55 protein-coding genes and 2 pseudogenes (1 of these 57 cut by a window edge) are annotated in these 55375 nt (G+C 59.1%); 20 read left to right on the top strand and 37 right to left on the bottom strand.

Features of this window, described 5'->3' with window-relative positions; all coding sequences use genetic code 11:
* Positions 1-2048, bottom strand: the 5' portion of a protein-coding gene (locus TRM7557_RS09985) for a GumC family protein (RefSeq protein ID WP_058290080.1). 178 nt of this gene lie to the left of the window's left edge; 2048 of the gene's 2226 nt are visible here — the first part of the coding sequence; the start codon lies at positions 2046-2048; its stop codon lies off the left edge, out of view.
* 795 nt (positions 2049-2843) lie between these two features.
* Between TRM7557_RS09985 and TRM7557_RS09980 the strand changes: the two genes are divergently transcribed.
* Positions 2844-3530, top strand: a complete 687-nt coding sequence (locus tag TRM7557_RS09980) for a sugar transferase (RefSeq protein WP_235811454.1) — start codon at positions 2844-2846, stop codon at positions 3528-3530.
* Positions 3531-3942: 412 nt separating this feature from the next.
* Here the strand turns inward: TRM7557_RS09980 and TRM7557_RS09970 are convergent, their stop codons facing one another.
* The 5 genes from TRM7557_RS09970 to TRM7557_RS09950 all read right to left on the bottom strand — a co-directional run bounded on the left by TRM7557_RS09970 (position 3943) and on the right by TRM7557_RS09950 (position 8942).
* On the bottom strand, positions 3943-5493 hold the full coding sequence (locus tag TRM7557_RS09970) for a TRAP transporter large permease (RefSeq protein ID WP_207382652.1): 1551 nt from the start codon (positions 5491-5493) through the stop codon (positions 3943-3945).
* Entirely contained in the window at positions 5490-5987 is a 498-nt protein-coding gene (locus tag TRM7557_RS09965) for a TRAP transporter small permease subunit (protein WP_058290078.1), read from the bottom strand. Before TRM7557_RS09965 ends, TRM7557_RS09970 begins: the two co-directional genes overlap by 4 nt.
* A 56-nt stretch (positions 5988-6043) precedes the next feature.
* Complete coding sequence (locus tag TRM7557_RS09960; RefSeq protein WP_058290103.1) at positions 6044-7129, bottom strand: TRAP transporter substrate-binding protein; 1086 nt, start codon at positions 7127-7129, stop codon at positions 6044-6046.
* A 551-nt stretch (positions 7130-7680) separates the two neighbouring features.
* A complete protein-coding gene (locus TRM7557_RS09955; protein WP_058290077.1) occupies positions 7681-8595 on the bottom strand; it encodes a CopD family protein in 915 nt (304 codons plus the stop codon).
* A 2-nt stretch (positions 8596-8597) separates the two neighbouring features.
* Positions 8598-8942 carry a copper resistance CopC family protein gene (locus TRM7557_RS09950; RefSeq protein WP_058290076.1) on the bottom strand — a complete coding sequence of 115 codons (345 nt, stop codon included), beginning with the start codon at positions 8940-8942 and terminating at the stop codon, positions 8598-8600.
* Positions 8943-9270: 328 nt separating this feature from the next.
* Between TRM7557_RS09950 and TRM7557_RS09945 the strand changes: the two genes are divergently transcribed.
* Entirely contained in the window at positions 9271-10137 is an 867-nt protein-coding gene (locus TRM7557_RS09945; protein WP_058290075.1) for an NAD-dependent epimerase/dehydratase family protein, read from the top strand.
* Positions 10138-10164: 27 nt separating this feature from the next.
* Here TRM7557_RS09945 and TRM7557_RS19610 read toward each other — a convergent pair.
* Positions 10165-10326, bottom strand: a pseudogene (locus TRM7557_RS19610) (cupin domain-containing protein); the annotation flags it as partial.
* 66 nt (positions 10327-10392) lie between these two features.
* Here TRM7557_RS19610 and TRM7557_RS09940 point away from each other — a divergent pair.
* Positions 10393-10620 (top strand): annotated as a pseudogene (locus tag TRM7557_RS09940) (transposase); the annotation flags it as partial.
* 277 nt (positions 10621-10897) lie between these two features.
* Here the strand turns inward: TRM7557_RS09940 and TRM7557_RS09935 are convergent.
* From TRM7557_RS09935 to TRM7557_RS09910, 6 genes are all read right to left on the bottom strand, one after another.
* Positions 10898-12469, bottom strand: coding sequence for a GMC family oxidoreductase (locus TRM7557_RS09935; RefSeq protein ID WP_058290073.1), 1572 nt, complete (start codon positions 12467-12469; stop codon positions 10898-10900).
* Between the two features lie 12 nt (positions 12470-12481).
* Entirely contained in the window at positions 12482-13000 is a 519-nt protein-coding gene (locus TRM7557_RS09930; protein ID WP_058290072.1) for a twin-arginine translocation pathway signal, read from the bottom strand.
* Between the two features lie 17 nt (positions 13001-13017).
* Complete coding sequence (locus TRM7557_RS09925; RefSeq protein WP_058290071.1) at positions 13018-13413, bottom strand: VOC family protein; 396 nt, start codon at positions 13411-13413, stop codon at positions 13018-13020.
* A 139-nt stretch (positions 13414-13552) separates the two neighbouring features.
* Positions 13553-13846: a ribbon-helix-helix domain-containing protein gene (locus TRM7557_RS09920; protein ID WP_058290070.1), complete on the bottom strand. Its 294-nt coding sequence runs from the start codon at positions 13844-13846 to the stop codon at positions 13553-13555.
* A 367-nt stretch (positions 13847-14213) separates the two neighbouring features.
* Complete coding sequence (locus TRM7557_RS09915) at positions 14214-15638, bottom strand: nicotinate phosphoribosyltransferase (RefSeq protein ID WP_058290069.1); 1425 nt, start codon at positions 15636-15638, stop codon at positions 14214-14216.
* Between the two features lie 112 nt (positions 15639-15750).
* Positions 15751-16857, bottom strand: coding sequence for an NUDIX domain-containing protein (locus TRM7557_RS09910; RefSeq protein ID WP_058290068.1), 1107 nt, complete (start codon positions 16855-16857; stop codon positions 15751-15753).
* Positions 16858-17056: 199 nt separating this feature from the next.
* On the opposite strand from TRM7557_RS09910, the gene TRM7557_RS20035 reads away from it, so the two are divergent.
* On the top strand, positions 17057-17218 hold the full coding sequence (locus TRM7557_RS20035; RefSeq protein ID WP_058290067.1) for a hypothetical protein: 162 nt from the start codon (positions 17057-17059) through the stop codon (positions 17216-17218).
* Positions 17219-17271: 53 nt separating this feature from the next.
* On the opposite strand, the gene TRM7557_RS09900 is transcribed toward TRM7557_RS20035, so the two are convergent.
* The 8 genes from TRM7557_RS09900 to TRM7557_RS09865 form a co-directional block, all read right to left on the bottom strand.
* On the bottom strand, positions 17272-18084 hold the full coding sequence (locus TRM7557_RS09900; protein ID WP_058290066.1) for a Pnap_2097 family protein: 813 nt from the start codon (positions 18082-18084) through the stop codon (positions 17272-17274).
* Entirely contained in the window at positions 18081-19337 is a 1257-nt protein-coding gene (locus TRM7557_RS09895) for an MSMEG_0569 family flavin-dependent oxidoreductase (RefSeq protein ID WP_058290065.1), read from the bottom strand. Before TRM7557_RS09895 ends, TRM7557_RS09900 begins: the two co-directional genes overlap by 4 nt.
* 10 nt (positions 19338-19347) lie before the next feature.
* On the bottom strand, positions 19348-19626 hold the full coding sequence (locus TRM7557_RS09890; protein ID WP_058290064.1) for an MSMEG_0570 family nitrogen starvation response protein: 279 nt from the start codon (positions 19624-19626) through the stop codon (positions 19348-19350).
* Positions 19619-20605: a sll0787 family AIR synthase-like protein gene (locus TRM7557_RS09885; protein WP_058290063.1), complete on the bottom strand. Its 987-nt coding sequence runs from the start codon at positions 20603-20605 to the stop codon at positions 19619-19621. The genes TRM7557_RS09890 and TRM7557_RS09885 overlap by 8 nt, the downstream gene beginning before the upstream one ends.
* Positions 20602-21150, bottom strand: a complete 549-nt coding sequence (locus TRM7557_RS09880; RefSeq protein WP_058290062.1) for an MSMEG_0567/Sll0786 family nitrogen starvation N-acetyltransferase — start codon at positions 21148-21150, stop codon at positions 20602-20604. Before TRM7557_RS09880 ends, TRM7557_RS09885 begins: the two co-directional genes overlap by 4 nt.
* A complete protein-coding gene (locus TRM7557_RS09875) occupies positions 21147-22247 on the bottom strand; it encodes an MSMEG_0568 family radical SAM protein (protein ID WP_058290061.1) in 1101 nt (366 codons plus the stop codon). Before TRM7557_RS09875 ends, TRM7557_RS09880 begins: the two co-directional genes overlap by 4 nt.
* Positions 22240-23220, bottom strand: a complete 981-nt coding sequence (locus tag TRM7557_RS09870) for a Nit6803 family nitrilase (protein WP_058290060.1) — start codon at positions 23218-23220, stop codon at positions 22240-22242. The genes TRM7557_RS09875 and TRM7557_RS09870 overlap by 8 nt, the downstream gene beginning before the upstream one ends.
* A gap of 106 nt (positions 23221-23326) precedes the next feature.
* Entirely contained in the window at positions 23327-23809 is a 483-nt protein-coding gene (locus tag TRM7557_RS09865; protein ID WP_058290059.1) for an MSMEG_0572/Sll0783 family nitrogen starvation response protein, read from the bottom strand.
* 267 nt (positions 23810-24076) lie between these two features.
* On the opposite strand from TRM7557_RS09865, the gene TRM7557_RS09860 reads away from it, so the two are divergent.
* A complete protein-coding gene (locus tag TRM7557_RS09860) occupies positions 24077-25444 on the top strand; it encodes an aminotransferase-like domain-containing protein (RefSeq protein ID WP_058290058.1) in 1368 nt (455 codons plus the stop codon).
* Between the two features lie 59 nt (positions 25445-25503).
* Here TRM7557_RS09860 and TRM7557_RS09855 read toward each other — a convergent pair whose 3' ends face one another.
* The 3 genes from TRM7557_RS09855 to TRM7557_RS09845 all read right to left on the bottom strand — a co-directional run bounded on the left by TRM7557_RS09855 (position 25504) and on the right by TRM7557_RS09845 (position 28569).
* Positions 25504-27018: a tripartite tricarboxylate transporter permease gene (locus TRM7557_RS09855; RefSeq protein ID WP_058290057.1), complete on the bottom strand. Its 1515-nt coding sequence runs from the start codon at positions 27016-27018 to the stop codon at positions 25504-25506.
* A gap of 12 nt (positions 27019-27030) precedes the next feature.
* The gene (locus tag TRM7557_RS09850; RefSeq protein ID WP_058290056.1) at positions 27031-27513 is read right to left on the bottom strand and encodes a tripartite tricarboxylate transporter TctB family protein; all 483 of its coding nucleotides are present in this window, start codon (positions 27511-27513) and stop codon (positions 27031-27033) included.
* Positions 27514-27588: 75 nt separating this feature from the next.
* Positions 27589-28569 carry a Bug family tripartite tricarboxylate transporter substrate binding protein gene (locus TRM7557_RS09845; protein WP_058290055.1) on the bottom strand — a complete coding sequence of 327 codons (981 nt, stop codon included), beginning with the start codon at positions 28567-28569 and terminating at the stop codon, positions 27589-27591.
* A 119-nt stretch (positions 28570-28688) separates the two neighbouring features.
* Between TRM7557_RS09845 and TRM7557_RS09840 the strand changes: the two genes are divergently transcribed.
* The 3 genes from TRM7557_RS09840 to TRM7557_RS09830 are packed head-to-tail and all read left to right on the top strand — an operon-like array spanning position 28689 to position 31704.
* On the top strand, positions 28689-29354 hold the full coding sequence (locus TRM7557_RS09840; RefSeq protein ID WP_058290054.1) for a response regulator transcription factor: 666 nt from the start codon (positions 28689-28691) through the stop codon (positions 29352-29354).
* An 8-nt stretch (positions 29355-29362) separates the two neighbouring features.
* Positions 29363-30727 (top strand): sensor histidine kinase, encoded by a 1365-nt coding sequence (locus TRM7557_RS09835; RefSeq protein ID WP_328586546.1) that lies wholly within the window; start codon positions 29363-29365, stop codon positions 30725-30727.
* Entirely contained in the window at positions 30697-31704 is a 1008-nt protein-coding gene (locus TRM7557_RS09830; protein ID WP_058290052.1) for an ABC transporter substrate-binding protein, read from the top strand. The genes TRM7557_RS09835 and TRM7557_RS09830 overlap by 31 nt, the downstream gene beginning before the upstream one ends.
* Before the next feature lie 7 nt (positions 31705-31711).
* Here the strand turns inward: TRM7557_RS09830 and TRM7557_RS09825 are convergent, their stop codons facing one another.
* From TRM7557_RS09825 to TRM7557_RS09815, 3 genes are read right to left on the bottom strand one after another with little or no spacing between them, the layout of a single operon-like run.
* Positions 31712-32701, bottom strand: coding sequence for a glutathione S-transferase family protein (locus TRM7557_RS09825; RefSeq protein ID WP_058290051.1), 990 nt, complete (start codon positions 32699-32701; stop codon positions 31712-31714).
* A gap of 4 nt (positions 32702-32705) precedes the next feature.
* Positions 32706-33509 carry a VOC family protein gene (locus TRM7557_RS09820; protein WP_058290050.1) on the bottom strand — a complete coding sequence of 268 codons (804 nt, stop codon included), beginning with the start codon at positions 33507-33509 and terminating at the stop codon, positions 32706-32708.
* A 60-nt stretch (positions 33510-33569) separates the two neighbouring features.
* Entirely contained in the window at positions 33570-33998 is a 429-nt protein-coding gene (locus tag TRM7557_RS09815) for a DoxX family protein (protein WP_058290049.1), read from the bottom strand.
* A gap of 142 nt (positions 33999-34140) precedes the next feature.
* Between TRM7557_RS09815 and TRM7557_RS09810 the strand changes: the two genes are divergently transcribed.
* The gene (locus TRM7557_RS09810) at positions 34141-35055 is read left to right on the top strand and encodes a LysR family transcriptional regulator (protein WP_058290048.1); all 915 of its coding nucleotides are present in this window, start codon (positions 34141-34143) and stop codon (positions 35053-35055) included.
* Here TRM7557_RS09810 and TRM7557_RS09805 read toward each other — a convergent pair.
* Both TRM7557_RS09805 and TRM7557_RS09800 read right to left on the bottom strand, forming a co-directional pair.
* Complete coding sequence (locus tag TRM7557_RS09805; protein ID WP_058290047.1) at positions 35052-35348, bottom strand: AzlD family protein; 297 nt, start codon at positions 35346-35348, stop codon at positions 35052-35054. The two genes, TRM7557_RS09810 and TRM7557_RS09805, sit on opposite strands and share 4 nt — an antisense overlap.
* The gene (locus TRM7557_RS09800) at positions 35338-36036 is read right to left on the bottom strand and encodes an AzlC family ABC transporter permease (RefSeq protein ID WP_074942155.1); all 699 of its coding nucleotides are present in this window, start codon (positions 36034-36036) and stop codon (positions 35338-35340) included. Before TRM7557_RS09800 ends, TRM7557_RS09805 begins: the two co-directional genes overlap by 11 nt.
* An 80-nt stretch (positions 36037-36116) precedes the next feature.
* Here TRM7557_RS09800 and TRM7557_RS09795 point away from each other — a divergent pair, with 80 nt between their 5' ends.
* The gene (locus TRM7557_RS09795) at positions 36117-36674 is read left to right on the top strand and encodes a helix-turn-helix domain-containing protein (protein WP_058290046.1); all 558 of its coding nucleotides are present in this window, start codon (positions 36117-36119) and stop codon (positions 36672-36674) included.
* 10 nt (positions 36675-36684) lie between these two features.
* On the opposite strand, the gene TRM7557_RS09790 is transcribed toward TRM7557_RS09795, so the two are convergent.
* From TRM7557_RS09790 to hutI, 5 genes are all read right to left on the bottom strand, one after another.
* Entirely contained in the window at positions 36685-38046 is a 1362-nt protein-coding gene (locus TRM7557_RS09790) for a formimidoylglutamate deiminase (protein WP_058290045.1), read from the bottom strand.
* A 99-nt stretch (positions 38047-38145) separates the two neighbouring features.
* A complete protein-coding gene (gene hutU, locus TRM7557_RS09785) occupies positions 38146-39816 on the bottom strand; it encodes a urocanate hydratase (RefSeq protein WP_058290044.1) in 1671 nt (556 codons plus the stop codon).
* 15 nt (positions 39817-39831) lie between these two features.
* Complete coding sequence (gene hutG, locus TRM7557_RS09780) at positions 39832-40629, bottom strand: N-formylglutamate deformylase (RefSeq protein ID WP_058290043.1); 798 nt, start codon at positions 40627-40629, stop codon at positions 39832-39834.
* Positions 40629-42164 (bottom strand): histidine ammonia-lyase, encoded by a 1536-nt coding sequence (gene hutH, locus TRM7557_RS09775; RefSeq protein ID WP_058290042.1) that lies wholly within the window; start codon positions 42162-42164, stop codon positions 40629-40631. Before hutH ends, hutG begins: the two co-directional genes overlap by 1 nt.
* Complete coding sequence (gene hutI / locus TRM7557_RS09770; RefSeq protein WP_058290041.1) at positions 42161-43369, bottom strand: imidazolonepropionase; 1209 nt, start codon at positions 43367-43369, stop codon at positions 42161-42163. The genes hutH and hutI overlap by 4 nt, the downstream gene beginning before the upstream one ends.
* A gap of 177 nt (positions 43370-43546) precedes the next feature.
* On the opposite strand from hutI, the gene TRM7557_RS09765 reads away from it, so the two are divergent.
* The 5 genes from TRM7557_RS09765 to TRM7557_RS09745 all read left to right on the top strand — a co-directional run bounded on the left by TRM7557_RS09765 (position 43547) and on the right by TRM7557_RS09745 (position 47085).
* The gene (locus TRM7557_RS09765) at positions 43547-44293 is read left to right on the top strand and encodes a UTRA domain-containing protein (RefSeq protein ID WP_328586545.1); all 747 of its coding nucleotides are present in this window, start codon (positions 43547-43549) and stop codon (positions 44291-44293) included.
* Positions 44294-44505: 212 nt separating this feature from the next.
* A complete protein-coding gene (locus TRM7557_RS09760; RefSeq protein ID WP_058290039.1) occupies positions 44506-45234 on the top strand; it encodes an energy-coupling factor ABC transporter ATP-binding protein in 729 nt (242 codons plus the stop codon).
* Positions 45209-45823, top strand: a complete 615-nt coding sequence (locus TRM7557_RS09755; protein WP_058290038.1) for an energy-coupling factor transporter transmembrane component T family protein — start codon at positions 45209-45211, stop codon at positions 45821-45823. Before TRM7557_RS09760 ends, TRM7557_RS09755 begins: the two co-directional genes overlap by 26 nt.
* Positions 45824-45825: 2 nt before the next feature.
* Entirely contained in the window at positions 45826-46383 is a 558-nt protein-coding gene (locus TRM7557_RS09750) for a biotin transporter BioY (protein WP_058290037.1), read from the top strand.
* 123 nt (positions 46384-46506) lie between these two features.
* Positions 46507-47085: an MOSC domain-containing protein gene (locus TRM7557_RS09745; protein ID WP_058290036.1), complete on the top strand. Its 579-nt coding sequence runs from the start codon at positions 46507-46509 to the stop codon at positions 47083-47085.
* Between the two features lie 4 nt (positions 47086-47089).
* On the opposite strand, the gene TRM7557_RS09740 is transcribed toward TRM7557_RS09745, so the two are convergent.
* The 3 genes from TRM7557_RS09740 to TRM7557_RS09730 all read right to left on the bottom strand — a co-directional run bounded on the left by TRM7557_RS09740 (position 47090) and on the right by TRM7557_RS09730 (position 50304).
* Positions 47090-48199, bottom strand: a complete 1110-nt coding sequence (locus tag TRM7557_RS09740; RefSeq protein WP_058290035.1) for a thiolase family protein — start codon at positions 48197-48199, stop codon at positions 47090-47092.
* Positions 48196-49359: an AMP-binding protein gene (locus TRM7557_RS09735; protein WP_058290034.1), complete on the bottom strand. Its 1164-nt coding sequence runs from the start codon at positions 49357-49359 to the stop codon at positions 48196-48198. The genes TRM7557_RS09740 and TRM7557_RS09735 overlap by 4 nt, the downstream gene beginning before the upstream one ends.
* Positions 49360-49446: 87 nt before the next feature.
* Positions 49447-50304, bottom strand: coding sequence for a MurR/RpiR family transcriptional regulator (locus tag TRM7557_RS09730; protein WP_058290033.1), 858 nt, complete (start codon positions 50302-50304; stop codon positions 49447-49449).
* A gap of 181 nt (positions 50305-50485) precedes the next feature.
* Here TRM7557_RS09730 and TRM7557_RS09725 point away from each other — a divergent pair, with 181 nt between their 5' ends.
* The 5 genes from TRM7557_RS09725 to TRM7557_RS09705 all read left to right on the top strand — a co-directional run.
* A complete protein-coding gene (locus tag TRM7557_RS09725; protein WP_235811451.1) occupies positions 50486-51208 on the top strand; it encodes an N-formylglutamate amidohydrolase in 723 nt (240 codons plus the stop codon).
* Positions 51205-51780, top strand: coding sequence for a TRAP transporter small permease subunit (locus TRM7557_RS09720; protein WP_058290031.1), 576 nt, complete (start codon positions 51205-51207; stop codon positions 51778-51780). Before TRM7557_RS09725 ends, TRM7557_RS09720 begins: the two co-directional genes overlap by 4 nt.
* The gene (locus TRM7557_RS09715) at positions 51777-53096 is read left to right on the top strand and encodes a TRAP transporter large permease (protein ID WP_058290030.1); all 1320 of its coding nucleotides are present in this window, start codon (positions 51777-51779) and stop codon (positions 53094-53096) included. Before TRM7557_RS09720 ends, TRM7557_RS09715 begins: the two co-directional genes overlap by 4 nt.
* 58 nt (positions 53097-53154) lie before the next feature.
* Complete coding sequence (locus tag TRM7557_RS09710) at positions 53155-54189, top strand: TRAP transporter substrate-binding protein (RefSeq protein WP_058290029.1); 1035 nt, start codon at positions 53155-53157, stop codon at positions 54187-54189.
* Between the two features lie 106 nt (positions 54190-54295).
* On the top strand, positions 54296-55375 hold a 1080-nt coding region (locus TRM7557_RS09705; RefSeq protein WP_058290028.1), incomplete at its 3' end, for a glutamine synthetase family protein.

The raw sequence follows: 55375 nt of genomic DNA, 5'->3' as shown, positions 1-55375 counted from the left end.
TCCTTGGCAATGGCGAGCCCGTCCGACAGAACCAAAAGCGGTGGCGCGTCGACAACGATGACGTCGAAATTCTTTGATAGCTCTGTGAGAAGGGCGCGGATTTCATCGCGGCTGGGCGGTGGCACCATATTGCCAGCGCCATTGCGATTGCCAATCACCCAGAAGTCGCCTTGCTGGGACGGGTAGGTGCAGGCGCTCGGGTCACCGCCTTTTTCCAGCCAGCTGGACAGATCCGGGCCCGTCCCCTGTGTCAGCGCGGGCATGGCCTCTGCGCAACGTGTGTCCAGATCAACAAGGACCGTGCGCTTGTCGAAGCTTGCATAGGTATAAGCCATTGCCATGGCTGTTGTGGTCTTGCCTTCGTCTGGAAGGGACGACATCACCACCATGGTGAGGGTGTCACCTGATTTGTTTTTTTGACCCAGGATCGCAGAAATTTGGCGCACCCGTTCCGCCAAAGGTGAAAAGCGGTCCATGTTCATTTTTGCGATCACAGCAAAGGGCTTCTTCATGCGGACATGAGGGATGCTGCCCAAAACAGGAAGTGCGAAGTGGTTTTCCAATTCATTGGCCTGAGTGAACCCTGCGCTGACAAATTCACGCAGAACAATGAAAATCAGGGTCGCAGACAACCCGAGCGCGGCCCCAAAGGCGGCCATCAGTTTCACTTTTGGCGACGATGGCACCAGTGAGATTTCTGCAGGATCAATCACCTTTGCCTCGGCGCGTTCAAACGTCACCTGAGCGCGGGCTTCTCCCAATCGGGCAAGAAGGTTTTCATAGCTGATCCGTGCCGCATCCGCTTTGCGTTCAAGCTGTCGAAAGCTGATATCGGTCAATTCCAGCTGCTCGAGCTTGTGATCCATAGCTGCGATTTCAACTTCGAGGTCTTTTTCGCGCAAATGCAGCACTTCAACTTCGCTCTGTAGTCCCGCTGAGTAGGACAAAACCGCATCGTCGATATTTGCGCGCAGGCGGGCCATCTCGACAGCCAGATTTCTGCGGTCCGGGTGGTCGGCGCTCAGGCTGGAGGACAGGCGCACATCTTCGCGCAAAAGCGCCTCCAACTCATTGTGCAATTGCTGCAGCAACGACGACCCCTGCTGCTGGGCGATAACCATGATTTCGTTTTCGTCTGCGAGGCTTGCAACGGTCTGCAACCAGGCCCGCTTGGTCACCTGATCCGCCCGGGTCTCGGCAATCTGGACTTTCATTTCATCAAGCTGTTGGCGCAGGACGTCCTTGGAATTCCAAGAGTCCGCAACTCGAAAATCGCGCACCGCCTCCTCTGCCCGTTCCAGTTCGCGTCCGCTTGCATCCACTTGAACCTGCAACCATCCGGTGACTTCTTCCATCGTTTTGCGGCGATTTTCGACCTGTTCCTGGATGTAGACGGCTGCAAGCGCATTTGCGAAGGTCGCTGACAGTTCGGGGTCTGCCGTCTCTTGGCGGAGGTTGATCGCATAGGATTCTCCGATGCGATGCACCGAGAGCCCCTTTCGAAGAACCCCTAGGATCCGTTTCTTCCTGCCATCCAAATCCGCGCTTTCGTCCCTTGGTTCAGCGATCGGTTCCGGTCCTGCGGTTGCGGCGGAGCCAAATAGTTGGGACAAGGCGCTGCTTGCGATGGATTGCAGTCGGTCCACAAGCCCAGGGGGTTGCAGGGCCGGGTCTATGGCATAATAGCGGCGCGCCAATTCCGGGTCGCCAAGCACCAGTTCCAAAGCCCGCATTTGCAAGCTTTGCCCTCTGAGGACAGCAACCTCACTGTCGACGATTGGACTGGTAAGCTTGAGGTGCTGAACCACTTGGGTTTGGTTTCCCAACGCGCGCTGTTCGCGCGGGTCCAGCATAAGCGTTGCGCTGGATTCGTATTGAGGTTCCTGAAGCGAAGCGATCCCTGCAAATGCGCCCGCAGCCGCTATGGCCACGAAAATCAGCAGCCAAATCCGTCGTCTGAGCCCACGCAGAACACGGTGAATATCGATATAGTCCACCGAGTCGCGCGCGCCGGAAGAGGAGGGCGCGTAGCCGGTTGTGGACCCCAACTGTTTGGACGTTAAATTATTCAAAACTAGGTCCTCCAAACGGGGGTGCCACTTAAAAGTGTTACAATTCAATACGTCCTATGAGGGTATTGAAGGGCGCGTCTAAAATTCACTCTTTGAAACTACTGCCATTTGACGATTCATTTCCATCGAAATCTCACTTTCGTTCGCAGGTGTGATCACTTTCTGTGCATCTTTGGCAGGGGCGACTTGGTCTGATGTGATCCCATAGGTTGGTGCCCGGCGTGATGGCGGCACATCTAGACGCAATCTTGGGTTTAGTTTTCGGATCTCGGGTCGGTATTGGTATTTTGCGACGGTTGGGGTGTTTTTGCGCCGACTTGGGTTAGATGTGAAACGTTAATAGTTTTGTGATGGCTACTGTTAAAGGACGCACGCTTAATGTTTCACCACAGGAATGTAGGCGCTTTATTTGTCTTGGGTACGCCGTGTGGGTGTAATTATGTCTTATAGTTCAGGATCTTGTTGTGTGTTTGTGTGTGTTTTCGCAGCGCGAGTGCGGCTTGGGAAGGTCCAAAAGCCGGTTTAAATTATCGTAAATTTGCCAAAATAAATTTTCATCTCATGGGAATCATCCTATTAATGATTTCACAGATATTGCTCAAACTTTAATCGTTGAATGTCGCGAAGTGCAACTAGAGGTGTGTGCAGGTAAAGATTGAATGTTGTTTGTAGCCAGTCTGTTGGGCCTCAATTGTGCCTAATCTCGGGTTAACTTCAGTCTTATTGCGGTACTTTTGCGATGCGTCGTGCGTGATAAAAGGTGAATTCATTATGGGATTTGACACTAATGTGAAAGCCGTCAATAGCGGCGCGTGTACCGACGAGCATGGGTTTGCCATGCCGGTTGGTGGGGTTCTAAAACGTGTGTTCGACATTGCGTTTTCCAGCTTTGCGTTGATTTCACTTTCTCCCCTTATGATTGTTATATGTTTTCTCTTGAAAATTGTGGGGCGTGGCCCGGTTTTCTTTGTGCATCAGCGAATTGGCCATGGAGAGAAACCATTTGGATGCATCAAGTTCAGAACCATGGTTGTGGATGCGGACAAGCGGCTTCAAGACCTGATCGCAAATGATCCGGAGGCCCGAGCAGAGTTCCTCAGAGATCGCAAATTGCGGAATGATCCGCGCATTGTCCCCGTGATCGGCACATTTTTGCGTTCAACAAGCCTCGATGAGTTGCCACAGTTCTTTAATGTGTTGCTCGGAGACATGAGTGTGGTCGGGCCACGTCCCGTGACGCGGGACGAATTCGAGGATTACGGCAGCGTTAAGCCGCGCTACGCGTCGGTCCGCCCTGGGATTACGGGTTTGTGGCAAGTGTCAGGTCGAAACAACATGAGCTTTGACGAGCGGGTGTCGATTGATCGTACTTACATCGACACATGGTCTTTTCCTCAAGATCTGAAAATCATCTTGAAGACGCTGAAAGTGGTCACCAAGCGAGAGGGCGCCTACTAAGGGCCAAATCGCGAAAGACTTTTTCGGTTTGTGTGTTCACCCGTTGGCTTGCCCTCATCGCTGTTGAGCGCGAGGGCGAGGTGGTAAATGGCCAGACCTGCTACAATCAGGAGCGGCGTTGCCAAAACCGCGACCAGCATCCACCAAGACAGTTCACCTGCTGCCAAATAGGTTGCCAGCGCAGCGAAGGCTGAAAGGGTTGGCAAGAGAGTTGGCAGATTGGGCATGTAAGGTCGCTATACTGATAAATTCCCTAATTATTTACACATATATCACGAGTCTTTCCAGATCGTTAATTTTTGCAGCGGCTTGTGCTGGTCTTGCCATTGGGGTGAACGCTTTTGCGATGGTCTGCGTGTCGTTGATTGTCCGGGCGTGGCGCAGGGCGCATGCCAAGGGCCGCGCGCTGGCTTTAGAACATTGCGGCTGGCAGCCATGTTGCCAAGGCGGGCCAGAACCATACCGCCAAGACGCCGATCGCCTGAAGGCCGATAAAGGGGGTCACGCCGCGATAGATGTGGCCGGTGGTGACCTCGGCCGGGGCTGCGCCGCGCAAGTAGAACAGCGAAAAGCCAAAGGGCGGGGTCAGAAAGGAGGTTTGCAGGTTGATCGCCAACAGGATGCCCAGCCAGATCGGGTCATGCCCCAGGAGGATCAGTGTTGGCGCGACCAGCGGCAGAACGATCACCGAAATCTCTACGAAATCGAGGAAGAAGCCCAACACAAAGACGATGAGCATGGTCACCAGCAGGGCGCCCGTGGCCCCGCCGGGCAGGTTCTCGAGCCAATGGGCGACGCGCTCCTCTCCGCCGAGGCCGATAAAGACCAGACTGAACATGCCTGCGGCCAGGATTGTTGCAAAGATCATGGCGGTCATGGTCAGCGTGGAGGTGGCGGCGTCGTGCAGGACCTTATGCGACAGCGCGCTGCGCAGCGCGGCGAGGATGCCGACCAGCCCCACAAGCGCCAGGCCGATGTAAACCGCACCCAGGATTTGAGCGCCAGCAGACAGGTCGTCACGCTGGAGACGCACGGGCGCGACCCCAGCCGCAACGGCCAGCACCAGCAAGGCAATGGCGGCCGCGCAGATCATGCCGGTATAGCGGCCGAGTTTGACACCGGTCATCAAAAGCGCCCCAATGGCGCCGACCGAGGCCGCCTCTGTCGGGGTGGCAAGACCGCCGAGGATGGAGCCAAGCACCGCAAAGATCAGCAAAACTGGCGGCGCGATGGCGCTGAGCACTTCTGTGAGTGAGGGCCTGCCGTCGCGTTGGTCTGCGGGGGGCATGTCCTGCGGACGCAGGACGCCGCGGGCCAGCACATAGGTCAGGTAAAGCGACACCAGAACCAAGCCGGGGATCAGCGCGGCGGCAAAGAACTGCCCGACCGAGAGCGCCTCGACGGAGAATTTGCCCTGTTCATATTGCGCCTGCTGGTAGGCGTTGGACATGACGTCGGCCAGGATAATCAGCAATGTGGACGGGGGGATGATCTGGCCCAGCGTGCCAGCGGTGCAGACAATCCCGGACGCAACTTTGGGATCATATCCGGCCCGCAGCATAGTTGGCAGGGCAATCATGCCCATTGCCACAACGGTTGCACCGACAATACCGGTGGAAGCCGCCAGCAAGGTGCCCACCAGGATCACAGCAATCCCAAGCCCGCCGCGCAACTGGCCGAAGGCCCGCGCCATGGTCACCAGCAGCTCTTCTGCGATACGGCTTTTCTCCAGCAGGGCCCCCATAAGGACAAAAAGCGGAATGGCGATCAGCACCTGGTTCGAGATCAGGCCAAACACCCGTTGGCCAAAGGCCCCAAGCAGCGAAATATCCATCGCGCCCATGGCCCAGCCGAAATAGGCAAACAGCACGGCGACGCCGGCGATGCTGAACGCCACGGGAAAGCCAGACAGGACCGCGGCAATCAGCGCGGCGAACATCAGCACATCCAGGTATTCGATCATGCCTCATCCTTGTGGGTGAAAAGCCGCAGCAGGCTCGCAAAAGACTGGAGCAGCAGGAGACTGCAAAATGCTGGGATAAGAGATTTCAGCAGGAAAACCGCTTCTATTCCGCCAACCGACATGGGACCTTCGAGGATCTTCCAGGAATTGCGCACTGATGGCCAGGACCACCACAGCAGCGCAAGCATCGACGGGAAGAGCAGGAACAAATGCCCAAAGATGTCGATCCGCCGCCGTATCTCGGGTTGGACCTTGGCATAGAAAATGTCGACACGGACATGTTTGTCGATCAGCAGGGTGTAGCCCGCAGCCAGCATGAACAGCCCCGCATGCAGGTAAAGGACGCTTTCCTGCACCCAGATGGAATTCACTCCAAAGACATAGCGGCCGATCACAATTGCAAATTGCACAAGCACCATTGCCACGACAAACCACCGCAGCACGTTGGCAACGCCGCGGTTAATGGCGTCAACGAAGTTCAAAATGTGAGTCATTGCCCGTTCTCGGCCTCCTGTCAGGCGCGCGAAAAGATCCGCGCGCCCAGTGAGGTTCAGTAGCCCAGAACCTGAGCCCGCGCGTTCATCTGACCATTGTCCGCATAGGTCATATAGCCCCCCACGCTGTCACGATAGGCGACGAAGCTTTCGGTGATCTGTTTGACCAGAGCATCTTCGTCATTGCGGAGGTCCTCGATCACCTCGGCGGCGGCTGCACCCATTGCATCGATGACCTCTTGCGGGAACATTCTGACCTGAACGCCGTCTTCTGCCACCAGTTTCTTCAATGAGGCGGCGTGTTTGGTGGTGTATTCCGTCCAAACCGGGTTGTAGAGGCTCTCACACGCCAAAGCCACTGCCTGTTTCAGATCATCGGGCAGGGCGTTGAACACATTGGCGTTGACGCCGCATTCTTCGGCCGAAGACGGCTCTCCGACGCCGGGCCAGTAGTAGTTCTTGGCCACTTGCTGGAGGCCAAGCGCACTGTCGGTCCAGGGGCCGATGAATTCGCCCGCATCCAGCGCGCCGGTTTGCAGCGCTTGGAACATGGCCGGGCCGCTCATGGCCTCGACCGCCATGCCCAGTTTGGAGCACATCTCGGAAGCCAGACCTGCGGTGCGGAATTTCAGCCCCTTCAGATCCTCGACCGAGTTGATTTCACTGCGGAACCAGCCGCCCCACTGCGGGCCAGAGTTGCCGCACAGGAAGGGCTTGATGCCAAAACGTCCGTACATTTCATCATACAGCGCCTGCCCCCCGCCATGGTACATCCAGCCGATCTGTTCGGCGGCCCCAAGGCCAAAGGGTTGCGAGCCAAACAACAAGATGCCTTTCGATTTCGAGCCCCAATAGGCGGGCACCGCATGGTAAAGCTCTGCGGTGCCTTCGCTCACCGCGTCAAATACGCCGCGACCGGGCACCAGTTCACCCGCCGCATAGAGTTTCACCTCAATGCGCCCCCCAGAAAGGGCGGTGATCCGGTCGGCCAGCATCTGTGCGGCAACACCGGGCCCCGGAAGATTTTTGGGCCAGGCGGTCACCAGTTTCCATTGCTGCACGTCCTGTGCAATTGCGGGTGTCGCAAGAGGTGTCGCAGCAGCGCCCAACACCCCGGCCTTCATGAAGTTACGTCTATCCATGCAGTCTCTCCCTTGCTGGATGCGGATGAGGGCTTTGACCCACGGCCAGCCCATGCGTCTTGTGCGCATTTGGCGCGTGGCGATGCCCCCATCGTTTTCAACGCGCATCGGAGTATCTTTGGGCCGGATGAAGCGTTGAAACCGCTTCCTGTTGTATGGCCATGACAGCCCGCAGAAAGGCCGCCTGAGCCCCCGTCACAAGGGGCTGAAATGGCAGCATGTGTCCGAGCGGATTGTTCTGATCACCCCTTTACGACTGATATAATGCTATTTTGTGCATACATAATCTGTCAACGCGCAAGAGTGGCAAAATGCACCCGGTCAGCTGACGCTGCGGGGCACGGCGGTCTGAGGGTTTGCGTAAGCTTATGAAATAAAGAGCAAATGGTGGTTCTGGGAAAAAGATCACTGGCCAAAAGGCGGCGTGGCGATGCGTAGAGATTAAGCAGATCTTGGGGGATACGGTCTGGAGGGGCTGCAAATATCCGCTAAGGACACAGAGCCAGCGAGGCAACCGGGCCGTCGCTGCCGCCGCAAATGCGCGCGTGGCCTCACCCGGGCAAACTGAGAACACTGGTTAGCGTGGCTGTGATGGCCAGAACCAGCAGAACAACCGCTGTTTCGATCTCGATGGACCGCGCCAGATGACCTGCGGCGCCCGTATCGCCCCCGAGCATAGCCGGTACAAAGCGGAGTTTGTTGGCGGCGGCCAGCCCCAGCAGCACCGCGACGAGGGCGACCTTGATCAGCAGGACAGCGCCATAGGTGGTTTGGATCAAACCTGCGAGGCTGCCGATCAGCATCCATCCCATCACCAGCCCTGCCATAAGCAGAGCTGGTACAGCAATCACGGCAATCTGACCAAAACGGTGCCCAAGATGGGCAGCTTCACCAAGGTGTTCCGGTTTGCGGGACAGATAATGCAGTGGCGGCAGAACACCGATCCAGAGGGCAATGCCGATGAGATGCAGCCACAAGAGAATGGACGCGCCGACCTGATCAAGACCACGTATATGACCGATCTGCGTAAACGACCCCAAGACAAGCAGGGCACCGGCCAGAACGATCCCCTGTGCTATCCATTGGGCGATCCCCTGGGCGATCCATTGGGCGGTGCTTTGGCCTTTGCGGGGGATGCAGAGGCCGGCCACAATCAGAGCCGCCCCCCACAGCCGCAGCGCAAGGGCCTCTCCGACAGGTGTTTGCCACAACAGGGCCAGCATTTCAGGGTCTGTCATCCCATCTGCCCCACCGGTCAGCGCCGCCCCGCGCAGCGCAAAGCCCAAAACCGAGGCCAACAGCGTCAGCACGGCCAAACCAAGCGTTTGCTTTTGAATGCGTTTGGCCAGAGGCGCAGTTGCGGCGGCAAACACAATCCGGACGATCACAAGGCCCGCCGTCCCAAACGCCGCAACATAAAGAACGAATTTTGCCAGTATCGCCGCCAGCCCCCAGATGTCGGGCATGTTCACTTGACCGTAAAGACGAGGTCGCCTCGCATGGCATGACCGTCTTTGGCCAACCCGCGCCATTCAATGTGATAGGTCCCCGGACCCATGTTGTGCAGCGGCAGCGAAAAACTGCGGGCAAAGCTGTTTTGGCCACCAAGATCGAGCGGCACCGCCGCTGCATCTGCGTGGGTCATGTCGACCCGCGTCAGGCGAATTTCATTGGTAAACGTGAAGCTGACCTCAGCTGGGGCTTCGGCGATCACGGCTTTCTGTGCGGGCACCGAACTGTCGACACGGGCATGCGCGAAGACACCAGATGAGACACCCGAGACAAGCGTTGCACAGACGGCGAGAAAGGCAATTTTTTCAAGGTCATGATCCCCCGCATCTTCGGTTTAGGTGTTGGCTGGAGCGACTATAATCAATCGTATCGACCATGTCCCTGCGAATGCACCGTCAAACAGAGCGCCCCTGAGGGCCTGCAGGCGCGATACCCGACACAAGTGTCGCTGTGGCTGTGCGTGACGCGTCTGAGGTGTTTACATCAAAAGGCGACTGGATCGGCGCTTTCCTGCGGGTTGGCGATCTGGGTTCTGGCCCCTTTATCTTTATATTGGCGACAGGGTCGGCCATGCGGCCGTGCGTTTAGAGCGCCAAGTAAAAGGCCCGGAAGATGAGAGCTTTGATACCATGAAAATTGCAGTAACCGGTGGCAGCGGCGGGGGTGGGCATGCGGTCATTCTGGACCTCATTGCCAATAATTATGCGTGCGTCAATTTGGATATTCGGGCACCAAAAGAAACGCTCTGCCCGTTTGTTGAGGTTGACCTAACCGACTACAGGGCCGTTTTTAAGGCGCTCGAAGGGATTGATGCGGTTGTGCATTTTGGCGGCAACCCAAACCCGGACAATGATCACTTTGGGGCCGCGGACCGGTTTGAGAACAACACCCTTGCGCTGTTTAATGTGTTCAACGCGGCGCAGGCGCGCGGGATCAAGCGGGTGGTCTGGGCGTCGTCCGAGACGATCTTTGGCTTTCCTTTTGAAACGAGCGCACCACAGTCCATCCCCCTGACCGAGGCCAGCATCAAACAGCCTCAGAACGGCTATGCACTGTCCAAGGTGATCTCTGAGGATCTCGCTGAACAGATGGCCGCGCTGTATGGGATGACTATTGTTGGGCTGCGTTTGTCCAATGTGCTTTATGATGACGAGACGGCGGAGGCCAGCTTTCAGAAAATTCCGGGATATTGGGCGGATACAGGCAGCCGCCGGTTCAATCTGTGGAGCTATATCGACAGCCGAGACGCGGCGCGGGTGGTGCGTTTGTCGCTGGAGGCGGATCTGGATGGCGCCGAGGTGTTTACCGTTGCTGCGCCCGACACGCTGATGTCACAGCCAAGCCGGGAGCTTCTTGCGACGCATTTCCCGACCGCAGAGATCGCGCCGGAGTTTGGCGGCCATGACTCCCCTTTGAGCAGTGAAAAAGCCAAGCGGTTGCTTGGGTTTGAAGCAGAGCACACCTGGCAGCGCGTTTTGGGTGTGACGCGGGATTGACAGCAAATCCTGTCGCAGGGACGCCGTTCAGGAGTTTTGCGGGTAGCTGATGACGGAAAGGTAGCGGGCCGGGAGTTTGACCAGATCTTCCGGCCCATGCGGCGCGTCGGCATCAAAGAACAGCGTGTCGCCGGGTCGGAGCGCATAGATCTCCGCGCCATGGCGGTAATTGACCTCGCCTTCCAACATTGACCTGAGCCCCGTTTTCTCCTCCGATTTTGGGTAGAGTTCTTCCTAACGAAGGAGACGAACAGAATGAAGAGATCACGTTTTAACGATGAGCAGATCATTGCGATCCTGAAGCAGCAGGAGAGCGGCGTGGCGACAGCAGATGTGTGCCGTGAGCATGGGATCAGCTCGGCGACATTCTACAAGTGGAAAGCGAAGTATGGTGGCCTCGCAGTGTCGGATGCCCGAAAGCTCAAGACGCTTGAGGACGAGAATGCGAAGCTGAAGAAGTTATTGGCGGAGCAAATGCTGGAATGAGCCATTGTGCGCCATTGGTTCGAGAACAATGATGAATGCGATGTTGAAGGATGTCGCCTCGCGAAAGTGGTGACGCCCGGCGCGAAGCGGGATGCTGTGGCGCACTTGCTGCCCCGAGAGGTAAGGGAGCAATGAGTAGGGATGACCTATGTAGTGGATCTGAAATCAATTTTTGACCCGAAGCCCTTCTTTCAGGGGTAGGTCGGCTTCGATTTGAGCCGTACGGCGTTGGTAGGAGATGTCCTGCGCCCGAAAACAGGCGCAGGAGGGTGGTTCAGAGATTGCCTGCGGCCATTTCGCCTGCGATGTGGTCGGCTTGGCGAATGGCCAGCGCGACAATGGTCAGAGTGGGGTTCTCTGCCGCACCGGTGGTGAACTGCGACCCATCCGAGATGAACAGGTTCGCAATGTCATGGGTCTGACCCCATTTGTTCACAACACCATCTTCGGGGTTTTCTGACATCCGGTTGGTGCCAAGGTTGTGGGTCGACGGATATGGCGGCGTTGGGAAGGTGCGCGTCGCCCCCACCGCGTCATAGATCGCCTGCCCCTGCGCATAAGCATGGTTGCGCATGGCAATGTCATTGGGATGATCATCAAAATGCACATTGGGCACCGGCAGGCCCCATTGGTCCTGAACATCCGTGTTGAGCGTGACACGGTTGGTTGCCTGCGGCATGTCTTCGCCCACCAGCCACATGCCGGCCATGTTCTCATATTGATCCAGCGCTGAGGTGAATTCGCGCCCCCAAGCGCCCGGATCCAGGAAGGCCGCCATGAAGGGCAGGCCAAGCGCCAGCGTCTCCATCTCGTAACCCCCGACGAAACCGCGCGACGGGTCGTGGCGGGATTCATCGGTGATAATTCCGGCCATCGTTGTGCCGCGCCAGAACTTCACCGGCTGGTCGAACACCGCATAGACCGATCCGGTCATGTGCCGCATGTAGTGACGTCCGACGTGATCGGCAGAGTTGGCAAGCCCATTCGGGAACATTGAGGACGCCGAGTTCAGCAGCAGACGCGGGCTTTCAAAGGAATTCCCCGCCAGACAGACCAGACGCGCTTTCTGCATCTGCAAATTGCCGTCCGCGTCAAAATATTCGACGCCCGTGACCTTGCCAGCATCATTGTGCAGGATCCGCGCCACATGGGCCTGCGGGCGCACCTCGAGATTGCCGGTTGCTTCGCCTTCGGGGATCTCGTGATAGCCCGCAGACCATTTCGCGCCCCATTTGCAGCCTTGGAAACAGAACCCCGTCTGCTGACAGGTGATCCGGTCGGAGCCCTCGTCCGAGGCGATCGCCATCCGGCCGGTGTGAACGTCGCTGTACCCCATCGCCTTCGCACCGGCTTCAAAGACGGAATAGTTGTTGTTGCCCGGCAGGCCTGGACGGCCATTGGTGCGGGTGACTTGCAGTTTGTCTTCGGCCTTTGCGTACCACGGTGCCATCTCAGCTGCGTCAATCGGCCAGTCCAGAAGGGTGGCGCCTTCCACCGCGCCATAGGTGCTGAGCGCCTTCCACTCATGGTCCTGAAAGCGCAGGGATGCGCCGGCCCAGTGCTGCGTGGTGCCACCGACAGATTTCACAATCCAGGCAGGCAGGCCGCTGAAATCCTTGGCCACACGCCAGTCGCCCGATGTGGTGCGGGCATCGAGCCAGGCCAGCTGGCCAAAGCTGTCCCATTCGTCATTGACAAAATCCTCGGGCAGATGCCGCCCGCCCGCTTCTAGCGCCACAACGCTGACGCCTTTCTTGGCAAGCTCGCTTGCCACAACGCCGCCGCCGGCGCCGGTTCCGATGACGACCACCACGGAGTCGTCGTTCAGGTCAAATGGTGCAGACATGACTTCGCTCCTTCAGATCCAGTTGATGTCGTTGAAACCGCGGTCGATGTAGCCGCCTTTGGAAAAGCTTTCGCCTTCGTAGCCAAAGATCGGCCAAACCGCTTTGTTGTTGTAAAGCCCAGTGACAAGACCGCCCCGGATCTGCTGGAAAAAGGGGTCGTCTTCCATGCCGCGCAGCACATCGACGCGGTCGCGTTCCCATCCCATGCCTAGATAACTGTCATGGCCTGCGGCCTGCGCCGCGGCATTGAGCTTGGCAATCCCGGCCTCGATCCCTTCGGCGGCCTCTGTGGTGTCATAGCCTTTGACAGCGGTCACATAATGTTCGTCGCCAATCTGGTCATGCGGGTAAATGTCCCGCGCCATTTGCACCAGCGTCGCCATGGTTTCCGGCTTTAGGGCCGTGGTTTCAATGGCCCATGCGGCGTCCGGTGCGGCCAGAAACCCGGTTCCGACCACGAATGTTGCGCTGGCGGCTGTGGCCCGCTGAAGCAACGCACGCCGCGACAGACCTTTTAATGTCTGTGTCATTCTTTCTCCTCCCTTAGTTACTTGAAACGTCCACCTCGTTCGAGCACCTCGATCTCATAACCATCTGGATCCGCGACAAAAAAGAACCGCGCGATCAGGTCACCATCTGGGGCAAACTCCACCAGTTTTCTGGGGTTTAGCCCTTCGGCTTCAAAACGGGCATGTTCTGCGGCCAGGTCCTCCACCGAGACCGCAAAATGTCCGTATCCTGTGCCGAGGTCGTAGGCCTCTGTGGTGCCTTTGTTGACCGTCAATTCCAGCTCAAATTCGGAGTCAGGATTGCTGAGGTAAATGAGCGAGAAATTTTCAAAATCGAGCCGGTCTGCGATGGTCAGGCCAAAGGCCGTCTCGTAGAACGCAAGCGATCGCGCCTCGTCCAGGACGCGGATCATTGAGTGAATTGCCTTTGCCACGCTATTCCTCCCAGAAAATCTTCGTTCTGGGTTCAGCTTAGGCCTTGGTTCTTTGGGCAAGGTAGTATGCCGATACTACGATGCGCCGTGGTTGGGATGCGCCGTGGTTGGGATGCGCCTGGGACGCGGGCGAAGGCCGCTATTCCGCAGCGATCGAGACAGAATCTTGATCCGCGGACCGCTCCATAAACTTCAGACAGGCACAGCGCAGGAGGGAGGTAAAGTTCTCGGGCTCCCCGTGCAGTTCCAGGACCTCTGCATGCAGGGTCGACAGAAACGAGGGCGTCGACACCCCATCGCGTTTTGCAATCTCGTCGATGATTTCCCAAAAGGCGTTTTCGAGGCGAATGCTGGTGCTTTGTCCGTTCAAGCGCAATCGGCGCGTTTTGCTTGCGTAGCGTTCCGGTTGTTGGCCTGCAAAAACTTGGCACATCTCAGCTTCTCCTGATTACCTCACACTCTTGATTAAAAGTAAGGCACAATGGGAACTCTGTCCAATCGGGCCGGATAGAACTTTGGAAAACGGGAAGGTATTTGGAGCGCCTGATCGGCAAAAGTTGCCATCTGGGGGAGATAAGCCACCGGATATACGTAATAATATGCGGCGTCCCCAGCAAAGACATCTTTGTACTGAGTATGGCGCGTCGTAAAAGTATCGCTGGTTGTCCAATTGTGAAACCGATGTACGGCGGGATGGGAAACCCGCGGCCTTCATGCCGCATGTTGGCACAGCCCTGTGGTTGCGCAGGGCCAGTCAGCGGTGAAACCGCAGTGCGGGGCAATGCGGTTTCGTGTTGGGCCTAACGGATCAGGCCGACGCGTTTACGGATGTCTGCGAAACTGTGGCGCAGGGTGAGCGCACCATCCACAAACACCGGTTTCAGCGCATCATGGCCGGGCGGAATATTGTCCTGCGGACGGACCACAAATCGGCCGCTGTCCGTTTCCATCACCCCCAGACGGCCCTTCTTGGACGTCTTGCTGCCCTGTGCGGTGACCGGGTCTTTGAAGACATCGCGCCATATGCCCCTGACGCAAATGGCCGAGGTTTTCATGGAATAGGAAAACGTGTCGCGATCCAGTTTCTGCAACAGGCCCGCGCCCATGCCAAAGGCGATGTTTCCAATCGCAAGACCCCGTTCGATCATGCGGTCCATGATTTCCACAATCGAGGTCTTGTTGACGCCGTCCCCTTGGATGACGCGCAGCTGATCCGGCAGAATGCGGAACCCTTTGGGCGTTTCAGAGTATCCGAACTTTTCCATCAGGGCCTCGATCACGGCGGGGACGATGTCCACGGGATCACCGCTGTCGGGGCGCACAACCAGCACACCATCGCGGGCCAGCACTGCATCCCGCAGCTCGGTGCCCCAATACTCCCGCACCGCGCGCATCAGGTCATAGCTGTCCGACACACAGGCAATGATCCCATTTGGGTTGTCCGCGAGGAACTGCCGCATAAAGGCCAGCTCCCCGGTTGGACCAAAAGAGGTCACGGTGCTGTGTTCAGTTGCCGGGATCGAAAACCCTGCCATCTCAGCACCATAGACATTCCGGGCCAGAACCAACGCGCCCATTGTGTCGGTGCCCATGGAATTCACCAAATGGGCCGCCCCGCCAAGGGCGGCACTCTGTGCGCTGGTGGCACCACGCGCCCCAAAGTCATGCAGTTTGAAAGCAAGCCCGTCATCGCTGCCGTCGGTTTCCATCAACCGCGACCGGATCTGGCGCATCACGTAGTTTGACAGGGTGGCAACCGTACTGGGATACCACACCGCCCGCAGAAGCCGCGTTTCCAGAAAACCCGGCAAGGCCCAGCATTTGGGGTCTGTGTTCACAATTCTGACCTGCGGCACTGAAACCGGGGCGATTGTACCTTCGGGCAGGGCGTCGATCTGCACCGGCAGGCGCCCGTCATGGGCGTCGATGATGTGTTGAAACATCTCTGTATAGAGCGACAGACCGTGGGCTTGGATAAACGGGGCCGCTTCATCCAGCATTGCTTGTGTGATGACCTGCCCCGAAAGCTGCATCAGCTCGGCCTGAAGGCCAAAGAACACCAGCTCGTCAATGACCCCATCCGCACGCCGTGGTTCGATATAGGCAAAGACCCGTTCGGTGCCTTTGGGAAACTGTTGGGGGTGGCTGTATTTATAGCTGTCCGTGTCGAGCAGGAAATTTCCTGCGTCGATCGCCTCGGCAAAATTGGATGTGTGCAACATCATGGTTCCAGTCCTCCTTGGATCGGATATGTAACGCCGCACCGGACCTCCCGGTGGGCTGGATCATGGCCCCTGCGGGCCACGATCATTCATGACCCGCGCGGGGCCAGTGAATTCAGTGCATACGGCTCATCAGAACCGAGGAATAGGCAAAGGGCACATTGGGAACCAAGGCCTGAATAATGTCGAAGTGATCTTCGAACATGACATCCGGGGTCAGCTGGTTGATCGGCATCCAGAAGGCGCGTTTGGCGTCATCGGACCCTTTGACCTTTTCCTGAGCCTTGCCGTCGATCAGTTCGAATTTGAACGCCTCTGTGCGCACCCATCCGCGTTCCGACCGCTCTGGGTGGTCAAACACCTGACGGGCCGCGATCCGGCCTTCCAGCAGCTTGCGTGGGATATTGAGGCGGGTTTCCTCAATCAATTCGCGAATGGCTGCGTCCCGTGCGGTTTCCTTCTGGAGGTGCCCACCCGGCAGGGCAAACAGCCCACGCCCCGGCGCATTGGCGCGTTCGACCAAAAGAATATGGCCGTTCTGGACCACCACCGCATCGGCACAGTCCGCGGGGATTTCATAGCCAAAGGCGGACACCGCCTTTTGGTAGTTTTCCCGGTAGGACTGATTATAGGCAGCTTCGGCCCGGATCTGCGCCACCGCGTCGGGGTGGCTGTCCATCCATGCGACAACCTGATCCGTTTCCACAGTGCCAAACACGTCCCGCAGCTTTGCCACAGGCGTTTTGTCGAGGAAGAACCCCGCCCGCATATCGGTTGCATTCAACACGGTGCCGGCATTGTGTTCGGCCTCTACGGCGGCGGCTTTGAATTCGGGGAACCAGCGCAGATAGCGGCTGCTTTCATCCTTGTCATGGCCAACAAGCACAATGTTTGCATCCGCGCGTGCAATGCCTTGTGTGCGCAAGTGCAGATCAATCGCCGTGCGCACATTTCCCGCCCAGGTCTTGTCGTCATAAAGCGTGTCGATCAGCGGCAAACAGGTGATCTGCGCCGTGCTGCCGGACGCTTTCATCGCATTGGCAATGAAATCTGCCCGCTCTGTCCATTTGAAAGCATTCTTTTCTGACCGCGGCCGGAAAGAGGACCCAATAAGGACGAGGGTTTGATCTGAGATGTGTGAAGCATGTTCGAACAGTTTCCGGTGGCCTTTGTGAAAAGGCTGAAACCGTCCAATGATCACTGAAAGCGTGACCTGTGACATAGCGCGACCTCCGCGATAGTAATATATGTGCAAGACTTCCTTGCACGCCGGATTTCTAGATCCGGGGCGGCTGTTTGTCAAATGGGTTGGGGCGATGCCCGCAGCCTGTCACGTATGGCGACCGCAGCAGTGTTTTACATTCCGGCCGCGACCCCCTAAGGGGAGACAGCTGAAGCGAACGCAGAAAGAGAGCCTCACGATGGACTACAAAAAATCGGGGAACGCGAAGGTCGGCAAGAACAAGCCGCGCCACAGTGAGCATAATGCAAAGGGTTCGGACAAAAGCCCGTTTGGTCAAAACGAGACCAAAGCGGAGTTGATTGCGCGGCTTAAGGCTGCGGCTGAAAAGAAGAAAAGCTGATGGGTTAGGGGGGGAACGCCAGCCCCCCGCTTGGCGCATTTGCGCAGGTTTGGTCAATGGCGACTGGTTTGGCCAAAGGCGATGGCGCGCTTTTGGCCGGTTGATGCACAGATGTGCTGAAGTGACATTTGCCCTTCCATGTCAAAGGGTTGAACACCCAGGACACTGTCCCCCATTTCGATGTTCCCAAAGTAAAGCACCAAGCGCCTTTTGACCGGACGCCACGGGGTGCCATCGGCGAAGGCGACTTCGGCCTGTTCCAGCAGGCGGGTGAAGCTTGGGAAATACAACAGCCCGACCGCATTGAAATCCGCGCCAACCGTCGTGGACAGTGCCACGTGATCTGCGCCGGTATGGCGTGTTTGTTTTTCGCTCTTCGCCAGCTGGCCTGCCTGGCGGGCAAAATCGTCTGGCGCAGGATCCAGTACAGGCACCAGATAGGGTGTGGCCCGGCTGACGCTGGCGTTCACATTGGCTTTCATATGGGCCACAAAAGTAGAAACCAACCGGACCTGCGCAACCTCGACCCCTTCCGCCAGAATGCGGTGGTTGGATTGAATGCGGCTGTGCCCCACGGACCACAGTGTGGACCGGATGTCGAGGTTTTGACCCAATCCAACCCGGTCAGGGTGGGATTGGGCGAACTCGGTTGCGCAGAACGCCGCATAGAGCTGCCGCCCCTGCCGGTCCCGAAACACGGTTGTGTTTTGGCCCACCGCCTCGGCAATCAGCTGCCAGTGCACATCGCCCAGATGCTTGAGCCACCAGTCTTCGGACAGGCCGCGTGGGGCCAGCTGGGCCATGCCGAGGGTCATCTGCCCCAAGCGTTCATGGGGCAGGCAGGCGGTGCGGGGCGCGATGTTCATGAGGCAACCTGCAGGGTGGATTTGGCTTTGGCGGCAATCTGCTGCACCAAATAGCGGGAGTCTTCGTCAATACCGAGAAACCGGCCAGAACCCCATGTGTTGAGCCAACCCAGCCCGATAAAATAGAACCCTTCCGTCTTGCAGACACCACGCCGGTAGACCGGGCGCCCCCGCGCATCAAACACATCAACGTCGATCCAGTGATAGTCAGGGCGAAATCCAATCGCCCAAAGAATGGACGTAATCCCTTCCTTCTTGCAGTCGATTTCCGTGATCTCCTGCTCTGGTCGCCAGACCTTTTCAAAGGCGGGCTCGGTCGGCGCGTCAATGTTGTTTTTGTCGATGTAGCTGTCGACCGCCTCCCGGATCCGGACATAGCTCTGGTCGGCGTCGTCAAGATTGGCCTCCAGATCTGGCAGAAACTGGATGCGGCTGCCGTCCATGCCGCTGACAGAGCCATAGAGCGACACCCCCTCCCGCGCGAATTTGCGCAGGTCGATTTCGTGCCCACCGTCGCGGCCGGTCATATAGTGATTGGTCTTGGAGACCGCATGTTCGGGGTTGGGGTGCTTGTCGATGGTCATGTGGTAATGTCCCATCTCGTACAGCCAGTCGGTCGCGTCCCGGCCGCGATACATGCGCGGCGATCGCGGCGCCGGGCCAACGGCCAGATGCACATCGCGCCCTTCAAGGTGCAGATCCTCCATCAGCTGCACGCCGGACTGGCCAGTCCCCACAACCAACGTGCCCCCTTCCGGCATTTGCGCAGGGCGGCGGTAATCGACCGAATGCATCTGCTGAATTGATGGATCAAGGGTCTTGGCATAGGGCGGCACAATCGGATTGTCATAGCCCCCGGTGGCAATCACCACCTGATCTGCCGAAAAATCGCCCTGACTGCTGTCCACAAAATAGCCACCACCGGGGCGCTGGGTGATCTTGGTGACCTCGCAATTCTCGATCACGGGCGGGTCAAAAGTTTCAGCAAAGGCGTCGAGGTAATCGGTGATCTCGTCCTTGACCATAAAGCCTTCGGGATCGGTGCCTTGATAGGGAAAGTCCGGCAGGCGGCATTGCCAGTTGGGGGTGACCAGACAGAAGGTGTCCCAGCGGTTGCTGCGCCAGGAATGGAACTTTTGGTGGCGTTCCAGAATGACGTGGTCCAGCCCTTCCCGGCACAGATAATAGCTTACGGACAGGCCAGCCTGCCCGCCGCCAACAATGACAACGGATTTATGTTCACGGTGGGTCATGAGGGGCTCCTTAGGAGATCGAAAGACAGGTCACGGTTTCGGTTGCCGTGAATGTGCTGGCTTTGCGTTCGATTGCAGAGAGTTGCGCGTCGGCGCTGGTGCAGCGGAAGCCGAATTTGGCTTCGACGCGCCGGCTGGCCTGTTCCAGTGCCTCGCGGCAGCGGTCGAGGAATTCCTCCAGCGGGTAGGTGGTGTCAGCCTTGAGAAACTCCAGCACTACGGTCGAGGGAGAGTAGCATTCGTCGATCTGGCCGTCGGGCCAGCGCAGGGTGAAACGGGTTTCAGGCATGGCTGGCCTCTTTTGCCGAAAGGTTCAGATAGGGGCTGCGTTGGTAATCCCAGAAGGCCGCGCGCCCATCGCGCGCCTGCAGGTCCACAGTGCTGCCGTCGCGCACATCACCGCAGGCCGCCGCGGCAATGCCGAATTTGGCAAACTCGGCGCAGATCGCAGGGGCATGGTCCGGGCGTGCCGACACCAGAAAGCCAAAGCTGGGAAAGGTCCGCAGCCAGCGTTCAATGTCGACACCAGCAGGGCGCGGCAACGCTTCGAGCTGGATGTCAATCGCAACGCCAGAGGCTTCGGCCAGCATCAGGGCGGTGCCGACAATGCCGCCCTGGCTGATGTCTTTGCCCGCTGTGACCAGCCCATCTTCGGCCAGAGTGGGCAGGATTTCCATTGTGGCACGCAGTTTTTCCGGCGGCGAAGTCAAGGCCGCGTTCCAATTATCAAAGGGTTCGCGGTAGCTGCCCTGTAGATCAATCGCGCAGATCAAAACGTCGCCGGGCGCGGCATCAAAGCTGGTGATCAGCTGCTGCGCATGGCCAAGGATGGACACAGACAGTTGCAGGTCATCGGTGTGCAGATTGGTGTGCCCGCCGACCACCGGAACCCCGTAAGCCTGCGAGGCCGCCTTCATACCCGCCAGAACCGGCTGGGCCTGTTCAGCGTTGGGGGCCCAGATGGCATTGGTGACAGCGCGCGGGCGCCCGCCCATCGACAGAATGTCCGAGATATTCACCATCACCCCGCACCAGCCGGCAAACCAAGGGTCGGTTTTGACAAAGGCGTTGATGAAACCTTCGCAGGCAAACAGATCAAACCCGTCAGCAGCGGGCAGCACGGCGCAATCGTCACCCGGAGTACCCGCACTGTCGGCGGTCAGGCCCAGCGTGTGCGTGCTTTGCGCAATGTCGAGCTTGCTGCGAATGGAGGGGTGATCCCGCAGGTCGCGTGCGATTTTTCGAATGGGCAGTGGCGGCTGTATCATACGGACCTCCGTTTCGGTGAAAGCGCTTTCCAGCCAGCGAATGGGTCGGGGATGGGCGGGTAAAAGGACAGATCCGCCTGCATTTCCATATGCAGGACCCCGTGCAATTCGACCTCGCGCAGGGGGTGCCATCGCAGGCGTTTGAACAGCGGCACGTTCTGGATCTGCACATGGGCCATAAATCGGTCGCAGCCGCGCCCGTGCGCGGTGCAGACCGCAAGGCGGATCAGCTCTGCGCCAAGCCGCCCCAAACGGCGGTGGCTTTGCGCAACCGCCAGCCGAGAGCCGCGCCAGATCCGAGGTGCCTCTTGATGAATGCGCACGGTGCCGACCACCTGATCGGCCTCTGCCGCAAAAGTGCTGATCGCGGCCAGCGGCATGGCAATGTCATCAATGTCGTCGCGGTCATCCCTGTCAAAGATGCCCTGTTCCTCGACAAAGACCTGATGCCGAAGGGCCCGGACACCAGCCAGTTCCCAAGGCTGCGCGGCTGCGCGAATGATGTAGTCGGGCGATAGAAAGGCCTGCGCGCGCTGGAAACTCATGACGCACGCAGCTTTTCATAGGTGGACAGGGCGGAACACGCCCCGCATTTGGCGCAGCCGGCCTTGGCACTTTCGGCACTCATCCCGGCGCGCAGGATCATCCCGGAGAGCGGCTTGAGAATGCCCGACATGAAGTCTGCCGTTGGGGCCGGGTGCCCTTCCATCGGGGTGCCAGAGACGGGTACGAACGGCACCACAAACGGGTAGACCCCGATTTTGCAAAGCTCTTGCGAGGTGGCGAGGATCGCCTCGGGCGTGTCGCCGAGACCGGCAAGAATATAGGTTGAAACCTGACCCCGGCCAAAGACCCGCACGGCTGCTTTGAAACTGTCGAAATACTTCTCAAGGCTCACCTGTGCCTTGCCGGGCATGACGCGGGCGCGGACCTCGGGGGTGACGGCCTCGAGATGCATGCCGAGGTTATCAATCCCGGCCTCAAACATCCGCGCGTGCCAGATGTCATCTTCGGGCGGTTCACATTGGCCCTGAATGGGGAGGTCCACAGCAGCCTTGATCGCCTGCGCACTGTCGACCATCACCTGCGCGCCGCGGTCTGCGCCCCTGGGCGTGCCGGTGGTCATGACCATATGTTTGACCCCGTCCAGGTCGACGGCGGCCTTGGCGACCTCGGCCAGTTGGGCCGGGGTTTTATGCGCAATCGTGCGCCCCGCAGCCAGGGATTGCCCGATAGAGCAGAACTGGCAGGTTTTCTTGCGGCTGGCATAGCGGATGCAGTCCTGCAGCACCGTGGTGGCCAGAACATCCTTGGAATGCAGCGTTGCGATCTTGCTGTACGCAATCCCATCCGCGGTTTTCAGATCGTAGAACTTGGGACGGGAGGGGAACTTTACCTCGCCCAGAGAAACGCCCGCCTTGGTCACCTCTGCGATGCCCTCGGCGTTCGGGGCCTGCACCACATAGGGGCTGTCGAAGGCCGGGGCCGTGTGGACCGGGATCATGACCGTCGTGTCGCCAATGGTGACGGCCTTGTGGTCGGTCGGGCCAGCGCCACCACGGCGGCTTTGCAGACCGACAGAGGGGTCGATCATCCGCATGCCGTGGGTTTGCAGTTCGTTGATCAGCGCAGCGTCAGACATCTTCGGCCTCCTGTTCTTGCGATGTGGTCAGATCCTGTTCCTCTTCGATGCGCCGCACCGGCTGGGTCGGGCGGGCGTCATGGACCAGATGCAGCAGCTCGGGCCGCGCATAGTGGCCGACGCTGTCCATCATCCGTTTGCGTTTGGTGACAAGGGCCATGTCGAGATCCGCGATCAGGATGCCTTCGCCTGCGGTCAGCGGCGGCACCACATGGCGGCCTTCGGGCGAAATAATGCAGGTCATGCAGCCATCGCGCAGACCCTTTTGCAACTTCGGGTCTTCGGTCACAGAGCTGATCTGGTCTTCGGTCAGCCAACCAGTGGAATTGACCACAAAGGCCCCGGCTTCCAGCGCGTGATGGCGCATGGTGACTTCGATCTGTTCGGCAAACACCGGCCCCACAAGGCTGCCGGGGAAATGGCCGACATGGATTTCTTCGTGCTGGGACATCAGCGCATAGCGCGCCAGCGGGTTGTAATGCTCCCAGCAGGCCAGCGCGCCAACCCGGCCAACTTTGGTCTCGACCACGCGCAGCCCTGCGCCATCGCCTTGGCCCCAGACCATGCGTTCGTGATAGGTCGGGGTAATTTTGCGCCGCTTCAGCGCCAGAGTGCCGTCAGCGTCAAAAATCAGCTGCGTGTTGAACAGCGACCCCTTGTCGCGTTCATTCACGCCCAGCACCACCACCACGCCACGCTTGCGGGCCGCATCGGCTACGGCCTGAGTTTCAGGCGATGGCACCACAACGGCCTCCTCATAAAGGCGCAGATGTTCAGGCCCCTGTTGGATCGGCGGCAATACAAAGGAGAAATACGGGTAGTAGGGGACAAAGGTCTCCGGGAAAACGATCAGCTCTGCGCCTTTTTCGGCGGCTTCGGCGATTGCGTTCAGAACCCGTTCGATGGTGCCCGCGCGGCCTGTTAAATCTGGTGCAATCTGGACTGCGGCGGCTCGGATGGTGCGATTGGCCATGCGAAACTCCTTTGCAAGGGGGAGGCGGCGCCGTTGCCGCCTCTGGCTTTTGGGGAATAAAAGGAACCGCCGGGACAGCAACATTGCCGCCCCGGTGGGGCTGGAGTTACAGCGTCCAGGTGTCGACGATCACCGCATTGTCGCGCACGTGCAGCAGCTTCAGGTCCAGAACGTCCTGCGGGGCGATCGGTGTGATGCCCGGCAGCAGCGAAGGTTCGCCGTGGCCCATCAGCATTTGCAGGGCAAAGCGGCAGGCATAGACCTTGCCGCCTTCCTTCATGAACTTTGTCAGATTGGCGGCATAGTTCTGCGCGCCCGGGAACGCTTCGTCGCCCAGCGTCGGGAAGCCCCGCTGCACCCCCAGAGACACGCCGGGTCCATAAAGCAGCACAGAGGTTTCAAAGCCTTTGCGCTGCAGGCGGATGGCTTGGAGGATATTCACCAGCCCGATAGAGCCTTCAAAGGCAACTGTATGGAAGGTCACGAGGGCTTTCTGACCCTCTTCGGCTTGCACGTCTTCAAAGACTTTTTCCTCGTAGTTGACGAAGAAATCACCGTCTTTGTGGGCGGGGGTTGTCACGTCTGGCATTGCGCTCTCCTGTCGTTTGCGTTGGTGCTACCCATTGCTAGACGCGCGGCCGCCGTGACCTCCATTGATGCATACAATATTGCAATCAATATAATTGTATTGATTGTATGAATGTGCCTGCATTCTGAGCAAAAGCGGACTGAATCAGGGAAAATCGGGATATTCCTCGATATTTTACGAGAATTTCGTCGACGAGAGCTGCGCGTTATTGTCTGTATATCATGCATACAATTATGCAATGACCTCCAACCGCAAGACGGGGATTCGATGGAAAACTGGCCTCAGAGAATCGAACAGTCGCGAAAACCCAGATATCTGGCGATTGCGGATTGCATCGCACAGGACATGAAAGACCGTGTTCTGTTACCGGGGGACCAGCTGCCCCCGCAGCGGAAACTGGCGGATATGATCGGGGTCGATTTCACCACCGTTTCGCGTGGGTATAATGAGGCGCTTAGCCGTGGTCTGATCGAAACCCATGTGGGACGCGGTACTTTTATCCTGCCACAGCAGAGCTTCAGCGACACCAGCGATCAGCGCCGGGCGATGGCCCATGACCTGACCATGAATGCCCCCCCCGAGCCCACAGATCCCGAACTCTTGGAACGGATGCGCGCGGGTCTGTCGGCGGTGTCGAATGATTTGGTGCATTTGCTGCGCTATCAAAACCCAATCGGCGGCGAGATTGACAAAGAAGCGGCGTCCATCTGGTTGTCGATGCGGGGGCTTGTCCCCAATCTGGACCGGATCGCCGTCACGCCCGGAGCCCATGCAACAATGCTGGCAATTCTGACGGTTCTGGCGCGGCCCGGCGACTGTATTCTGTGCGAAGACATCACCTATGCCGGCTTCAAGAAAATCGCCGCGCAACTTGGGCTCCGGCTGGTCGGTCTGCCAATGGATGAAAACGGCATTCTGCCGGATGCGCTGGAGGCCGCTATTCAGGCTCATCAGCCCAAAGCGCTCTACCTCAATCCAACCCTGCACAACCCGACCACAATGATTGTCCCGCAAGACCGTCGGCTGGACATCACCACGGTGATGAAACGTCACGACCTGCCGTTGATCGAAGATGATGCCTATGGGTTTGTCCTGCCGGACGCGCCGCCGCCGATGGCCGCATATGCGCCGGATCTGACCTGGTACATCGGGGGTCTGGCCAAATGTATTGGGGCCGGGTTGCGGTTGGCCTATGCGATTGCGCCCAATGCGCGCGCGGGTTTTGCGATGGAAAACGGCATTCGCGCGGTGTCTGTTATGGCCTCGCCGGTCTCAATGGCGCTGGCGACGCGCTGGGTTCTGGATGGAACCGCTGATCAGATCCGCCGCTTCATCCGCAATGAAACCGCGCTGCGTCAGCAGATTGCCCGCGAAACGGTCACCGAAGCAGAGTTCATTTCCAATCCGCATGCGTTCAACATTTGGCTGCGCCTGCCCGAGAATGTGACCTGCGGCACCTTGATGGCGAATATGGCCAATCAGGAAATCGGCATTTCGCCAGAAAGCGCGTTCCGCACATCAGGGCAGCAGGACCGTTTTGTTCGGATTTGCCTTGGCGGGCGGCTTCTGCGCGAAAACCTGCCGCAAACCCTGACCCATCTGAACAATCAGATCTGGCAATTGTCCAAAGCCTGACAGGCCCCTGTCACCATATTGCTGGCCCCCATGTTGCATGGGGGCCAGCGTTTCTTGGATCAGTCGCCTTCGGCCACCCCATCCCGGCGGGCCTTTGCACGGCGCGCGCGGTAGCTGGGGATCACCACCAGCAATACGGCTGTAACCAGCAGGCCAAGCGTCATGGGCCGGTCGACAATAAAGCTGATGCCATCATAAAGCTGCATGGAACGCGAGAAATTGTCCTCCAGCATGCCGCCAAGGATGAAGCCGATCAGCAGGGGCGCCAGCGGATAGTCCGCGAACTTCAGCACGGTTGCTGCAAGCCCCATGCCAACAAGGATCAACAGCTCTGTCGCATTGTTTTGTCCGATGTAACTGCCCATCAGTGTGAAGAACAGAATGAACGGGATCAGATAGTTGCGCGGGATCGTCAGCACTTTGGCGATATAGGGGATCAGCGGCAGGTTCAGGATCAGCAGAACCAGATTGCCGATATACATCGAAATGATCACTGCCCAAAAGATCTGCGGATTGTCGATCATCAACCGTGGGCCGGGAGTGACGTTCAGCGCAATCAGCGCGCCCAGCAGGATTGCTGTGGTGCCAGACCCCGGAATGCCAAGCGTCAGAAGCGGCACAAAAGATCCGGTACAGGCGGCGTTATTGGCGCTTTCCGGCGCTGCAAGCCCCTTGATAGAGCCTTGCCCGAATTCTGCCTGATCTTCCTTGCTGGCGATATTGCGCTCTACCGCATAGCCAAGGAACGAGGCAATGGTTGCGCCGGCGCCCGGCAGAACTCCGATAAAGAAGCCCTGCAGCGACTGGCGCCCGATGACCGGCGCGATCTTGCGCCCCTCTTCGCGGGTGATGCGCAGGTTTTCGATCTTGCCGCTGTCCCCTTGCGCCGCGCGGGCCGGGTTCAGCACCAGGAACAGCGCTTCGGGCAGGGCAAACATCGCCATCGCAAGTGTGATAAAGCTGAAGCCCGATTGCAGATCCATCAGCCCCATGGTGAAGCGGGGCATATTGAACAGCGCACCTTCGCCCACCGTGGCCATGATCAACCCAACAAGGGTCATCAGCGTGGCCTTGGCGACATTGCCGGTGCCGGCAAAAGCTGCAATCGCCGACAGCCCGACCACCATGAGCGCAAAATACTCTGCCGAATGGAACAGCAGCGCAACCGTCGACAGCATGGGCGCAAAGACCATCAGCAGAACGGCCCCAATGGTGCCGCCGCCAAATGACGCAATCGCGGCCACGGTCAGCGCCTTGCCCGCCTGTCCTTTTCGGGCCATTGGATAGCCGTCAAAACTGGTGGCAACGGTGCCCGCAACCCCCGGCGCATTCAGCAGGATCGACGAGGTCGAGCCGCCAAAAATCGCGCCATAGTAGACCCCGGCCAGCAGGATCAGCGCGGCAGAGGGATCGCCAATGGTGATCGCAACGGGGATCATAATGGCAATAATGGACATCGGCCCCAGACCCGGCAGCATGCCGATAAAGGTGCCGATCAGGCATCCGGCGACCACCATGAGCAAATTCTGGATCGAAAAGGCGGCCCCTAGGCCAATCATCAAACCTTCTAGCATGGGTTCCCCTCCTCAGAAAAACATTGGCCAGGGGCGCAGGAAGATCCCCAGCACCTGATCGACCAGATACCAGACGGTGCCGCTGGCCAGTGCGGCCACGGGGATCAGGATGTGAAACTTGCGCTCGCCCAGAACAAAGGCACCGATGGCCAGAAAGGCAAAGGTGGAAAACAGGAACCCAAGCGGCCGCAGGCACAGCGCATAGGCCACCATCAGACCTATCAACAGCAGCGCATGCACCAGATGATAGTCGCCCAGACGGCGGTAATCGATGTCGGGTTTTTTGCCCGTCTCGGCGGCTTTTTCAAACCCAAGCAAGATAAACAGCGACGTGATCACGGCCATGACACAGAGAACCTTGGGGAAGGTGCTGGGCCAGATCGGGTTGCGTTTCATGAACGGCGGCAGGCTCGCGTCCATTGTGAAAAAGGCAGCATAGCCATAGGCCAGGGCTGCACAAAGAATGACAAATGCGACCCAACGATCGAGTGCCATGATCCCCTCCCTTGATGAAGTGCACCCGACCACATCGGGTCGGGTGCGCGTGTTTTGATGTTGTTTTTGTTGGTTTCACAGGAAGCCGAGCTTCTTCATCAGATCGCCGATGACCTGTTCCTGGCCTTCGAGGAAGGTTTTGAAGTCATCGCCCGAATTGTGGATGTTGACCCAGCCATTGCGCGCGCGCACGGCTTCCCATTCGGGCGTGTCATACATTTTGGTTATGGCAGCCTGGTACATGGCCAGCTTGTCCTCGGGCAGGCCGGGAGCCGCAAAGAAGCCGCGCCAGTTCACAAAGGTGGTGTCGATCCCCTGTTCCTTCATGGTCGCCGCGTCCCCGTAGGCACCGACGCGTTCGTCAGAGGTCACACCAATGATTTTCACCTCGCCGGCTTCCGCCAGGGCGACCGCTTCCGAGAAACCTGTAGACAGCGCTTTGATCTCGCCGGACAACAGGGCTGCCATGGCTTTGCCACCTGCGTCATAAGGAATGTATTTCAGGTCCAGCGGGTCTTTGCCCGCCGCTTCCATCACCATGGCGGCGACCAGATGGTCCATGCCACCGGGGACAGAGCCGCCGCCAACCGCGGTGCCGGACGGGTCTGCGTCATAGGCGGTCATCAGGTCGGCCATCGAATTGATTGGGCTGTCCTTGTTCACCACCAGCGCCGCATAGTCCCCAATGGTGCCCGCCACCAGCGTCAGGTCGCGGAAATTATGCGGGAACACACCGGTCAGGGAACGGATCACAATCGGGGTCGAATTGACCATGAGTGTGCCATGCTGGCTGTCGGCGTTTTCAATCATATAGCCAATGGCCTTGCCACCGCCGCCGCCGGACATGTTTTCGTAAGATGCGGTGCCGACCAGACCCGCGCCAGTGAGCGCCTCTCCGGTGCCGCGTGCGGTGCCATCCCAGCCACCACCAGCGCCGCCGGGGATCAGAAAGTGGATGCTGTCTACGACCTTATGGCCATCAGCAAACGCCGGGCCGGACAGGGTGAATGCCGCAGCCGCGGCCAGCAGGGCGCGACGGCCCAGTTCGAAAGTCATGTGGTTTCCTCCCATTTGACAACAGCAGCCTTCGCCGCTCTTGTCGGGCAAGGGTGGAGAGAAAACCTGACACAAAGCTGACACGCAGGGAAAACACCAAAGGGAGGTGGGCGACACACATGCGGTTCTTATTAATTGAGGACAATCAAAAACTCGCCGAGGCGGTCATGGATCGTCTGGGTCTGGACGGGCATGTCGTGGATCATGCCGCCGATCTTCAGACCGCGTGGGATTTTGCCGCCGTTTCAGGTTACGATTTGATTTTATTGGATATTAATCTTCCAGATGGTGACGGAAGATCCTTCCTGTCGCGCCATCGACAGGCCAAAATGCGCACGCCGGTGATCGTTCTCACCGCGCGCTCCGAGGTCTCTGACCGGGTCGGGATTTTGGATCTGGGCGCGGATGATTACATGGTGAAGCCCATCGATTTTGCCGAGCTGGAAGCCCGCTGTCGGGCCGTTCTTCGCCGCCGTGGCGGTGAAGCACAGAACCAGATTTCGCTGGGAAATCTTGGATTTGATTCGCATTCGGGGGTTCTGACAAACGGCGATCGGGACATCCAATTGCGCACCCGCGAGCTGCGGTTGTTCGAAATTTTTGCCAAATCACCGGGGCAGATTTTTTCAAAATCCGCGTTGGTAGAGCGGCTGATCTTCCACGAAGACGACATTTCAGAAAATGCAATTGAGGTTTATGTCGGGCGGCTGCGTCGGCATCTGCAAGGATCTTCGGTGCGGATCACCACGCTGCGCGGGCTTGGTTACAAGCTGGAAATTGCATGAGACCTTCGGTGTCCAGAGGCTCAATCCGGCGCAGGCTGCTGATGTCGCTGCTGGCCAGCGCCGCGGTTCTGGCGGTTGCGGTCTATTTTGTCGTCATGTCGGTTGCCAGCCAGGTGGCGCAGCAAAGCCAGGACAATGTGCTAGAGGCCTCTGCTCGCTCTATCTTGGACAGCGCCCGTTTTGTGGCGGGGGAGATCAGTCTTGATCTGCCCTATTCGGCGCTGTCCATGCTGGACGGAGTGGTACATGAACGGGTCTTTTATGCCATTCGGCTCGAGGAGGAGTTTCTGAGCGGCTACCGGGATCTGCCGCGGGCAACCGGCGGCAAGGCGGGCACGCATGGGTTTTTCTCGGCGGCGTTTCTGGGCGATGAGGTGCGCATTGCCTCTGTGCAACGGTCGGTTGCCACCGATATGGGGCAGCGGGTGTTGCAGGTGTCTGTCGCGCAAACGCGGATGGGGCAGACACAGGCGCTGGCCCGCATTTCGCGGACCTCAATGGGGATCGGGTTTGGCTTCTTTTTGTCGTCGGTTCTGTTGGCCATTGTGGTGGCACGCAGCACCATTCGCCCGCTGGATCGGCTGACGGTGTCCGTGTCGCGCCGCGGCCCCAAAGACCTGCGCCCCGTGGCGGCACCGGTGCCAAAAGAAATGGTGCCGCTTGTCACGTCGTTGAATTCCTTGATGAAACGACTGAAGAAATCCCTGTCCCGCTCCGAGGACTTTATCGCGGAAGCCGCCCATCGGGTGCGCACGCCGCTCGCCATTGTGCGCACCAAAGCCGAAGTCGCCCGGCGCCGCGTGCAAGATCCGGCCACGCGCGACGCCCTGTCCGAGATGATCCATGCCATCGATGACAGCTCGCGCACGGCGGGTCAGCTGTTGGACCATGCGATGGTGACCTTTCGACTGGATCACCTGTCAGAGCAAGACGTGGATCTGCCACAGCTGGTCGCGGAAACAGTGGAGCGGCAGCGTCCTGTGTCCGAGCTGAAAAACATCCATCTGATGACCTCGGTACTGGAACCCTGGGTTCTGAAGGGGGACCCGATTTTGCTGCAAAACGCGCTGCTGAATGTGCTGGACAATGCAATCAAATACGCACCAGACGGTGCGCAGGTTGATATTGTGGTCAAGGCCCGCGCGGGCGGCGCTGTTCTGTCCGTCAGCGATACTGGGCCTGGATTTCCAGAGGATGAAATGGAGACACTGACAGGCCGTTTTGCCCGGGGCGGCAATGCAGGAGATGTCATTGGATCCGGCCTTGGGCTGACCATCGCCAAAGAAGTGATCGACGCGCATGGCGGCGATTTGAACATCACCAATATTGCAGGAGCAGGCGGATGCGTTTCCTTCTTTTTTCCCTTGTCCTGACGGCCTTTGCCCAGATCAGTGCGGCCTTCGAGATCGAAGACCAGACCCGCTTTGGCGTCGAAGGCGGTGCCGAGAGGCTGCGCATTATCTCCACCGCTGACATCGCGTTTTTTGAACCCATGGTAGACCCCTTTCTAACGGCCCATCCAGACACAGAGATCGAATATGTGGTTGTCAGCTCTGCGGAGTTGATGCGCGCGCTTCAGGACGAGAACGAAACCTTTGATCTTGCGATTTCCAGTGCCATGGACCTGCAGACAAAACTGGCCAATGATGGCATGGCACTGCGGCATTCTTCCAGCGCGACCCTATCGGTGCCTGCCTGGGCGGTTTGGAATGACATGCTCTTTGCCTTCACGCAGGAACCCGCCGCAATCGTGATTTCCAATGCCGGGTTCGCGGACCTTCCGGTGCCCAAGGATCGTCACGACCTCATTGATTTATTGCGCAACCACCCGGACCGTTTTCGGGGTCGGGTCGGAACCTATGACGTCCGTGCCTCGGGGCTGGGCTATCTGTTTGCGACACAGGACACGCGGGCGTCAGAGACCTATTGGCGCCTGACCGAAGTCATGGGGGCGCTGGACGCGCGGCTGTACTGCTGTTCGTCTGACATGATCGATGCGGTCGCCAGCGGAGAGCTGCTGATCGCGTATAACGTGCTTGGGAGCTACGCGATGAACCGCGTGGGGCAGGACGCGTTTTCCATCGTCCTGCCCACGGATTTCACCACCGTGATGCTGCGCACCGTGCTGATCCCAAAGGCGGCGGCCTCGCCGGATCTTGCCCGCGAATTTGTCGACCATTTGCTGGTGCAGGCCCATGCGGCCCCGACGGATGGGGTGGCGGCAGAGCTGGAGCAAATCGAAACCTCCCTGAACCGTATTCGGATCGGCCCCGGCCTTATGGTGTTCCTCGATCAACTGAAAAAGCGGGCGTTTCTGTCCGAATGGACAAATGCCATCTTGCAGGATTGATGTGATCTCAGGCTGCGCGACCTGTGGCGCGGACCTGCTCGACAAGCTGTGCGACATGTGACGGGGCGCGCGGAATGATACCGGACGGATTGAGCGCTTTGATTGAGTAATAGCCTGAAAGGACATGCGTCAGGTTCACCGTGTCCGCGAGGCCCGGCACGCGCAGCATGCGCTCTAGGTGCTTTTGCACATGGGCGTAGTCCGCAATGCGCTTCCAATTGGTTTTGAACAGCCCGTGATAGGCCGCGTCAAAGCGCAAGCTTGTGACAAAGAGGCGAATATCGGCTTCGGTCAGCTGATCGCCCAGCAAGAATGCGCGCCCATCGGAGAGCCGCGTGTCCAGCACATCGAGCGCGGCAAAGACGCCTGTGGCGGCTTCCTCATAGGCCGCCTGCGAGGAGGCAAAGCCTGCTTTGTACACGCCATTGTTCAATTCGTTGTACATCCAGGGGGCCAGCGCATCGATTTCAGCGGCCAAATGTGTGGGGTACAGATCAAAGTCAGAGCGGGCCAGATCCCCAAAACCAGTGTTGAGCATCCGCAGGATATCGGCGCTTTCGTTGTTGACCATAACGTTTTGTTTTTTGTCCCACAGGACAGGCACCGTGGCACGGCCAGTGAACTGCGGGTCCGCTTTGGTGTAGATCTGGTGCATATAGTCGGCTGCGAACAGCGGATCTGCATCCGCGCCATCGAAATCTCCGAACTTCCATCCCTGATCGGTCAGAAACGGCTCCACCACGCTGACGGTGATGACGTCTTCCAACCCTTTTAACTTCCGTGCGATCAGGGCTCGGGACGCCCAGGGGCAGATCAGCGCAACATAAAGGTGGTAGCGCCCGGTCTCTGCTTTGAAGCCTGCCTCACCGGTTGGGCCCGCCGCGCCATCGGGCGTGACCCAATTGCGAAAGCTGGAGGTTTGCCGGACAAACCGTCCCGCGCCATCCTGTGCTTGAACCGGGTGCCAATCGCTTGTCCATTTGCCGTTGACCAACATGATTTCAAACCTTTTCCGTAGTGAAGGTGACCCGCACACCCGAGGGTGCGGTGCGCGTTTGCGCCTGCGTGGCTGCCACGTCTGGCGCGTAGAGTGTGATATCTGAAAGCCCCGCGATCCCATCGTGGCGGGCCGTTTTGCGGCCGCGTGACCAGACATTGGTGGCCAGCTGATGGTGGTATCCACCCGCCCCCCAGAAGATGCCCCCCGGCGCGCGCGCCATAGCGGTGAAGCCTGCGTCGCTCCAGAAGGTCTCTGCCGCTGCAAGGTCCGTGGTCTGCAGGTGCACATGTCCGATGCGGGTGCCCGGCGGGGCTGCGCTCCAGCGGCCTTGCGGCAATGTATGCGCCGACAATGGTTCGGTGGTGAGCTGAAGATTGCCCTGATCATCGTACCATTGGTCCGTGGGGCGATCTGCGTAGACTTCGATGCCATTGCCTTCAGGATCAGCCAGATAGATGGCCTCTGACACCCCGTGATCGGCGGCCCCCTGAAGGCGAATGCCTTTGGCCTGAACATGATCCAGCCAGGCCCCCAGATCTGCGCGCGCGGGCAGCAGAAACGCGGTGTGGTAGAGCCCGGCAAACTGGCCGCTGTTTGCATCCAGCCCACCGGGGGCGGAGAGGGTCAGAAATGCAGTGTCTAGGCCCAGACTGGTTTGCGTGGCGGTTTGTGACAGCACTGTCAGCCCAAGGAGATCCCTGTAAAAGCGGGTCATGCGATCCAGATCCCGAACCAGAAGCGTGACATGCGCGACGGAAATCGGCGCGGCAGAAAGGTCAAAAGCTAAAGGGCTTGATGAGGTCATCGGCCTGTCCTTTGGTTGGTGGAGCAAGCGCAGGCAGTCGGGCCTGCGCCTCGGTTTGAATTAGGATGCCGCCAGATTTTTCGATTTGGCCCAAGAGGACAGATCCAGCGCAAAGGCCCCGCTGCCCAGCCCCGCGATGACCAGATTTGTCACCGCCCAGAACATCGGGAATTCCCATCCCCCACCTTCGTTGGAAAACACCCAACCATTGCCACCATGGGCAAAGAACACAGCACCGAGCAGGATTGGAATAAGGCCGAGGGCGACAAGCCGTGTCTGAAAGCCCAGCACAAGGGCAAGCCCGCCCAGAAGCTCAGCAGCAATGGTGGCATAGGCCAGCGGCCCCGGCAGGCCGAGGGACTGGAAGAAACCCGCCGTTCCAGCAGGGGTAAACACCAGCACCTTGAGCAGGCCATGTGCGATAAACGTCACGCCAGAGGCCACACGAAGGGCCAAAGCAGCATAGGGTGCAGTTTTGTGATCAAGCATAAGAGATGTCCTTCGTCTGAGAGATGAACTTTGGATGTCGGCCGGACGGGGTGTGTCGCGACTGGGCTAGATTTGGCATCTTTGGGTGGGGCGAAAAATAGCCCTATTGACGAATGACTTTCGCCGTGATGTTCGTAATGGCATGGATCTGATGACAGGAATGAAGACCTTTGTGGCGGCGGTTGAGACGGGGTCTTTCACCGCTGCGGCGGCGCGCATGCATCTTTCGCCCAAACTGGTCAGCAAATATGTCGGCCAGCTTGAAGACCGCCTTGGCGTGCGGCTGTTGCATCGCACAACCCGCCAGCTGAGTATTACAAGTGCGGGGCAGCTGTACTATGCGCGGGCTGCACAGCTGATCGAAGATCTTGATACACTGGAAGCCGATGTGCGCGCCGATGTTGCCGGGCTGACGGGGACACTTCGCCTGTCGGCGCCGACCACTTTTGGCGAACTTCACCTACAGCCGCTGCTGCTCGACTTTGCTAAAGGTCACCCGGATCTGACGTTTGACCTGTATCTCAGCGACCGTCCCGTGGATCTGGCGGAAGAGGGGTTTGATCTGGCCATTCGCATTGGCGCCCTGCGCGAGACGAATATGATTGCGCGGCGGTTGGCACAGACCCAGTTGTGGTGTGTGGCCCATACGGATTACCTCTCGCAGTACGGAACCCCTGACACCATCGAGGCGTTGTGCCATCACAGATGCATTCGCGATAGCAATTCGCGGTCCACGACGGCCTGGCCGTTTCTTGTGGATGGGCACTCCAGCCGCATTCCGGTCGACGGGCCGTTTATGGTCAATTCGGCGCAAGTGGTGCGAAACCTTGCGCTGGCGGCGCAGGGCATTGGCCTTTGTCCTGATTATGTTGTGGCCGAAGACGTGCAGGCAGGGCGTTTGCAGCGCCTGTTTCCGCAGGCCGAGACGCTGACGCTCGATATCCACGCGGTGTTCTTGGAAAACAGGCATTTGCCGGCACGGGTGCGGGCCTTTGTCGACTTTGTCGCGCGCCGTCTCAAGCAGCAAGAAAGTTTTGCCCGCTTGCAGGACGATTAGACAAAAAGGCGCAAACCCGCGACGACGGACACGCCTGCCAGCATGGAAATCGGCAGGTTGCGCGTCTTGGCGGCCACCAGTAGCGCAATGAGACCCGCGACCCATTCAATGACGCCGCCTTTGATCATCATGAGCGCGACCAGCGCCATGATCAAACAGCCGGGCAGGGCGTCCAGCCCCCGCGCCCATGCACCCGACTGCGGCAAGCGCAGAGCAAGGAAAAACCCGCCCAACCGGATCGCATAGCTGGCCGCACCCAGCCCCAGAACGGTCCACCAGATCTCAGTTGTCATGAGAAAGCCCCGCAACCACAGCACCGCTGATCGCACCCAGCAACAGCCCCCAGCCTGCAAGTGACGGGAACAAAACGACAAAGAGGGCAACGGTGCCCGCAGCCACCAGCCAAGGGAACAGATCACTGCGCCCCCGCCACAACCCCGGCAGCAATGCAATGAAGACCGCGACAATTGCAAAATCCAGTCCAAAGCGCGCGGGATCCGGGATCCCCTGCGACAGCACCGCGCCGATGCTGGTCGAGGCCACCCACACCAGCAGCAAAAGCGCGCCACCGCCTAAGAGATACCAATAGCTTGCCAATGCCCCACGGTTCTTGGCCGTCTGCATCAGCGCCACCGAGGCGTCGGTTGCCAGATAGACCCCAGTGGCAATCTGCCACCAAGGGCGCTGAACAAGCGCGCTCCGCATGCTGGCAGTGATCAGCAGAATGCGCATGTTCAGGGCAGCACCTGCCACAATGGCCGCTGCCACACCCGCCCCGGCTGTCAGCTGGTCCAGAGCCACAAGCTGTGCGGAGCCGCCAAACACCATGGCGCTCATGGAGAGCGACTGCAAAAAGGAAAACCCCGACTGCGAGGCCAGCAGACCAAAGGCCACACCATAGGTCGCCGCTGCCAAAGCCATGGGCAGCATATCACGCGCGCCAAGCAGGATCTCGGACCGTGTCGTGGATGGGGCTTGCATCTGGATTGACCTTTTATGTCGAACGATGTTCATTATGACGAACATAGAATGTTCGCCAAAAAGCACAAGGGTTCATTATAATGGACAGCATGACGCCAAATGATCTGATCGCCAATGCCATTCAGCGCGAGCGGAGCCGCAAAGGCCTGAGCCTATCTGCGTTGGCCTCTCGGGCGGGGCTGGCAAAATCGACCTTGTCGCAATTGGAATCCGGCAAAGGAAACCCAAGCATCGAAACGCTCTGGGCCATTGCCGAGACGTTGGATGTGACTTTTTCCACCTTGTTCGAGGTCAGCAAACCGGATGTCAGCCTGATCCGGGCTGACGAAGGGGCGCGGTTGGGGTCGGATCACGCCACTTTCCAGACCACGCTGCTCGCGAATTGCCCGACCGGAACCCGCCGGGACGTGTATCGCGTGGATCTGGAGCCGGGGTCGACCCGCAAGTCCACCCCGCACCCAGCGGGCACATTTGAACATGCGGTTGTCTGTGTGGGTCAGGCCCGCGTAGGACCACTGGAGGCGACCGAGATGCTCAATGCCGGGGACTACTATCGCTACCCGGCGGACCGGCCACATGTCTATGAGGCTATGGAGCCGGGAACCCAGTTGATTGTTGTGATGGAAACCCGCGACTAACCGCCCCGAGTCAGATCGCGTCCAACAGATCAGAAATTGCGGATCTATAGCGCGCAAGCACCGTATCGCGGGCAATATGGCGCCCTTCTTTGACGACATGACGACCCGCGGACCATGTGTCGGTGACCACGTCGTCAGAGGCTGCAAAACACAAGCCATCCAGAATTTGATCTGTCCGCAAGGCACACAGCGCCGGGTGCTGTGTATCGATTGCAACCAGATCGGCAAGTTTGCCGACCTCGATACTGCCGGCATCCCGGTTCAGCGCCTGCGCACCGCCCGCCGCCGCCCCTGTGTACAAAGACTGCCCCACGGACCCTTCGGTTGCCACCATGACATTGCGTTCAAAATCACGCAGCCGCTGAGAATATTCCAGCGTCCGCAGCTCTTCGGATAACGAAATCCTGACATTGGAATCCGAGCCGACCCCAAAAGCCCCGCCCTGCGCCAGATAGGTGGGGCCATTAAACGGACCATCACCCAAGTTTGCTTCTGTGATTGGACACAGGCCAGCAACCGCGCCGCTTTGGGCCATGGCCACTGTTTCGGCCTGTGTCATATGGGTGGCGTGGATCAGACACCAGCGGTCATTGACCTCTGCATTGTTCAAAAGCCAGTCCACCGGACGCGCGCCAAGCTTGGCCTGAACATCGGCCACTTCTTTCAGCTGTTCCGAGATGTGAATATGCACGGGGCCTGTGGGATGGGCCGCCAGCACCTGTGCCAGATCAGAAGGAGAAGTTGCGCGCAACGAATGCGGGGCGATCCCGACCTGCGCGTCAAAAGGCAGCTGGGTCAGGGTCCCTTTGCAGGCATCCACAAGGTCACAGAACCGGTCCACACTGTTGGAGAACCGCAACTGCCCCCCTGCCAGGGCCTCCTGATTGACGCCGGCATAAGTGTAAAGCACTGGCAGATGGGTCAGGCCAATCCCGGTCTGCGCCGCAGCGGCAAAGACGCGATCGCTCAGCTCACTCAGCGCCCCATAGGGGGTGCCGTCAGACTGATGATGCACATAGTGGAATTCCCCAACGGCGGCATAGCCTGCTTCCTGCATCTCCAGGAACACAAGGGCCGCAATGGCCTCGAACTGTTCTGGGGTCAGGTGATCCAGAAACCGGTACATCAACGCCCGCCAGGTCCAGAAGCTTTCTTTTCCTGCCGCGCGGAACTCTGTCATCCCGGCCATTGCACGTTGGAAACTGTGGCTGTGCAGGTTGGCCAGCGCAGGCAGCAGCGTATCCACGCGGTAGTCGCCTTCTGCCGGGTCTACGCCCTGTTCGACAGCCGTGATCCGACCGTCCAGACAGGTCACCCGGCAGTTCTTAAACCACTCTTGCCGAACCAGAAGATGCGTCGCGTGGATGTTCATGTTCTTACTCATTTCTCAAAATCGCGGGCTGAGCCCTGTGCGATGGGCGTCAGAAAGGACACGCCTGCTGCGAGACAGGCGTGTCCTTTCTGGGGGGCCTCAGCCCAGAATGGCGGGCAGGCGCAACCCGTTCACGCGCGCACATTCTTTGGCGTCCTCGTAGCCTGCATCCGCATGGCGCCAGACACCAGAGGCCGGGTCGTTCCACAACACACGCTCCAGACGTTTGGCGGCATCGTCGGTGCCATCGGCACAGATCACCACACCGGAATGCTGCGAAAAGCCCATGCCAACGCCGCCACCGTGGTGCAGCGACACCCAGGTCGCGCCCGAGGCCGTGTTCATCAGCGCATTCAGAAGCGGCCAATCCGACACCGCGTCGGAGCCGTCTTTCATCGCCTCGGTCTCGCGGTTGGGCGACGCAACAGAGCCGGAATCCAGGTGATCGCGCCCAATGACAACGGGTGCTTTCAGCTCGCCATTTTTGACCATCTCGTTGAACGCAAGGCCAAGGCGGTGACGATCGCCAAGACCCACCCAGCAGATCCGCGCAGGCAGACCCTGAAATTCGATCCGTTCGCGGGCCATGTCCAGCCAGTTGTGGAGGTGCTTGTTGTCCGGCAGCAGCTCTTTGACCTTTTGGTCGGTCTTGTAAATGTCTTCCGGATCGCCCGACAGTGCCGCCCAGCGGAACGGGCCAATGCCTTTGCAGAACAGCGGACGGATGTAAGCGGGAACAAATCCCGGGAAGGCAAAGGCATCCTCCAGCCCCTCTTCCAGCGCAATCTGGCGGATATTGTTGCCATAATCCACGGTTGGCACGCCATCTTTGTGGAAGGCCACCATCGCTTCGACTTGCACCTTCATCGAGGCACGCGCGGCCTGTTCGACTTCTTTCGGTGCAGTTTCCGCCTTGGCGCGCCATTCCGCCACGGTCCAGCCCTGCGGCAGGTAGCCATTGACCGGATCATGGGCCGAGGTCTGGTCGGTGACGATATCCGGGCGGACACCGCGTTTATAAAGCTCGGGGAAGACATCCGCCGCATTGCCGATCAGGGCAACCGATTTGGCCTCGCCGGCTTTGGTCCAGCGCGCGATCATCTCGAGCGCCTCATCAATCGAATGGGTTTTCTCGTCGACATACCGTGTGCGCAGGCGGAAATCGGCAGAGCGTTCGTCACATTCAACTGCCAGACAACAGGCGCCGGCCATCACCGCTGCCAAGGGCTGCGCGCCGCCCATACCGCCAAGGCCGCCGGTCAGGATCCATTTGCCTTTCAGATCCCCGCCATAGTGCTGACGACCTGCTTCCATGAAGGTTTCGTAGGTGCCCTGCACAATGCCCTGGCTGCCAATATAAATCCACGAACCTGCGGTCATCTGGCCGTACATCGCCAGCCCTTTTTTATCGAGCTCGTTGAAGTGGTCCCAATTCGCCCAATGCGGCACAAGGTTGGAATTGGCGATCAGAACCCGCGGCGCATCCTTGTGGGTTTTGATGATTGAGATCGGCTTGCCGGACTGCACGATCAGGGTTTCATCCGCTTCCAGATCCTTGAGGCTTTCGACAATCAGATCAAAATCTTTCCAGGTCCGTGCCGCACGGCCAATGCCGCCGTAAACCACCAGCTCATGCGGGTTTTCGGCCACATCGGGATGCAGGTTGTTCATCAACATCCGCAGCGGCGCTTCGGTCAACCAGCTTTTGGCGGTCAACTCGGTTCCCGTCGGCGGAAAGATGTCGCGGCTGTTTTTGCGGGGGTCACTCATTGTTCACTCCAGGACTTAAAGGTAGCGGCCCGACAGGGCATGTTCGGAAAGGGTTTCCAGCATCAGCTGCAAGTGCACGCGGGCTGCGCGCGCGCGGGTGTCGTCATAGGCCCAGGGCGGTGTTTCCTGCATGTAGGCCCGCTGGGAAATTTCCATTTGGATGGCGTGGATGCCGGTCTCTGGCTGCCCGTAGTGCCGGGTGGTCCAGCCGCCTTTGAACCGGCCGTTCAAAACCGACGACAGGCCCGAGGTCGCGGCAATTCTATGCACCGCCTGCTCGAACGCCGGCGCGCAGGTGGTGCCGTTGTTGGTGCCCGTGTTGAAAATCGGCAGCTCCCCTTCGAACAGAAAGGGGATGTTTGAACGGATCGAATGGCAATCAAACAGGATCGCAATGCCGTGTTTGTCGCGCACGCGGTCCAGCTCAGCCTTTAGGGCTGCGTGGTAGGGCGCGTGATAGGCAAGGCGGCGGGCTTCGATTTCATCTTCGGATGGTGTTTGACCCTCCAGCCAGAGTGTCTGGCCGTCGAAATCCGTCAGCGGCACAAGCGTTGTGGTGTTCTGACCGGGGTACAGCGACACCCCCTCTGGGTCGCGGTTCGCGTCTATCACATAGCGGTGCACATTGGATTTCACGACGGTCGCTTCGGGCAACAGCCCCTCATAGAGCCGCGTGATGTGCCAATCTGTGTCCGCAAGGCCTGCGCCATTGGTGTTGAACCGGCGGGCTATGTCCTCGGGCACAAAGGTGCCGCCGTGGGGTTGCCCCAGAACAATCGGGCTGTCGCCGCGGGTGACATCAAAGACCTGCATCAGAAAATCTCCGGAAGGTCGGTGCCGACAGCAGTGAGGATCGCACCCGATGCCACCAGCATTTTGGCTTTGGCCAGATCGGGCGCCATGTAGCGGTCTTCTTCCAGTGTGCTCACGTCCTCGCGCAGTCGGGCAATGGCATTTTGCAAGGGCGGGCTGGTTTTCAGCGGGGCGCGGAATTCCACCCCGCGTGCCGCACACAGCAGCTCTACGCCCAGTATATGGTTCAGGTTTTCCACCATACGTTCCAGACGGCGCGCACCGTGGGCGGCCATTGAAACGTGATCTTCCTGATTTGCCGACGTTGGCGTGCTGTCGGTCACACAGGGGTTTGCGAGATGTTTGTTTTCACTCATCAAAGCGGCGGTTGTGACCTCTGCAATCATCAGGCCTGAGTTCAGTCCGGGATCCGGTGTCAGGAAAGGCGGCAGGTCATGGCTGAGGGTCGGATCCACCATCAGGGCAATGCGGCGCTGCGAAATTGCACCGATTTCCGACAGGGCGAGGGCAATCATATCGGCGGCGAAGCCCACAGGTTCCGCATGGAAGTTTCCGCCCGAAACGATCATGTCGCTGTCTGTCAGCACAAGCGGGTTGTCGGTGGCAGCATTTGCCTCGATCACCAGTGTTTGCGCCGCCTGTCGCAGCACATCCATTGCGGCACCGGTCACCTGTGGCTGGCAGCGGATGCAATAGGGGTCCTGAACGCGACTGTCCCCGTTCCGGTGGCTTTCGCGGATTTCGGACTGGGCGAGAATGCTGCGCATAGCGCTTGCCGCATCAATCTGTCCCCGATGGCCGCGCAGGCCGTGAATTTCCGGCTGCATTGGCGCCGTCGATCCCATGATCGCATCGGTCGAAAGCGCAGAGATCACCAGTGCATTCTGCGCTGATTGCCAGACTTCAAACAGGCCAGCCAAGGCATAAGCCGTCGAAAACTGCGTGCCGTTGATGCAGGCCAGCCCCTCTTTGGGGCCGAGTTCTATCGGGCGCAGCCCAGCTTTTTCCAGCGCCTCGGCACCGGGCAGACACGCGCCCTGAAAGATCGCTTCACCTTCGCCGATCAAAACGGCGGTCATATGGGCCAGCGGGGCAAGGTCGCCCGACGCCCCGACAGACCCTTGGGCGGGCACCACCGGGGTTACGTCCTTGGCCAGCATGTCCTGCAACAGGTCGATCAGCGCCCACCGCACGCCGGACGCGCCGCGCCCAAAGCTCAGCAGTTTCAGCGACATCATCAGACGCACCAGCCGGCGCGGCATTGGTTCACCAACGCCGCAACAATGGCTGAGGATCAGGTTGCGCTGCAAAACCGCCGTATCGCTGGCATCGATCTTGAGGCTGGCAAGTTTGCCAAAGCCCGTGTTCACCCCATAGACCGGGACATCCCCGGCCGCCGCCACGGCAATTCGGCTTGCCGCATCCTCCACCGCAGGTCGGCAGATCTGGTCCAACCGCACGGATGCTGTATTCCAATAGATGTGTTCCAGGTCTGGAAGCGACACCTGCCCGGGAACCAAAGTGAGCTGTGTCACGCTTGACCTCCATAGATGCGTTTGTGCAGCGGGTTAAACCCGATGCGATAGGCCAGTTCGGCTGGGCGGGCGACATTCCAGACCGCCAGGTCGGCGCGCTGCCCCACGGCGAGGGTGCCGCGATCTGTCAGCCCCAGTGCCCGCGCGGCGTTGCAGGTGACGCCAGCCAAGGCTTCCTCGGGGGTCATGCGGAACAGGGTGCAGCCCATGTTCATCGTCAGCAGCAGCGATGTCAGCGGGGAAGAGCCAGGGTTGCAATCGGTTGCCAGTGCCATGGGGGTATTGTGATCCCGCAGGGTCTGAATTGGCGGCTTCTGGGTTTCACGCAACGTGTAATACGCTCCCGGCAGAATGACGGCTGTGGTGCCGGCCTGCGCCATGGCAACAACGCCCTCTTCGTCCAGATACTCGATATGGTCCGCCGACAGCGCGCCATAAGAGGCCGCCAGTTTTGCACCACCAAGATTGCTCAGCTGTTCCGCATGCAGCTTCACCGGCAGGCCGAGCGTTTTTGCAGCCTCAAAAACCCGCGCAATCTGATCCGGCTGGAAGGCAATGCCTTCGCAGAAGCCATCGACACAATCGACAAGACCTTCGTCAAAGGCGGTGCGCAGCGTCGGGATCACCACGTCACTGATGTAGTTCGCATCGCGACCCTGAAATTCCGGCGGCGTTGCATGTGCGCCCAGATAGGTTGTTTCGATATGGATCGGGCGCAATTCGGCGATCCTGCGCGCAGCCCGCAGCATGTTCAGTTCGGGTTCTGGCGCGAGGCCATAGCCGGATTTCACTTCGATCGAGCAGACGCCTTCGGCGATCATCGCATCCACACGGGGCAGGGCGCTTTGAACCAAATCGTCAACGCTGGCATCCCGCGTCGCCTTAACGGTTGAGATAATGCCGCCCCCGGCGCGGGCGATGTCCTCGTAGGATGCACCATTCAGGCGCATCTCGAACTCCTGCGCGCGGTCACCGCCGTAGACCACATGTGTGTGGCAGTCGATCAGGCCGGGTGTCACCAAACGGCCGCCAAGATCTTCGACCTCTGCTGTGTCAAACTGGACGGGAAGCTCAGCTTTCGGGCCAACCCAGCGGATCACCCCTGCTGACACAGCAATCGCTCCGTTTTCAACCAACCCGTATGGCGCCCCAGCAGAGGCAAAGGTCGCCAGTTGCGCGCCGCGAAAAACCTTCGTGTCAGCCATCAGAATCTGTTCCCAATTGGTGTCTTGGATTTATTGGTATGGTTTTGACCCCTTTTTGTCTACACAAAAAGAGAATAAACTGGCGCAAAGGCAAAAGCTGCCCCCATCGGTTGCCTCAATCTTGGCGTGGATTGGCCGAAAACGACAAGCGTCTTTGCAATACGGCCTATTATGTCTATGTATAACGACCTAATTCCAGCGTTTCAGATTGGCGGTATCGTGGCAGCACCCAAAGGAAACATGAGCTATCGGGACATCAAAAAGGTCGTCCTGGATCGCATTCAGAACCGCATTTGGGGGCCTGACAGCCTGTTGCCCGGTGAAATCGAACTGGCGGAAGAGTTCTCCAGCACGCGCACTACTGTTAATCGGGCCCTGCGGGAACTGGCCGAAGAAGGGTTTCTGGAGCGCAAGCGCAAAGCGGGCACACGGGTTCTTCATTCCCCCGCCCGAAAGGCCCAGTTCGCGATCCCCCTGGTGCGCGACGAGATCACGGACGCTGGCGCAACCTACCGCTATTCGCTGGTCAAACGCGAAGTTATGCCCGCGCCCTCCTGGCTGACGGCCAAACTGGCGCTGAAACCCGACCGCGAAGTTCTGCATCTGCAATGTATGCATTTTGCCGACAATGAACCGTTCCAGCTGGAAAAACGCTGGATCATTGTGGAAAGCGTGCCCGAGGTGCTGGAGGCCGACTTCACCGCCTCCGGCCCCAATGACTGGCTGGTGCAGAAAGTCCCCTTTAGCAATCTGGAGCTGAGCTTCTTTGCGACCAAGGCGGATGAAGACACAGCCGGGTTCATGGATGCATCCGTTGGTGACCCGATTTTTGCAACCCAACGCACAACCTGGCTGCGGGGCGAACCGGTGACACATGCGGTCCTGTACTTCACGCCGGGCTACAAGATGACCACGCGGCTCTGACCGCATCTTCGTATTTTTGTTTGATCACCGGCGCCACTCTGCCGACTTTTCCGCAGGCCAACGCCTTTGCGGGCGTGTTTCGCACGCCCCCGCACAGGAAATTTCTTGCACTTTCGCATGGCGCAGTCCATGAGTGGCCCGGAATTATCTATAATCTATGATAGCCCGACAATCGCGCTTTACGGGCAGAGCATTGGGGAAGGGACGAACCAGTGGCCACGGTAAGCCAAATTGAGATCAAAGATCTGGCGTTCGCTATTGAGGGCAAGGAGATCCTGCACGGGTTGACCCTGTCTCTCGCCGAACGGCGCGTTGGCATCGTTGGCCGCAACGGGTCCGGCAAGTCCACCTTTGCCCGCGTCGTCTCGGGGTTGGTGGCTCCAACCTCTGGCAGCGTCACGGTGAACGGGCATGATCTGGCAAAAGACCGCCGCGCCGCGATCCGCGAAGTCGGCATTCTGTTTCAGAACCCCGAACATCAGATCATTTTTCCGACCGTGGGTGAAGAGATCGCCTTTGGGCTGGAGCAGCAGGGCCTGAGCAAAGCCGACGCAGCCCAGGAAACGCAGGCCGTTCTGGACCAGTTTGGTCTGAGCCATTGGAAAGAGGCCCATATTGCGACCCTGTCTCAGGGTCAGAAACATCTGGTGTGCCTCATGGCGATCAGCGCAATGAAGCCCAAGCTTCTGGTCTTGGACGAACCTTTTGCGGGGCTGGATATTCCAACCAAGGCACAGATGAACCGTTACCTCAGCCTGTATGAAGGCAGCCTGCTTCATATTACCCATGATCCGGCGGATCTGGAGGGGTACGACCACGTGGTTTGGATCGACCAGGGCACCCTTCGCCAGGCGGGGTCACGCCCCGAGGTGATGAACGCCTATCTCGCAGCGATGCACAGTTTGGGAGAAGACGATGATATCGCTTACCTCTCCCGTTAGAACGCGGGCGCATGGCTGGCCTGCAGGGATAAAACTGGCGGCGCTTGCCGTGGCCACCTTTGCCCTGTTCCTGATCCACGACCTCTGGATTATGGCAGCGGCTTTTGCCGCCAGCTTGGGGCTTTATGCACTGCCGGGCTGGCGGTTCTTCCGCGCCGGGATGGAGCGGCTCAAGGTGCTTTGGCCGTTTCTCGCCATCCTCGGCGTCTGGCATGTTGTCACCGCAACATACGACGAAGGCGCGGAGATCCTTTTGCGCCTGTTGACCACGGTGGGGCTTGCGAACCTTGTCACCATGACCACCGCACTCAGCGACATGATTGCCGTGATCCGTTGGCTGGCCACCCCCCTGCGCCGGGTGGGCCTGAACACCCGCGCCATGGAATTGGCCATCGCGCTGGTCATTCGCATCCTGCCCACATTGATCGACAACGGCCAGCGTCTGAGCGACGCCTGCCGCGCCCGATCGCCACGCCGCCCCGGATGGCGCGTGGTTGTCCCATTTACCCTACTCGCACTCGATGATGCCGAACATCTGGCCGACGCTCTGCGTGCCCGTGGCGGCTTTCTGGAAAACAAGGAGACTTAATCATGGAACGCAATGTAGTTCTGATCGCATTGTTCACGGCGCTGATCGCCGCACTGGGTCTGGTGCCCAAACTAACATTGGCTAGCGGCATTCCGATCACCGCACAGAGCCTTGGCATTATGCTGTGTGGCACCGTTCTGGGTGCAAAACGCGGCGCGCTGGCGGTGCTGCTGTTTGTGGTTTTGGTCGCTGCCGGCCTGCCGCTTCTGGCTGGCGGTCGGGGCGGTCTGGGCGTGTTCACCACCCCCTGGGCTGGCTTCTACTACGGCTTCCCGATCGCAGCTTTCGTGACCGGCCTGATCGTTGAAAAATGGAACGGCAGCAATGTGAGTGTTGTTGCCGGGGTCGCAGCTGTGATCGGCGGCATTGGCGCGCTCTATCTGGTGGCCGTGCCTTACTACATGGTGATGAAACCCGCAGGTCTGGGCGAAGCCGTGCTGACCGCAATGGCGCCTTTTATGCCGGGTGACCTGATCAAGGCCGTCCTCGCGGGTCTGATCACCGGTGCGCTTTACAAGGCACGCCCCTCCAGCGTTCTGTCCCGCGCAAAAGCGGCCTGAGGCCGAGGACCATCCTGAAAATCACAGATCCATCCGGACCAATTCATCGGCTCGGGTGGATCTGATGCGTTTGAATATCTCGACAAGCGACGCGGGCCGTCTGGCTGCACCAAGGAGCGTTAGATGAACACGGAAACCGCGGCCTTCGTCAGCGCCTTTGCCACACGCGCGGAATGTGATGCGGCCCTGCCGTATATTCTGGATGCGCCCAAGGATGACGTGGCGATTGAAACCCTGTGTTTTCGTCCCGGCTATGGCGAACGCAGCTTCCCGGAGCGCATTCAACTGTCCGTCGCACGCGGGATTGAGGGCGAACGCTGGGGCGTGGCCCCATGGCTCAAGCTGGCCGATGGCAGTGGCGATCCGCGTATTCAGGTGTCGATCCTGCCAAAACGCATTATGGATCTGTGCTGGCGCGACCGGGTGAACACGCCCCATCCGGGCGACACCATGGTTGCTGACATTGATGTCACCGAAGACAACATGCCCGTCGGCACCCGTCTGCAAATTGGCAGCGCGGTGATTGAGGTGTCGGACAAGTTCAACACCGCTTGCATCAAATGGAAAGAGCGGTATGGCGGCAAGAGTCTGCGTTGGCTGAACCATCGCCCCTATCGGCCGCTGCGTCTGCGCGGTATTCTGTGCCGTGTCGTGCAGGACGGCGAAATCCGCGCAACAGATCGCATTCGCAAACAGGCCTGAGGCGTCAGATTTCGAGCACAAGCGCGCTGCCAAGCCCCCCGGCCGCTGCAATGGCGGCCAGTCCGCGCCCTCTGCCGGCCGTGGTCAGGTCCTGAAACAGCCGTGTCGCCAGAACCGCTCCAGACGCGCCAATGGGGTGCCCGCGCGCCAATGCGCCCCCGTTTTGGTTTACGATCTCTGCGGGCAGCTTGGCCCCCTGCTGACAGGCGATGGCCTGTACCGCAAAAGCTTCCATTATTTCTGCAAACGATAAATCTGTGGGTGACAGGCCCGCCATTCGAAGCGCGGCGTGAATGGCAGGAACCGGCGCCAGCCCCGGCTGCAGGGGATCTGCGCCCAGGGTTTTGCCAGCCACAACCGCCACGGATGCACGGTCACAGGTCTGCAAAAACCGCTCTGACACCATCATAACAAAAGCCGCGGCATCGGCGGCCACCGCCATGTTTGCTGCCGTGATTGACCCACAGACAGATTTGGCCATTCGGCAATGCCGCGGACCCAAGGCGCGGGTGAAACTGTCGTGATCCAACCCGGCAACCGGGATGATTTCATCGGCGAGCCCCGCTTGCGCGGCCAAGGCTTTCTGGTGGCTCTGCTGCGCCCAAATATCCTGCGCAACGCGGCTGATGCCAAGTTCTGTCGCCAGTGCCTCTGCCGCCTCTGCCATATCTGGATCTTGATCGGGCCAAGGCGTAAACGGCGCCTGATCATAGGCCTCGGGGGGGCGACCATCGGCGAAATTGTGCAGCCGGATCGGACGGCGCGAATAGCTTTCCACGCCGCCAGCGATAACGACATCATGCATCCCGGCCCGGATCATCGCATCGCCCAGAAGAACCGCATCCAGCCCCCCTGCACATTGGCGGTCCAGACTAAGGCCCGCAACAGACTGCGCAAGCCCCGCATCCAATGCGGCAATCCGCGCAAGGTTGCCCCCCGCGCCAAGCGCATTGGACAAGATAAGCTCTCCGACCTGATCCGGCGCAACCCCAGCGCGGTCCAGCAGCGATCCGATCACAGGCGTCGACAGGTCATGCGGTTGCAATGCCGCCAATGCCCCATTGCGCGGTGCAATCGGGCTGCGGCAGGCGGCAAGAATATGGCTGCGCGTCACGTGTTCCGCTCCTGCCAGAGCGTTTCGAGGTGTTGCAAATCCGGTTTACCCGCAGGCAGCATCGGCAAGTCGGGCAGGGGCCAAATTATGCGCGGCACGGCCGCTTCGCCCAATTCCGCCCGACAGGCCTTGCGCAGAGCGGAGGCATCGACGTCTCCGACCACGGCGGCCACAATCTGCGCCCCTCTCACCGGGTCGTTTGGGGTAATAACCGCTGTCGCCACCACGCCGGGCTGCGCGACCAAAACGGTTTCAATGGCTTCTGGAAACACATTCTGGTCGGCTACGGTCACCATTCGGGATTTTCGCCCCTGCAGGTACAGATAGCCCTGTGCATCCAAACGCCCCATTTCCCCAATCGACAAAAACCCGTCCTGCCAGACGGTCAGGGGGCTTTCGCCTTCCTCGTAGCCGTCAAACAGATAGGGACTCTTGACCCAGATTTCTCCGGTATCACCGAGCGCCTCGCTGTCCCCGATCCGCAATTTCACATTGGGATAGGCACGTCCGACAGACCCTTCGGGCGTCTGATCATCAGACAGCGTGACAAAGCTTGTCTCGGACGCGCCGAAAAACTCCATCAGCTGGGCTGTCGGAAAACGCTCCGCCAGTAGAACACGCAGTGTGGGGTCCATCTTGCCACCGCCAAAAAAGATGCGCTGCACAGCAGGGAAGGCGGCGGGCTCTACACGGGTGATCAGCCGCAATTGGCTGGGGGTGGCATAAATGGTTGTGATCCCGTGGGCCCGCATCGCTGCGGCCTGACCTTTGGGACCAAGCCCCGCCAGCAACGCCAGACCTGCGCCAATATGAACGGCCTCGAGGGCTGCATAAAAACTGAGCGAGTGGCCCAGATGCCCCAGCACCGCATAAGCGTCGTCCGGGCCGATCCCGAACTGCGCCTTGTTGATGTCAAAGCTTGCCCGCCAGCTCGCCGGGGAGCGGCGGATCAGCTTCGGCGCTCCAGAGGAACCGGAGCTTTCGCAGAACACCCGCTGAGGATCTCCGGGCAGGGCTTGCAGAGGGGTCGCGGAAATCGCGCTGGACCGCAAGGACGCGCCGTTTTGCACCGCGTTCCACAACAGGGCCGCGCCCGCGGCATCCGGTGTCAGAAGCCGCGCTGTTGGCGCTGTCTGAAAACTCTCCTCAAGCCGCGTCATGAGATTCCCCGTTGTTTGCGTGGCGCTTAGGGGCAGTTGTACCCAAAGCACAGGCTGGCATCCAACCACAAAGCAGCCGAGATGTGCTTAGGTGAACTTGCGAAACAACCGGGTGCGATCAAACGCGGTTTCCAACGCGTCGTTGCGTTGCTGCACCTGTTCCCAGTGATCTTCCTGGATCTTGGCGATCAGCGCTTCGGTCAGCAGCAGTATCGCAAGGCCAGAATCCCAGGCCGATGGCACGCCAATCCGCGCGGCAAAGGTCTGACTTGCAAACTTCTGCACCGGAGAGCGCCACTGGTCGGTGAACAAAACCACCTCCACACCGCGCTCATGGGCCATTTCCGCCAGCAAAAGCGTCGAATTTTCATAGCGGCGGATATCAAACAGGACCAGCAGATCGCCCGCTGCCATATCTAGCACCCAATGCGGCCAAGAGGCCTGCGACGGGATCATTGAGACCTTGGGTCGGATCATTTGCAGATGCAGAAACAGGTTCTGCGCCAGCGTCCCGCTCATCCGCCCACCCGCGATGTGCACGCTGCGGTCTGAATCAGATAGGGCGGCACACAGCTGATCGAATTCGCTGGGGTCAACGCCGTCCAGCGTGGCCTCCAGATTTTCAAACGCCGCCCGCGCAAAACGCGTCAGCATATGGGTTTCAGGCAGCGTGCTGCCGGTCTGCGCATGTTTCTGACCGGGGTTCGAGATGATCTCGGACAGCTCTGCCCGCAAGGCCTGCTGAAACTCGGGATACCCGGAAAAACCCAGCTTTTGCACCATCCTGGCCACCGTCGGTGTGGAGACCGCGGCCAGCTCGGCCAGCTCTGTAATGCTGCCAAGGCCGGGAATGGGATAGTTATCAAGGATCGCCGCCGCCAATTGCCGTTCGGCGCGGGTTAATTCCTGTTCTCGTGCTTTAAGCTTTTCTGCAATCGTCGACATCTGGCTCCGATATCTGAACCCTGGTTAAAGAAAAAGACCGCATAGCGGTTGTGCAGAATTGTACAGCTAGAAACAGCAAGAAGCAAATCTTTCAGAAAAACATTTGACAGACTCGCAATTGCTGAAGAACATTCTTCACATGACGCAAGCCAGAAACCATAGCTCCCACTCAGGAGCCCCGGTGATCGAACCAGCCCCTGCCGACGCAGCGGTCCTGCTGGTCTGCGAACATGCGTCGAATTTCATCCCCGACCGCTATCAGGATCTGGGCCTGACTGCGGCGCAGAAGGTCAGCCATATTGCATGGGATCCCGGCGCCTTGGGGGTTGCAAAAGCCTTGGCAGCACAGCTGAACGCCCCCTTGATCGCAGGCGGGCAGTCGCGGCTGGTCTATGACCTGAACCGGCCACCGGATGCTGCATCCGCTATCCCAGATCGTTCGGAAATCCATGAAATTCCGGGCAATCAGAACCTCAGTAAGGTCGACCGTCAAGAGCGGGTCGCGCAGGTTTACGCGCCTTTTTATGCCGCGCTTGTTCAGACCCTCACGGAACGGCGCGCATATCTGAAGGTGATGGTGACCCTGCACAGTTTCACACCGGTCTATCGGGGCGAACCGCGGACAGTCGAACTGGGCATTTTGCACGGTAAGGATACGCAGTTCGCACAGGCCATGCTGGCGCAGACACCGGAAAACTGTGCGTTTGATGTCCAGTTGAACCAGCCCTACTCGGCCATGGACGGCGTAGCACACACGCTGGACGAACATGGGCACAAAAACGGGCTCTTGAATGTCATGCTCGAAATCCGCAACGATTTGATCGCAACCGAGGCCCAGCAACAGGACTGGGGCGAGCGTCTGGCCCCATGGGTGCTGCGCACCTTGCAAGAGGTGCAGGCATGATCGCCTTTATGCTTGGCTATGCGCGCGTTGTGGATGCGGTGAACCGAAGGATCGGGCGGGTCATGATGTGGGGCCTGTTTGCGATGATGGGGATCCTTTTGTGGTCGTCGATTTCCAAGACGTTTTTCCTGCCGTCGCTCTGGACGCTGGAAATGGCGCAGTTTGCGATGGTGACCTATTACATTCTGGGCGGGCCTTATTCGATCCAGCTGGGGTCAAACGTGCGCATGGACCTGTTCTACCACAACTGGAGCCTGCGCAAAAAAGCCTGGTTTGACGCCTGTACCGTGTTGTTTCTGATCTTTTATCTGGGCGTGCTGTTCTACGGTGGACTTGGGTCACTGGCCTATTCGCTGGGCTATTGGGGCGACGAACCTGTGACGTTTTTCACCGGGCTTGTGACCGGCGCTGAAGACGTGGGCCGGACCGAGCGCTCTTCGACCGCATGGCGGCCGGTGATCTGGCCGATCAAGACCATTATGGTCGTGGGCTTCTTCCTGATGCTGCTGCAGGCCATTTCCGAATTGTTCAAAGACATTGCCCGCCTGAACGGCGCTGAGGTGCCCGCATGAGCCAGGAATATATCGCGCTCTTTATGTTTGGGGCCATGATGGTCATGCTGCTGACCGGCCAGCGAGTCTTTGGCGCCATTGGCGCGGTGGGCGCGATTGCCGCCTTGGCGCTCTGGGGCACAGGTGGGCAGGATATTCCGTTTTCGGCCGCGATGAAGCTGATGAAATGGTACCCGCTGTTGACCCTGCCAATGTTCATTTTCATGGGCTATGTCCTCAGCGAAAGTCGGCTGGCCGACGACCTGTACCGCATGTTCCATGTCTGGATGGGGCCGGTGAATGGCGGGCTGGCGATTGGGACAATTGCGCTGATGGTGCTGGTGTCGGCGATGAACGGGCTGAGCGTGGCCGGCATGGCGATTGGGGCCACCATCGCGCTGCCAGAACTCTTGCGACGCGGCTATGACAAAACCATGGTGACCGGGGTCATTCAGGCGGGGTCCAGCCTTGGCATTCTGGTGCCGCCTTCGGTGGTTCTGGTGCTTTATGCAATGATCGCCCGCCAACCCGTCGGGCAACTTTGGCTGGCCGGTGTTGTGCCGGGGTTGATGATGGCGGCGCTGTTTATATGCTATATCTGGCTGCGCTGCCGCCTTCAGCCCGAACTGGGCCCCGCGATGAAAGACGCAGGCGATGTGCCCCGCGCCGAGAAGATGCGCCTTTTGTGGGCCGGTGCCCTGCCGCTGATGATCTTTGCCGCGATGATGGTGCCCTTTGTGAACGGCTGGACCTCGCTGGTGGAAAGCTCTGCGATTGGGGCGCTGGCTGCGCTTGTCGCGTCTGTCCTCAAGCGCCGCATGACCTGGGCGATTTTTGAAACCTGCACCAAACAGACGCTGGCGATCTCCTGCATGTTCATGTGGATCATCCTTGCCGCCCTTGGGTTTGGCGCGGTGTTTGATGGGCTTGGGGCAGTCAAAGCCATCGACAACCTGTTCACCGACCAACTGGGGCTGGACCCTTGGGTCATTCTGATCCTGATGCAGCTGTCGTTCATTCTGATGGGCACGTTTCTGGATGATACCGCCATGCTGGTGATTGTCGCCCCTCTTTACGTGCCGCTGGTCAAAGTGCTGGGGTTCGACCTGATCTGGTACGGGGTGCTGTATACGATCACCACGCAGATCGCCTATATGACGCCGCCTTTTGGCTATAACCTCTTCCTGATGCGGGCCATGGCCCCGCCCGAGGTCAGCCTGAACGACATCTACCGCTCCATCATTCCCTTTGTGGGCATCATGGTGGTGGCGCTTGCCCTGATCATGGCCTTCCCACAGATCGCCCTGTGGCTGCCGCAAACCATCTACGGACAATAACCAGAAGGACCGCGAAAAGACGGACCCAACTTCAGCAAAGACAGAGAGGTGTCTGACAATGACGACTAGACGTAATTTCCTAAAGACCACCGCCCTTGGTGCCGCTGCCGCGCCCCTTGCCACGCCCGCGCTTGCCTCGGGGACGATCAAATGGCGCATGCAGACCTATGCGGGGCCCTCGCTGGCCGCCCATGTGATTGATCCGGCGATCGAGATGTTCAACAAGATCGCAGGCGACCGCATGCAGATCGAACTCTTCTACGCCGACCAGCTGGTCCCCACCGGAGAGCTGTTCCGCGCCATGCAGAAGGGCACAATTGACGCGGTGCAATCAGACGATGACTCGATGGCATCGCCCACCGATGTCACCGTCTTTGGCGGCTATTTCCCATTTGCCTCGCGCTACTCGCTCGATGTGCCGGTGCTGTTCAATCAATACGGCCTGAACGAGATCTGGGACGAAGAATACTCTGCCGTTGGCGTCAAACATATCTCGGCCGGTGCCTGGGATCCCTGCCATTTTGCCACCAAAGACCCGATCCGCAGCCTTGCGGACCTGAAAGGCAAACGCGTCTTCACCTTCCCAACTGCGGGCCGTTTCCTCAGCCAGTTTGGCGTGGTGCCAGTGACCCTGCCATGGGAAGACATCGAAGTCGCGGTGCAAACCGGCGAACTTGACGGGATCGCCTGGTCCGGCATCACCGAAGACTACACCGTTGGCTGGGCCGATGTGACCAACTACTTCCTGACCAACAATATTTCCGGCGCTTGGGCGGGGTCATTCTTTGCCAATATGGACCGCTGGAACGAACTGCCTGAAGATCTGCAAACCCTGTTCCGTGTCTGCTGTGACCAGTCTCACTACTATCGTCAGTGGTGGTATTGGGGCGGTGAAGCCTCCTTGCGGGTGGATGGCACCAAGATGCAGCTGACCTCGATCCCCGATGCCGAATGGGCGCAGGTCGAAGAAGCGGCATTGAAGTTCTGGGACGAGATCGCCGCCGAAAGCCCGACCAAGGCCAAGGTTGTGGAGATCTTCAAGAAATACAACGCCGACATGGCCAAAGCAGGCCGCCCCTACCGCTACGGCTAAGGGGGGTCCGCTGCCTCACTGCGCACCCTGGCGTGGTGAGGCCGAAAAACACAGGCCGGCCTTTCGGGGGCGGTCTCTGCCGATCACCCACCACTAGAGGCACAATATGACCGCATCGCTCACGCCCGAGATTTTGAAAAGCCAGATTGGATCTGGTTTGATTGACACCGTATTGGTGTGTCTTGTTGATATGCAGGGTCGTTTGATGGGGAAGCGGTTTCAGGCCGAAAGCTTTGCAGAGAGTTTTCTGGATGCCCCGGAGGGGGAGACCCATTGCTGCACTTACCTGCTGGCCACGGATCTGGAGATGGCGACGCCGGATGGCTATGCCTCCAGCAGCTGGCAGGCGGGTTATGGCGACTATGTGATGAAACCGGATCTGACCACCTTGCGCCCGGTGCCCTGGCTTGAGGGCACGGCGATGGTGCTCTGTGATGTGCTGGATCACCACAGCCACGCGCCCGTGCCCCATTCGCCGCGCGAGATGCTGAAGCGGCAGATTGCCCGCGCCGAGGCCATGGGGTTTTCACCGGTGATGGCGACGGAGCTGGAGTTTTTCCTGTTTCAGGGCACCCATGACGAGATTGCGCGGGCTGGGTTCGACCTCAAGCCGATCTCGAACTACAATGAAGACTACCACATCTTCCAGACCACCAAAGAAGAGGGCGTAATGCGCCCGATCCGCAACCATCTGCGCGCCATGGGCATTCCGGTGGAGGGCTCCAAAGGCGAGGCAGAGGCGGGTCAGGAAGAGCTGAACATCAAATATGCCGGGGCGCTGGCCACAGCCGATCACCACACGCTGGCAAAGAATGGCATCAAGGAGATCGCCCATCTGCACGGGGCTGCGGCAAGTTTTCTGGCGAAATGGCATGCGGATCGTGTGGGATCAGCTGCCCATGTGCACCAGTCGCTCTGGGCCGAGGGAGAGAACGCGTTTTATGACGAGAGTGCGCCTCTGGGGAAATCCAAGCTGATGGATCACTATATGGCCGGGCTTTTGAAATACGCGCCCGACTGCACCTATTTCTTTGCGCCCTATATCAACAGCTACAAGCGCTTTGCCAAAGGCACCTTTGCGCCGACACAGGTGGTCTGGTCGGTGGACAATCGCACCGCCGCCTTCCGCCTGTGCGGCGATGGCACCAAGGGGGTGCGGGTGGAATGCCGCACGCCGGGGTCCGAC

Source organism: Tritonibacter multivorans (genome assembly GCF_001458415.1).
GTDB classification, from domain to species: Bacteria; Pseudomonadota; Alphaproteobacteria; order Rhodobacterales; family Rhodobacteraceae; genus Epibacterium; species Epibacterium multivorans.
Note: the sequence above shows the minus strand (reverse complement) of the source record. Positions and strands in the feature narration are given on the sequence as shown.

What these genes read in the sequence shown, in the direction of transcription:
- TRM7557_RS09980 (WP_235811454.1), top strand. Translation starts at nt 2,844, where the DNA reads ATGGGATTTGACACTAATGTGAAAGCCGTCAATAGCGGCGCGTGTACC.
- TRM7557_RS09970 (WP_207382652.1), bottom strand. Translation starts at nt 5,493, where the DNA reads ATGATCGAATACCTGGATGTGCTGATGTTCGCCGCGCTGATTGCCGCG.
- TRM7557_RS09965 (WP_058290078.1), bottom strand. Translation starts at nt 5,987, where the DNA reads ATGACTCACATTTTGAACTTCGTTGACGCCATTAACCGCGGCGTTGCC.
- TRM7557_RS09960 (WP_058290103.1), bottom strand. Translation starts at nt 7,129, where the DNA reads ATGGATAGACGTAACTTCATGAAGGCCGGGGTGTTGGGCGCTGCTGCG.
- TRM7557_RS09955 (WP_058290077.1), bottom strand. Translation starts at nt 8,595, where the DNA reads ATGCCCGACATCTGGGGGCTGGCGGCGATACTGGCAAAATTCGTTCTT.
- TRM7557_RS09945 (WP_058290075.1), top strand. Translation starts at nt 9,271, where the DNA reads ATGAAAATTGCAGTAACCGGTGGCAGCGGCGGGGGTGGGCATGCGGTC.
- TRM7557_RS09935 (WP_058290073.1), bottom strand. Translation starts at nt 12,469, where the DNA reads ATGTCTGCACCATTTGACCTGAACGACGACTCCGTGGTGGTCGTCATC.
- TRM7557_RS09930 (WP_058290072.1), bottom strand. Translation starts at nt 13,000, where the DNA reads ATGACACAGACATTAAAAGGTCTGTCGCGGCGTGCGTTGCTTCAGCGG.
- TRM7557_RS09920 (WP_058290070.1), bottom strand. Translation starts at nt 13,846, where the DNA reads ATGTGCCAAGTTTTTGCAGGCCAACAACCGGAACGCTACGCAAGCAAA.
- TRM7557_RS09915 (WP_058290069.1), bottom strand. Translation starts at nt 15,638, where the DNA reads ATGATGTTGCACACATCCAATTTTGCCGAGGCGATCGACGCAGGAAAT.
- TRM7557_RS09910 (WP_058290068.1), bottom strand. Translation starts at nt 16,857, where the DNA reads ATGTCACAGGTCACGCTTTCAGTGATCATTGGACGGTTTCAGCCTTTT.
- TRM7557_RS20035 (WP_058290067.1), top strand. Translation starts at nt 17,057, where the DNA reads ATGGACTACAAAAAATCGGGGAACGCGAAGGTCGGCAAGAACAAGCCG.
- TRM7557_RS09900 (WP_058290066.1), bottom strand. Translation starts at nt 18,084, where the DNA reads ATGAACATCGCGCCCCGCACCGCCTGCCTGCCCCATGAACGCTTGGGG.
- TRM7557_RS09895 (WP_058290065.1), bottom strand. Translation starts at nt 19,337, where the DNA reads ATGACCCACCGTGAACATAAATCCGTTGTCATTGTTGGCGGCGGGCAG.
- TRM7557_RS09890 (WP_058290064.1), bottom strand. Translation starts at nt 19,626, where the DNA reads ATGCCTGAAACCCGTTTCACCCTGCGCTGGCCCGACGGCCAGATCGAC.
- TRM7557_RS09885 (WP_058290063.1), bottom strand. Translation starts at nt 20,605, where the DNA reads ATGATACAGCCGCCACTGCCCATTCGAAAAATCGCACGCGACCTGCGG.
- TRM7557_RS09880 (WP_058290062.1), bottom strand. Translation starts at nt 21,150, where the DNA reads ATGAGTTTCCAGCGCGCGCAGGCCTTTCTATCGCCCGACTACATCATT.
- TRM7557_RS09875 (WP_058290061.1), bottom strand. Translation starts at nt 22,247, where the DNA reads ATGTCTGACGCTGCGCTGATCAACGAACTGCAAACCCACGGCATGCGG.
- TRM7557_RS09870 (WP_058290060.1), bottom strand. Translation starts at nt 23,220, where the DNA reads ATGGCCAATCGCACCATCCGAGCCGCCGCAGTCCAGATTGCACCAGAT.
- TRM7557_RS09865 (WP_058290059.1), bottom strand. Translation starts at nt 23,809, where the DNA reads ATGCCAGACGTGACAACCCCCGCCCACAAAGACGGTGATTTCTTCGTC.
- TRM7557_RS09860 (WP_058290058.1), top strand. Translation starts at nt 24,077, where the DNA reads ATGGAAAACTGGCCTCAGAGAATCGAACAGTCGCGAAAACCCAGATAT.
- TRM7557_RS09855 (WP_058290057.1), bottom strand. Translation starts at nt 27,018, where the DNA reads ATGCTAGAAGGTTTGATGATTGGCCTAGGGGCCGCCTTTTCGATCCAG.
- TRM7557_RS09850 (WP_058290056.1), bottom strand. Translation starts at nt 27,513, where the DNA reads ATGGCACTCGATCGTTGGGTCGCATTTGTCATTCTTTGTGCAGCCCTG.
- TRM7557_RS09845 (WP_058290055.1), bottom strand. Translation starts at nt 28,569, where the DNA reads ATGACTTTCGAACTGGGCCGTCGCGCCCTGCTGGCCGCGGCTGCGGCA.
- TRM7557_RS09840 (WP_058290054.1), top strand. Translation starts at nt 28,689, where the DNA reads ATGCGGTTCTTATTAATTGAGGACAATCAAAAACTCGCCGAGGCGGTC.
- TRM7557_RS09830 (WP_058290052.1), top strand. Translation starts at nt 30,697, where the DNA reads ATGCGTTTCCTTCTTTTTTCCCTTGTCCTGACGGCCTTTGCCCAGATC.
- TRM7557_RS09825 (WP_058290051.1), bottom strand. Translation starts at nt 32,701, where the DNA reads ATGTTGGTCAACGGCAAATGGACAAGCGATTGGCACCCGGTTCAAGCA.
- TRM7557_RS09820 (WP_058290050.1), bottom strand. Translation starts at nt 33,509, where the DNA reads ATGACCTCATCAAGCCCTTTAGCTTTTGACCTTTCTGCCGCGCCGATT.
- TRM7557_RS09815 (WP_058290049.1), bottom strand. Translation starts at nt 33,998, where the DNA reads ATGCTTGATCACAAAACTGCACCCTATGCTGCTTTGGCCCTTCGTGTG.
- TRM7557_RS09810 (WP_058290048.1), top strand. Translation starts at nt 34,141, where the DNA reads ATGGATCTGATGACAGGAATGAAGACCTTTGTGGCGGCGGTTGAGACG.
- TRM7557_RS09805 (WP_058290047.1), bottom strand. Translation starts at nt 35,348, where the DNA reads ATGACAACTGAGATCTGGTGGACCGTTCTGGGGCTGGGTGCGGCCAGC.
- TRM7557_RS09800 (WP_074942155.1), bottom strand. Translation starts at nt 36,036, where the DNA reads ATGCAAGCCCCATCCACGACACGGTCCGAGATCCTGCTTGGCGCGCGT.
- TRM7557_RS09795 (WP_058290046.1), top strand. Translation starts at nt 36,117, where the DNA reads ATGGACAGCATGACGCCAAATGATCTGATCGCCAATGCCATTCAGCGC.
- TRM7557_RS09790 (WP_058290045.1), bottom strand. Translation starts at nt 38,046, where the DNA reads ATGAACATCCACGCGACGCATCTTCTGGTTCGGCAAGAGTGGTTTAAG.
- hutU (WP_058290044.1), bottom strand. Translation starts at nt 39,816, where the DNA reads ATGAGTGACCCCCGCAAAAACAGCCGCGACATCTTTCCGCCGACGGGA.
- hutG (WP_058290043.1), bottom strand. Translation starts at nt 40,629, where the DNA reads ATGCAGGTCTTTGATGTCACCCGCGGCGACAGCCCGATTGTTCTGGGG.
- hutI (WP_058290041.1), bottom strand. Translation starts at nt 43,369, where the DNA reads ATGGCTGACACGAAGGTTTTTCGCGGCGCGCAACTGGCGACCTTTGCC.
- TRM7557_RS09765 (WP_328586545.1), top strand. Translation starts at nt 43,547, where the DNA reads ATGTATAACGACCTAATTCCAGCGTTTCAGATTGGCGGTATCGTGGCA.
- TRM7557_RS09755 (WP_058290038.1), top strand. Translation starts at nt 45,209, where the DNA reads ATGATATCGCTTACCTCTCCCGTTAGAACGCGGGCGCATGGCTGGCCT.
- TRM7557_RS09750 (WP_058290037.1), top strand. Translation starts at nt 45,826, where the DNA reads ATGGAACGCAATGTAGTTCTGATCGCATTGTTCACGGCGCTGATCGCC.
- TRM7557_RS09745 (WP_058290036.1), top strand. Translation starts at nt 46,507, where the DNA reads ATGAACACGGAAACCGCGGCCTTCGTCAGCGCCTTTGCCACACGCGCG.
- TRM7557_RS09735 (WP_058290034.1), bottom strand. Translation starts at nt 49,359, where the DNA reads ATGACGCGGCTTGAGGAGAGTTTTCAGACAGCGCCAACAGCGCGGCTT.
- TRM7557_RS09730 (WP_058290033.1), bottom strand. Translation starts at nt 50,304, where the DNA reads ATGTCGACGATTGCAGAAAAGCTTAAAGCACGAGAACAGGAATTAACC.
- TRM7557_RS09720 (WP_058290031.1), top strand. Translation starts at nt 51,205, where the DNA reads ATGATCGCCTTTATGCTTGGCTATGCGCGCGTTGTGGATGCGGTGAAC.
- TRM7557_RS09715 (WP_058290030.1), top strand. Translation starts at nt 51,777, where the DNA reads ATGAGCCAGGAATATATCGCGCTCTTTATGTTTGGGGCCATGATGGTC.
- TRM7557_RS09710 (WP_058290029.1), top strand. Translation starts at nt 53,155, where the DNA reads ATGACGACTAGACGTAATTTCCTAAAGACCACCGCCCTTGGTGCCGCT.